This window comes from uncultured Psychromonas sp. (assembly GCF_947489755.1).
In the GTDB taxonomy this organism is placed as follows: Bacteria; Pseudomonadota; Gammaproteobacteria; order Enterobacterales; family Psychromonadaceae; genus Psychromonas.
This window is the reverse complement of sequence record NZ_CANLFB010000003.1, coordinates 115,344-173,014: the sequence shown is the minus strand read 5'-3', so window position 1 is coordinate 173,014 and position 57,671 is coordinate 115,344. Positions and strand designations below refer to the sequence as shown.

Annotated in this window: 42 protein-coding genes (1 of these 42 only partly in view); 17 read left to right on the top strand and 25 right to left on the bottom strand. The window is 36.2% G+C overall.

The window, feature by feature from the left end:
• The 7 genes from Q0794_RS02990 to cynS all read right to left on the bottom strand — a co-directional run.
• A protein-coding gene (locus tag Q0794_RS02990; protein WP_298940031.1) for a PfaD family polyunsaturated fatty acid/polyketide biosynthesis protein crosses the window boundary here: on the bottom strand, window positions 1-884 show its 5' portion. The gene continues 769 nt to the left of window position 1, outside the view; 884 of the gene's 1,653 nt are visible here — the first part of the coding sequence; it begins with the start codon at window positions 882-884; its stop codon lies off the left edge, out of view.
• Window positions 885-895: 11 nt separating this feature from the next.
• Window positions 896-6,853, bottom strand: coding sequence for a beta-ketoacyl synthase N-terminal-like domain-containing protein (locus tag Q0794_RS02985; protein ID WP_298940029.1), 5,958 nt, complete (start codon window positions 6,851-6,853; stop codon window positions 896-898).
• 9 nt (window positions 6,854-6,862) lie between these two features.
• Window positions 6,863-9,679, bottom strand: coding sequence for a PfaB family protein (locus Q0794_RS02980; protein ID WP_298940028.1), 2,817 nt, complete (start codon window positions 9,677-9,679; stop codon window positions 6,863-6,865).
• 2 nt (window positions 9,680-9,681) lie between these two features.
• Entirely contained in the window at window positions 9,682-18,219 is an 8,538-nt protein-coding gene (locus tag Q0794_RS02975; protein WP_298940027.1) for a type I polyketide synthase, read from the bottom strand.
• Window positions 18,220-18,257: 38 nt separating this feature from the next.
• On the bottom strand, window positions 18,258-19,091 hold the full coding sequence (locus Q0794_RS02970; protein WP_298940026.1) for a helix-turn-helix domain-containing protein: 834 nt from the start codon (window positions 19,089-19,091) through the stop codon (window positions 18,258-18,260).
• Window positions 19,092-19,363: 272 nt separating this feature from the next.
• Window positions 19,364-20,185 (bottom strand): formate/nitrite transporter family protein, encoded by an 822-nt coding sequence (locus Q0794_RS02965; protein WP_298940025.1) that lies wholly within the window; start codon window positions 20,183-20,185, stop codon window positions 19,364-19,366.
• Window positions 20,186-20,316: 131 nt separating this feature from the next.
• Window positions 20,317-20,757: a cyanase gene (gene cynS / locus Q0794_RS02960; protein ID WP_160061901.1), complete on the bottom strand. Its 441-nt coding sequence runs from the start codon at window positions 20,755-20,757 to the stop codon at window positions 20,317-20,319.
• A 415-nt stretch (window positions 20,758-21,172) separates the two neighbouring features.
• Between cynS and Q0794_RS02955 the strand changes: the two genes are divergently transcribed.
• Window positions 21,173-23,023: a sigma 54-interacting transcriptional regulator gene (locus tag Q0794_RS02955; protein WP_298940024.1), complete on the top strand. Its 1,851-nt coding sequence runs from the start codon at window positions 21,173-21,175 to the stop codon at window positions 23,021-23,023.
• A gap of 286 nt (window positions 23,024-23,309) precedes the next feature.
• On the opposite strand, the gene Q0794_RS02950 is transcribed toward Q0794_RS02955, so the two are convergent.
• From Q0794_RS02950 to Q0794_RS02935, 4 genes are all read right to left on the bottom strand, one after another.
• A complete protein-coding gene (locus tag Q0794_RS02950; RefSeq protein WP_298940023.1) occupies window positions 23,310-24,197 on the bottom strand; it encodes a J domain-containing protein in 888 nt (295 codons plus the stop codon).
• 379 nt (window positions 24,198-24,576) lie between these two features.
• Window positions 24,577-24,855, bottom strand: coding sequence for a peptidylprolyl isomerase (locus tag Q0794_RS02945; RefSeq protein ID WP_298940022.1), 279 nt, complete (start codon window positions 24,853-24,855; stop codon window positions 24,577-24,579).
• 560 nt (window positions 24,856-25,415) lie between these two features.
• Complete coding sequence (locus Q0794_RS02940; RefSeq protein ID WP_298940021.1) at window positions 25,416-25,550, bottom strand: hypothetical protein; 135 nt, start codon at window positions 25,548-25,550, stop codon at window positions 25,416-25,418.
• 303 nt (window positions 25,551-25,853) lie between these two features.
• Window positions 25,854-27,578, bottom strand: a complete 1,725-nt coding sequence (locus tag Q0794_RS02935) for an AMP-binding protein (protein ID WP_298940020.1) — start codon at window positions 27,576-27,578, stop codon at window positions 25,854-25,856.
• Window positions 27,579-27,962: 384 nt separating this feature from the next.
• On the opposite strand from Q0794_RS02935, the gene Q0794_RS02930 reads away from it, so the two are divergent.
• Both Q0794_RS02930 and Q0794_RS02925 read left to right on the top strand, forming a co-directional pair.
• Window positions 27,963-28,232, top strand: coding sequence for a DUF2960 family protein (locus Q0794_RS02930; protein WP_298940019.1), 270 nt, complete (start codon window positions 27,963-27,965; stop codon window positions 28,230-28,232).
• 31 nt (window positions 28,233-28,263) lie between these two features.
• Complete coding sequence (locus tag Q0794_RS02925; RefSeq protein WP_298940018.1) at window positions 28,264-29,028, top strand: hypothetical protein; 765 nt, start codon at window positions 28,264-28,266, stop codon at window positions 29,026-29,028.
• Window positions 29,029-29,402: 374 nt separating this feature from the next.
• Here the strand turns inward: Q0794_RS02925 and Q0794_RS02920 are convergent, their stop codons facing one another.
• On the bottom strand, window positions 29,403-30,062 hold the full coding sequence (locus Q0794_RS02920) for a 7-cyano-7-deazaguanine/7-aminomethyl-7-deazaguanine transporter (protein ID WP_160061919.1): 660 nt from the start codon (window positions 30,060-30,062) through the stop codon (window positions 29,403-29,405).
• A 275-nt stretch (window positions 30,063-30,337) separates the two neighbouring features.
• Here Q0794_RS02920 and Q0794_RS02915 point away from each other — a divergent pair, with 275 nt between their 5' ends.
• From Q0794_RS02915 to Q0794_RS02905, 3 genes are all read left to right on the top strand, one after another.
• Window positions 30,338-31,000, top strand: coding sequence for a regulatory protein RecX (locus Q0794_RS02915; protein WP_298940017.1), 663 nt, complete (start codon window positions 30,338-30,340; stop codon window positions 30,998-31,000).
• Window positions 31,001-31,141: 141 nt separating this feature from the next.
• Window positions 31,142-32,554, top strand: a complete 1,413-nt coding sequence (gene radA / locus Q0794_RS02910; protein ID WP_298940016.1) for a DNA repair protein RadA — start codon at window positions 31,142-31,144, stop codon at window positions 32,552-32,554.
• Window positions 32,554-33,078, top strand: coding sequence for a tellurite resistance protein (locus tag Q0794_RS02905; protein WP_298940015.1), 525 nt, complete (start codon window positions 32,554-32,556; stop codon window positions 33,076-33,078). The genes radA and Q0794_RS02905 overlap by 1 nt, the downstream gene beginning before the upstream one ends.
• 136 nt (window positions 33,079-33,214) lie before the next feature.
• Here the strand turns inward: Q0794_RS02905 and cysC are convergent, their stop codons facing one another.
• The 5 genes from cysC to Q0794_RS02880 all read right to left on the bottom strand — a co-directional run bounded on the left by cysC (window position 33,215) and on the right by Q0794_RS02880 (window position 39,640).
• Complete coding sequence (cysC, locus tag Q0794_RS02900; protein WP_298940014.1) at window positions 33,215-33,847, bottom strand: adenylyl-sulfate kinase; 633 nt, start codon at window positions 33,845-33,847, stop codon at window positions 33,215-33,217.
• 77 nt (window positions 33,848-33,924) lie between these two features.
• The gene (locus Q0794_RS02895) at window positions 33,925-35,652 is read right to left on the bottom strand and encodes an SLC13 family permease (protein WP_298940013.1); all 1,728 of its coding nucleotides are present in this window, start codon (window positions 35,650-35,652) and stop codon (window positions 33,925-33,927) included.
• 67 nt (window positions 35,653-35,719) lie between these two features.
• Complete coding sequence (cysN, locus tag Q0794_RS02890) at window positions 35,720-37,129, bottom strand: sulfate adenylyltransferase subunit CysN (RefSeq protein ID WP_298940012.1); 1,410 nt, start codon at window positions 37,127-37,129, stop codon at window positions 35,720-35,722.
• A 46-nt stretch (window positions 37,130-37,175) separates the two neighbouring features.
• Window positions 37,176-38,084 carry a sulfate adenylyltransferase subunit CysD gene (gene cysD / locus Q0794_RS02885; protein ID WP_298940011.1) on the bottom strand — a complete coding sequence of 303 codons (909 nt, stop codon included), beginning with the start codon at window positions 38,082-38,084 and terminating at the stop codon, window positions 37,176-37,178.
• 428 nt (window positions 38,085-38,512) lie between these two features.
• Entirely contained in the window at window positions 38,513-39,640 is a 1,128-nt protein-coding gene (locus Q0794_RS02880) for a site-2 protease family protein (RefSeq protein WP_298940010.1), read from the bottom strand.
• Window positions 39,641-39,799: 159 nt separating this feature from the next.
• On the opposite strand from Q0794_RS02880, the gene Q0794_RS02875 reads away from it, so the two are divergent.
• From Q0794_RS02875 to Q0794_RS02865, 3 genes are all read left to right on the top strand, one after another.
• Entirely contained in the window at window positions 39,800-40,159 is a 360-nt protein-coding gene (locus Q0794_RS02875; RefSeq protein WP_298940009.1) for a DUF2750 domain-containing protein, read from the top strand.
• A 165-nt stretch (window positions 40,160-40,324) separates the two neighbouring features.
• Window positions 40,325-40,942 carry an RNA methyltransferase gene (locus Q0794_RS02870; RefSeq protein WP_298940008.1) on the top strand — a complete coding sequence of 206 codons (618 nt, stop codon included), beginning with the start codon at window positions 40,325-40,327 and terminating at the stop codon, window positions 40,940-40,942.
• A gap of 648 nt (window positions 40,943-41,590) precedes the next feature.
• Entirely contained in the window at window positions 41,591-42,346 is a 756-nt protein-coding gene (locus Q0794_RS02865) for a PEP-CTERM sorting domain-containing protein (RefSeq protein WP_298940007.1), read from the top strand.
• 207 nt (window positions 42,347-42,553) lie between these two features.
• Here Q0794_RS02865 and Q0794_RS02860 read toward each other — a convergent pair whose 3' ends face one another.
• On the bottom strand, window positions 42,554-43,933 hold the full coding sequence (locus Q0794_RS02860; RefSeq protein ID WP_298940006.1) for a PhoH family protein: 1,380 nt from the start codon (window positions 43,931-43,933) through the stop codon (window positions 42,554-42,556).
• A gap of 278 nt (window positions 43,934-44,211) precedes the next feature.
• On the opposite strand from Q0794_RS02860, the gene Q0794_RS02855 reads away from it, so the two are divergent.
• Window positions 44,212-44,514, top strand: a complete 303-nt coding sequence (locus tag Q0794_RS02855) for a DUF496 family protein (protein ID WP_137297402.1) — start codon at window positions 44,212-44,214, stop codon at window positions 44,512-44,514.
• Between the two features lie 90 nt (window positions 44,515-44,604).
• Entirely contained in the window at window positions 44,605-45,354 is a 750-nt protein-coding gene (locus tag Q0794_RS02850) for a 4'-phosphopantetheinyl transferase superfamily protein (protein ID WP_298940005.1), read from the top strand.
• 45 nt (window positions 45,355-45,399) lie between these two features.
• Here the strand turns inward: Q0794_RS02850 and Q0794_RS02845 are convergent, their stop codons facing one another.
• From Q0794_RS02845 to Q0794_RS02835, 3 genes are all read right to left on the bottom strand, one after another.
• Entirely contained in the window at window positions 45,400-45,693 is a 294-nt protein-coding gene (locus Q0794_RS02845) for a PilZ domain-containing protein (protein ID WP_298940003.1), read from the bottom strand.
• Window positions 45,694-46,133: 440 nt separating this feature from the next.
• The gene (locus tag Q0794_RS02840) at window positions 46,134-46,532 is read right to left on the bottom strand and encodes a thioesterase family protein (protein WP_298940002.1); all 399 of its coding nucleotides are present in this window, start codon (window positions 46,530-46,532) and stop codon (window positions 46,134-46,136) included.
• Between the two features lie 469 nt (window positions 46,533-47,001).
• A complete protein-coding gene (locus tag Q0794_RS02835; RefSeq protein WP_298940001.1) occupies window positions 47,002-47,637 on the bottom strand; it encodes a heme-binding protein in 636 nt (211 codons plus the stop codon).
• Window positions 47,638-47,939: 302 nt separating this feature from the next.
• On the opposite strand from Q0794_RS02835, the gene Q0794_RS02830 reads away from it, so the two are divergent.
• The 4 genes from Q0794_RS02830 (at window position 47,940) to Q0794_RS02815 (ending at window position 51,308) form a co-directional block, all read left to right on the top strand.
• A complete protein-coding gene (locus Q0794_RS02830) occupies window positions 47,940-49,067 on the top strand; it encodes a GNAT family N-acetyltransferase (RefSeq protein WP_298940000.1) in 1,128 nt (375 codons plus the stop codon).
• Window positions 49,068-49,069: 2 nt separating this feature from the next.
• Window positions 49,070-49,705, top strand: a complete 636-nt coding sequence (locus Q0794_RS02825; RefSeq protein ID WP_298939999.1) for a DUF938 domain-containing protein — start codon at window positions 49,070-49,072, stop codon at window positions 49,703-49,705.
• A 319-nt stretch (window positions 49,706-50,024) separates the two neighbouring features.
• On the top strand, window positions 50,025-50,867 hold the full coding sequence (locus tag Q0794_RS02820) for a DUF2914 domain-containing protein (RefSeq protein ID WP_298939998.1): 843 nt from the start codon (window positions 50,025-50,027) through the stop codon (window positions 50,865-50,867).
• A 57-nt stretch (window positions 50,868-50,924) separates the two neighbouring features.
• Window positions 50,925-51,308: a hypothetical protein gene (locus tag Q0794_RS02815; protein ID WP_298939996.1), complete on the top strand. Its 384-nt coding sequence runs from the start codon at window positions 50,925-50,927 to the stop codon at window positions 51,306-51,308.
• An 88-nt stretch (window positions 51,309-51,396) separates the two neighbouring features.
• On the opposite strand, the gene Q0794_RS02810 is transcribed toward Q0794_RS02815, so the two are convergent.
• The 4 genes from Q0794_RS02810 to Q0794_RS02795 all read right to left on the bottom strand — a co-directional run bounded on the left by Q0794_RS02810 (window position 51,397) and on the right by Q0794_RS02795 (window position 54,775).
• Window positions 51,397-51,879: a hypothetical protein gene (locus Q0794_RS02810; protein WP_298939995.1), complete on the bottom strand. Its 483-nt coding sequence runs from the start codon at window positions 51,877-51,879 to the stop codon at window positions 51,397-51,399.
• 34 nt (window positions 51,880-51,913) lie between these two features.
• Window positions 51,914-53,329 carry an SLC13 family permease gene (locus Q0794_RS02805; protein WP_298939994.1) on the bottom strand — a complete coding sequence of 472 codons (1,416 nt, stop codon included), beginning with the start codon at window positions 53,327-53,329 and terminating at the stop codon, window positions 51,914-51,916.
• A 486-nt stretch (window positions 53,330-53,815) separates the two neighbouring features.
• Window positions 53,816-53,974, bottom strand: coding sequence for a YqaE/Pmp3 family membrane protein (locus tag Q0794_RS02800; protein ID WP_298939993.1), 159 nt, complete (start codon window positions 53,972-53,974; stop codon window positions 53,816-53,818).
• Between the two features lie 306 nt (window positions 53,975-54,280).
• Window positions 54,281-54,775, bottom strand: coding sequence for a hypothetical protein (locus Q0794_RS02795; RefSeq protein WP_298939992.1), 495 nt, complete (start codon window positions 54,773-54,775; stop codon window positions 54,281-54,283).
• A gap of 449 nt (window positions 54,776-55,224) precedes the next feature.
• Between Q0794_RS02795 and Q0794_RS02790 the strand changes: the two genes are divergently transcribed.
• The gene (locus Q0794_RS02790; RefSeq protein ID WP_298939991.1) at window positions 55,225-56,823 is read left to right on the top strand and encodes a radical SAM protein; all 1,599 of its coding nucleotides are present in this window, start codon (window positions 55,225-55,227) and stop codon (window positions 56,821-56,823) included.
• 473 nt (window positions 56,824-57,296) lie between these two features.
• The gene (locus tag Q0794_RS02785; RefSeq protein ID WP_298939990.1) at window positions 57,297-57,665 is read left to right on the top strand and encodes a ribosome recycling factor family protein; all 369 of its coding nucleotides are present in this window, start codon (window positions 57,297-57,299) and stop codon (window positions 57,663-57,665) included.
• Window positions 57,666-57,671: the final 6 nt, after the last annotated feature.

Genomic DNA, 57,671 nt, shown 5'->3' with positions numbered 1-57,671 from the left:
TCTCGTTGTTTAATAATAGTGGGTAATAATGTTAGAAACGGACGATTATCCGTGTGGCCACCAGAGTCAGCTTCTGCTGTAATATCATCCGCCATCGGCACTTTTAACGCGAGCTGAGCTTGTAATGCGGTTATTTTTCCTGCCGCTAATAACTTATCAAGGAACTTTTGTGGTGCAGGTGACATGAATCTTTCGGCCACTTCAGTACGCGATATTTTGGCAATGACTTTGTTATTGATATTAATGCTACCGTCTGCATTTTGTGACAGCCCTGCAACACGGTAATGTACAATATGTTCAGTCAATGCTAAAAAAGCCGATGCTTCAACAGTGTTAACGCCTAATTTTAAAAAACGTTCTACGGCGCCTGATTCTAATGCTTCTTCACTTGGAGCATGAATTAAATTCACCGCAAAAGGTCCATTAGGCAATGCTGCTTGAATACGTTTAATAGAGTCTTCAATGACATCAGGAATTAACCCTGCAGCACCAAATGAACACAAAAAACCCGCTTGCCCTAAGGCAATCACTAATTCAACAGAAGCAATGCCATTTGCCATTGCACCACCATGGTAAGCGTATTTTACACCGTGTGCCTTTTTAAACGCCTCACTGCCTAATTCTTCCGCTTTAATCGCTTGTGCAAAACCGATGACTGAGCTTTGTGTATCATTTTGTGCATCATTATTGTTTTTCACGAGCTCATGACATACCGCGATATCATCTTGACATTTAGCAAAATAGAGTGGTTTATCTATCGCTAATAATGCTTTCTTTACACTGACGGCATCTTTTTTTAAATTCGCTTCGTTAACAGACCAGTTCCAATCTACATTTGCTTTATTAATGCTGATTAAGGGGTTTTTATTCACTGCTTGCGTCATTATTTTTCTCTTTAAGCTTCAACAATACTCAGGACAATATCTTTCACTTGGTAAATACGTAAACCATCTTTCGATAAGTTTGCGTCCCCTACTAAGCGAACCTCTGAGTCAGTTGTCATAATTTCTGTAAGATGAATATCTAAACTCATCTGTTTATTTAAAGGTGTAATTTGTCCACGGTATTTCCACGCCACTTTTGTATTAGACGTTGTAAAACGAGGGTTCTTAAATTGTTTGCCTAGATCATTTGTCAAAGCATAACATTGTAGTAGCTCAATGATAGCCTCAACCCCTAATGAACCCGGCATAACCGGATCTTGATGGAAGTGATAACGGAAGAACCAATCACTCGCATCAATGGTACGTTCACCATAAATATAAGCGAGCTTATGGTCACCACCGCCTTCTACAATACTCACGGTATCAACAAAGTTTAATTGTCCACCAGCCAGTCTATAATGTGGCTTTACCTGATCATCTTTAAACAAGTTTAGTTGCGTATTCGTTAAATCAATTTGTTTGATGTCTGATGATGGCGTTTTATGATTAACAAACCAAGGTAAAGTGACTTTACCGTTATCGATGCCAAGTTGGTTAGTTAAGGAATCGGCACTAAAGTAACCAAATACAGCACCACCACGATAAATAGTTTCACCGTCAACACTCAAATCAAAACTAAAGCTTTGAATGATCGCCCCACCCGCCATACTTGTTGATAATAAGACTGATTTATTGACAATGGTTTTACCACGTAAATCAATGTGTTTAACTAATTCACCGTAGCCATCTAAATTACGGAAATACAGGTCTTTATCTGGGTATTTTAATGTGGTGCCCATGTAAGCGGATATAAAACCATTCGGTTGTAATGCAATTTCCATTAATAATGAATAAGGCATCCAATCTTGATGAGTATTTTTAGTAAAGTACCAAGCATCTTCAGGGACAACATACTCAGCAACACAGCTAGAAGGCGTTTTAAAGTCCATACGCTCTCCTTGCACATCAATAACTTGTGTTACTACCTGTAAGTCACCACAAGGCGTTCTTGGAGGTGTTCGACCTTGATAAACATCAAAGTCAGGTCCAAAACAATGGCTAATATTACCGGTCGCAAATTCAAAGAGATGCCACGGTGTAAACGGAACACTGTCGGGAGTTCTATTTTGTCCTTGCATTAATGGCGCTTGAAAATGCTTTATAGGCACGACACCTTTGTTAGTGGCAGCCGTCAAATCAGACTCAACGCGCATCAAAGGTCGGTCAACATGTACAAAAGGATTAATACCACGTTCATCTAATGTGTCTAAACCCAACGATCCATCGCTAAGTGACGACTCTATAGGGCCGTTAAGTAAATTACCCTGAGATAGTGAACCTTGAGAGTGATTACTTTCTGCAGTTTGGTGAGCCAACACAACGTTCGTGGGTAATTCCACTGGGAATGGGCTGTTCTGATCTTGCTCTTTAATTTCCATACAGAGATTTTTAAAATCAACAACCACCTTGCCATCAAGAATAATATCAATATTAGCTTTAATGAAAGGACGCGGTGACAACCCAATATCAGTCACTTCCATACGGTAAGTTAGTGTATTGGTTTGCGGTCTCACTTGGCCTCGACAACGAACGGTTTGCGCTTCTCCCGGCATAGGTTGAAAACGTGCATTATTAACCTGTCCATTCATGCCTAACCACAACATAAAGAACATGGCCATTTGCCCACAACCTTCTGACATGAGTGAACCGGCCATCACTTGATCATCTTTAAAATGACATGGGAAATACCAGTGATCTGGCGCTAATTCTTTTTGACCTTCTAATAAACCTAATCCCCAATGACCGCCATTTCTATCAATCTTAGTAATGCGTTCAATCATTAAGAATTTTTCAGATGAGAATTTCAATGATGGATTGCGACCTTGTTGATCGTAGGCATCACCAAAGCACCCTTTGATGTCACCCTGTACGAGTTTCAACATATCTTGGTAGTTATAATGTGTTTTTGTATTGTGAATTAACGGTGTAAATACTGATTTTTTAGCCGCATCTAGTTGCGCTTTATCGATTGCAGTGCTGATCACGCCTTTCCCGTCAGCTAATTCTTCATCTGTAAAGAAACCTGCGCAGCCATTACGCATGATCAGTACTTTTTTATCACCAACATAACAATCGTAATGGAAGAAAAACAACAATTGCTCGCCATTTTTAGCGTAAGAATCGATATGAATTTCATAGCGAAGCGTTTGCCCGCCAAAGGCCATTTCTTCTAAGAAAGTGAGTTCACAATCTAATAATCGATAAACACGCTCGCCTTTGTTTTGAAAGTCGATGCCAATATAAGAGATCAGCATTAAGTCACACTGCCCAGACTCAACCGACACTGACCATGGAATTTGCCCATCAATTAAAAATGGCGCATCCAATGGAATATCATATTCGGTAAACATTGATGCTTTTTTATATTGATGAGTGGTTGCATCAAGTTCAGTAACGCGGCTGACTAATAAATAATCTGTGGTTGGTAAACGAACCCGGCGTTTATAAGTATCAATCACTCGATATTCATCACCAAATACTTTCCCAATATCCCCTTCAGCAAACTCAATAAGTTGGGCTGTATCAAACACTACTTTTGTTGGTTTGTTGTAATGTTCTATTAACTGCAAATCAGGGTATTGATAACCACTCTGCCCTTGAATAGCAATTGCGCCTAATGGCTTAGCAGACTTTGTTGATTGATGTTTTAAAGGTTGGCTTTGTAGTGAATGAGGCTGTAAAAATTGAGAACCGATATCTGATTCTTTTAAATGACTCACAAGGTCACCAACTGAAACTTGTGCTTGTAGTTTAATTAAACTAGCAATCTGTTTTTCTGCCATAAAGCGCGCACGTAAAAAAGCTTGATGAGTTTGGCTCTGCTGCTTAATGGTTTGGCTAACATTAGTGAATACTGTATTTTCAGATGTTGATTCTGTTTGATTTAACTTGCTTGTCTCATTTTCAGTCGTCTCTGCAACAGAAGATAATTGTGATTTTCTTGGCATGTTTTCAGTCGCTTTTCTTTGCATTTTTTCAGTCATAGGATCAACATTAGCAATATTAACATTAGGTTTTGTGTTTGCATCGAGTTCCTTGCCTAGCTGATTGTTAAACTTATCATTAAATTTGTGTTGGATTTGTATCATCAACGGATTGTTTTGTTCTTTACAAATGGCATCAAATATTGATTTCCCACCTAACGTTACTTTTTTAATTAAACTCGGTTTGGTGGTCACTTGTATTTTTTCAATGATCGGTTTAGTCGCATTACTATTAGAAAGAATAAGATGAGCAATGCTGTTATCCATGCCTAAACCGTTAATCGCCACGAAATTAGGTGATGGTGTATTTTTAACGGCTAATACGCTGGCGATTAAACTCACCATGCCAGATGCGTTATAACAATGTCCTGCAGTTTGTTTAGATGAAACAATAGCCGCGTTTGTATAATGCTTTGATAATGTTGAATATTCATTGTCTAATTGACCTTGACTACCCACTGCAAAAGCTTCAACTTGCGTGACTTGTTCAGATGTGATGCCCGCTTGTTTTAATGTACGTGTAATCAGTTGATCATTCGCTGTTTCATTGCTATAGACAGAGGTGTTATTAGTAGTAAACAAACAAGCGTCGATATTAGCGTAAACCTTATCATTCGCCATTACTTGCTTAGTTTGCTTAATTTGCTTAGCTTTATTGTTAGCCTTCACAACAATAGCACCAGCGCCTTCACCCACTAGCCATTGAGTTTGCTGCGAAGGTATTGCAGCCACGGATGCATTTTCAGAAACAGGATTAAAGCGTTGTCTTAAACTGATATTTTCAACACTACCTGCAAGATCAACACTTGCAATCACCACTGCTTCTACATCAGTAGTTTTGAATAAATTATCCGCTATATCAACACATTTATAAACTGAGTTTTCTTCGCTTGATACAGTGAAAGCTGGGCCACTAAAGTCCCATAATGCGGAAATTCTAGAGGCCATAATGTTGCCAATAAAACTCGTATATTGGTTTAACTGAGCAGGATCATTAATACTTTGTTTGCTTATATTAATCAGCTCAGCTAATTGTTGCTCGTTAAGTTCAATACCTTGATCAAGCAAACTTTGTTGGATTTGGCTGTGTAAATTAACTCTTCCCCGATATTGATGTAAGTCTAGCTCTAATCCCATTGCCACTAACACAGCAACATTAGTTCCTGGTGTTATCTGTGCATCTTTAAGCGCATTATCAGCCACTTTCATCATTAATAATTGTTGAGGAATTAAACTATCTTGATCATTTGGTGGAATTTTAAAGCGTAAAAAATCAATCTCAAAGTCGCTTACATAATTACCTAATGGTGCGTTAGACAAGCCGACTTTATTTAATACTGACTTTTGTTGCTCTATTCCCTGCCATCGTTGTTTAGGTAACGCTTTAAAGGCATTTTGATTAGTCGTTAATAAATGCTGGTAATCAAGTAAGTTGTCTATCGAACCAAAATGACAATCCATCCCAATAATGGCAAGGCCATCGACTTGATTTAATGGTTTGTCATTACTTGTATTTGGTGTGTCGCCCGCTTGTAAAACTAGGTGTGCATTACTACCACCAAAGCCAAAGACACTCACCCCTGCAGTTGGTTTATGCGTATTGTCAGGCCACTTAATTGTAGTTGTCGGAATTTGTGCCGCAGAGAAATAAGCTTGTTGTGTAGAGATTGCATTATCAACATTGATAGTGGCTGGAATCATTTTATTGTTTAACGCATAGATAGCTTTAGTCATGGCTGGCATACCTGCCGCCGTTAATAAATGACCCAGGTTTGATTTTGCTGAGCCCAACAAAGGTTTATGGTCATATTGACTAAAATATTGCTCCATAGAGCTTAACTCTACTTTGTCACCTTTTGGGGTGCCTGTGGCATGACATTCAATATAATCAACATGTAATGGGTTTATCTGAGCATCTTTATAGGCTTCTTGATAAGCTAATATCTGTCCTTTGCTATTAGGGCTAAGTACAAACTCCCCTTTACCATCATTGGTTAAAGCGCCCCCTTTAATAACAGCATAAATTTTGTCACCATCTTTAATGGCATCACTATGTCGCTTAAGCAGCATCATGCCTGCCCCCTGTCCGGCAAATAAACCTTGAGAGTCTTTATCAAAAGGGGCATGTCGATTGTTTTCAGGAAATGCTTGGAAGATAGAAAAGCCCATATTAACAAACAATGAATCAGCAGCAGACACCGCACCTGCTAACATCATATCTGCTTTACCTGTTTGTAAATAATCACACGCTAATTTAACGCTATAGCATGAAGAAGCACAGGCAGCATCTAACGCAAAGTAGTTAGCGCCTAATCCATTAACTTGCGTCAATAAAGCTGCGGGGTAACCGGCCACCAATGCATTTTCTGCTGAAACTTGTTTTGCTTCAGCATAAGCGTTTAATAATATGTTTTTATGCACCGTTTGTTGTAGAGCAAGCTCAACCACATCGCGATACAAACCCATAAACAAATGATTAGATTGCTTAGTAGGAAAAGATAAATTCCCCAAAATTAAGCCACACTCTTTTAATCGTTCACTTTGCCAATATCCAGCATCTTGAAGAGCACGTTTTGTCACATATAAAGACCATTGATGTAAATCATCGAGTTGATTTAAGTCTTGCGCATTAATGTTCGTAGGACCTTTATCTGATAGATATTCAGCAGCATCGAACTTAAAGTCACGGATATAACCACCATACAGACAATAATATTTATCGCTTTCGCCCTTCTTACCTAAATATTGTTCAGGTTTAACCCCTAACTCCGCTTCAGTGATAGGTGTTCGGTTATCTTGCTGTTGTAATAACTGCTGCCAAAACTCTTCTGGTGCACTTGAACCAGGAAATAAATTAGCGATACCTATAACGGCGATGTTTTCCATAAATACTCTCTATGATACTAAAACTGAAGCAGTCAGTTTCTTAATAGGACGGATTAACGAACCACTAAAAAAGGACTGGCAATTAACTGGGTAACCAAGGCTAATTAACGGCGCGATGGTTTTTAATATAGCGCTGTAGTCATCTAAATTTTTCTGATTAACGGATAAACAAGTAACAGGCTTAACTTGCTGATTATTTTTTAGAATACGCTCAATCCATGTGCTTAAGGATTTGCCTGCGCCCATTTCTATGAAGACGGTTTCACCTGCTTTGGCCATGCTGTTTATTAAACGAGGAAAATCAACGGGCTCTGTTAAACATTTACTAATACTGACTGCAATTGCTTTTTCGGTGTGAGGCACAGGTAAATAACAAGAACTTGAATACAACTGAGTTGATATTTTATGTTTAACCGGTAATGAATAGAGATTTTTCATATTCTCATATTCGCTTTTAGCCAAATCACAATGAATGATATTAGGGACATTTAAAGCAATGGCACGTACTTTCAGTTGTTCAGCTAATTTAAGACATTGTGCAGGATCACCTGCAATCACAAGACTGTCATCCGTATTAACAATGGTAATATAAACACGTGGGAATAACGTAATAAGGGATTTAACCTGCTCGACGCTTGCCTTAAGATGATAAGACTCCCAGAGTAGTTTGTTGTTAGCCGTACTATCACTAACATTACCAATGTCATGATCATTATCTTTAGCAGAAATAGGAGCTGCAACTCCCCAGGCACTTTTCAAACGCTTTAATGAACCTGAAAGTTGTTCAGCAAAAATATGACTGGCACGTAATCTTTGGCTCATTTCCTGAGGGTTTGCCCAACAATCAAGCGCAGCAAACATACTTACCTCCCCCATGCTATAACCTGCAGCACAGGTTGCCTTTACTTGTAATTGTTGTTGCCATATCGTGGTGAGTAAACAAGCGTAACTGACACCTGCTTCTGCGATATTAGCGAGTTCAGAACGCAATAATTTTTCAAGCTCAATCGATTTACTATAATCAGGCTTACTTAATAAACGTGGCGTGATTAATTGATCTTGCAGACTAAAAGCTAAATCATCGCTGATCTTTAATAATGCTTGATAGGCTTCAGGAAACAAACGTAATAAGTCTTTTCCCATATTGACATATAACGCACCAACGCCTGGATAAACAAAACTCAGCGGTTGCTTGTTTTCAGCTCGACGAATAAGCTGACCACTGAAATAACTACCCGCTGGTGTTTTCCATGGTTTATTACTGTCTAGTGAACTTGGGATACCAGATAGCGCTAACTGCAGTTGTTGTTTTAATGTTGAAAATGAACAAGCTAACAGCACGACACAGTAACTGTCAGCATAATCATCTGATTCAATTTCACTGGTTTCTGAAGGTGATCGATGTTGATATAAATGCTGGGAATATTGACGCGCTGCAAATTGTTTAAATCGCGCTAATTTTTCATGTTCATTATACTGCTTTGAAGACTGACCTTCGTTCGTCTTTTCATATAACAGATCTTCAGAGAGTAGATCATCAGATAACAGCACTTCATTTAATTTGTCGATTAACTGTTCAATGCTTTGAGCACTAAAAATAACTGGCTTCATAGCTTGTTGTGCGAGAAAACCATTATTAATGGGTTGTTTAGATGAAGTACTTTCAGCACTGACACTTTGTTTTAAAGCATTATGACTTTTTGAAAGCAATATTAATTGATGTGATGAGTCTTCAAGGTGACTCATCGCCATATAACGTTTAGTCGTCTTTTCAGATAACACGCTTTTAGATAATTGGTTTTTAAATGGCTTGGCTTTAGAAAATAAATAACTAGTCGAATCCGCTAAGCAATAAAAGCCAGATGCTTTCCAACGTGCATTGATTAATGCATTATCTTCTTCGATTAAACTTTGTTTAGAGCCTAAACGATAATACTGATCTAAACACAAGATAGATGAAACTAAAGAGATCATTGCACTAAAATCACCTGACGTGTTTTCAATACAATCAACGTTGGTGAGTAATGTTGGTTTTGATTTTTCATCGAGTACAGTAACGCTTTGTTCATTAACTACTTTATTAGCTTCTTTATCATTGGACGCATTAACACTTTCATAAGCAAGTAAGCATTGGTGACGATGTTCTTCACTTGCTTTAGCCTGTTGATGACTTCCTGATTGAGTACCTGATGCTTGAGTAGCTAAAGGTGACGTTGTTAATAACGATTCAATTTGCTCCGGGTGTAACTGATTGTCAGTTATAAAAGCTTGAATATGGTCAGAGATAACATTTGATTTGTTAGCAATAACACGAGATGAAGCGGCATTAATTTCTGCATAAACATGGCATAAACTCAGCTGCTGAAGAAATTGAGCTCGTTCTTCAACTTTCGTTACCAATGGTTCAATCATTCTGACATCTGTTAGTAACGATTTAGCACACACTAAAACAGCAGCAACACCATCCCGTTGTAATTGATTAAGAGATAAGATAACAACAGCACGTTTATTATTTTCACTTCGCTGATAGGCCGTTAATAAAGCATCATTCAATGACAGTGCATTAGCCGTATTAGCAAAGCCAACCTCGATCCTATTGATAATATCATTTGAAGGTGCGTTTAATAAAATAAGTTCAACGTCTGAAGCGGCTAAGTGATTGGTATTTAATAAACGTTCAAGCAGTAAATTAGCATCATCAATAACAAGTCCAAGATCATCTTGCTTTATAAGTGCGATCGGCTTATTGCTATAAAGATGGTAATCGAATGCATCAATCCCTTTGACTGATGCAAAACTTACTTCCAAACCAATCACTGCTAGCATGGTTAAGCGCTAGCCTTAAATAACTCACTTAAACTTGCACTGCATGTGACTTCTGCAGCAGTTATTTTGCTGATGATGTTATTATTTTGATCAATCAATAACAGGTCAGCAAATACACTTTGTCCGGTTGTTTTAATGATATTGAGTTTTATAAAGAAAAATTCGTCCACTTTTACTTCACGAAACACCTGCCAAGCAGCAGTACTGGTAGGTAAACTACCTGATCCCATCTGCTTACTTGTCCATACCAACATCGCTTGATAAACCAAGTCATTGGCAAAAACATTGGTTTCTTCAAGTAAAAACTCACCCTTAGCTTGAGTAACTGATTTATCAATAACACATTCCAGTAATAAGCCTGAATCATCTAATTGATGAATATGTTTAATACCTTGTAGGCTCGGACCATGAAATAAACTGCCATCAACGTATAATGATGCTGCTTGTGAAGATTGCTTTTTAACAAGTTTAGGCAAAATACCTTGATACGCTAATGGTGTATTTTCAACTAATGGTTTAGCAAGATTGACCGTGCTTTTATAATGGAAAACAGGTTTACCTTGTTTATTTTCACTCCCCACCGTCACTTCAATACTTAACGTATTGTCAGAGTCTTTGATATTTTTGCTGTTAAGCACTTTATGATCGAGGATCTTAGTATCAATAACATATTCGCCAGCCTGTGTGCCGTCAAAAACAATACCTTTAAACAGTTTAAAGTCTTCAATACCTTGATACTGATATTCTGGATATAAGCTCTCACAGGTTGATTTCAACCAAGCAATAGCACAAACCGTTGGTAAAACTTGCTGGCCATCGATTTTATGATCTGCTAACAAAACATTATCTAAATGATTAAAGGTTTTAATCTGCTGATGACTTGATTTATCAACTACGTTCTCATGTTCAGCGCTTTGATCAACAAGGTTATGATCGACAAGGTTGTGTTCGACAGAACTTTCGCTGTCAGTACCTGACATATCCGTTCCTACAACAATCTGCACGCAACGATTATGTTTAGCCGCTAATTCACTGACTAATAAGCTTGCACCAGATTGTACAGGAATAATGTAAACACCACGTTCATCAAACATACGTTTAAGTTCCGGTGTTACCATGCCACCATCCCAAGGACCCCAATTAAAACTTAATACCTGTGATGCTGGGTATAACGCCTTAAATCGGTAAGCTGCTTTATTAAGAATTTCATTGGCAATGGCATAATCTGACTGACCAGGATTGCCATAAAAACCCGCAGCAGATGAAAATAACACCAGATGCTTAAGATTATCTAACTCACAACAAGCGAGTAAGGCATTCAATCCTTCGATTTTAGTATTATAAACTTGGTCAAATTCCGCTAATGTTTTTTGCTCAATGAATTTATCAGCTAACACCCCTGCACCATGTATAACACCAGTAATTGGCCCCCATAAATCACAAATAGGATTAATAGCCTGTTGAAGCTTTTCTTTGTCACATACATCCGCAGAAACGTATTCAGCAATACCACCTAATGTTTCAATTGCTTGTAATGTTTGTGTGATCTCTCGATTAGCTAATACAGGGCCAATCATCTGTTTAATTAATTTAGGGCTTGGCTTTTCACCACTATTCATTAAGTGTTGCATTGCTGCTTTCTTTAAGTCACCTTCAGTGGCGCTACTTAGTGACCAATCATCTTCTTGCGCTTGATAATGAGAACGACCTAATAAAATAAATTTACATTGATACTGTTTAGCAATTTCGATAACACAATGCGCTGTCACCCCTTTTGCGCCGCCACTAACCAGAAAAACGGCATCTTGGTCTAATTGATGTCCACTTTCTAATTGATAACTATCGGTTTCTTTTGCGACTAAAGATAAGCGCCCTTCAGTATTGAAACCTACTTCAACTGGTAAACGTTGCTTATCATTTAATTCACCAACAACAATTTTCGCCACTTTATTAGCATTGTATTTAGTAGGAATATCTACAATACGGCAAAACACATTATCCCATTCATGGGTTAACGTTTTTACTAATCCAGATAAGCCACCTTGTACAAGATCTGCTTTTTTATCAATATTTTGAGTAGCAAAATCTCCACCTTGACGTGTTAACACTAAAAATGATGAACGGTCACCATTATTTTTTTCATTAGCATTTTGATTAAGCTTAGTGAGCTTAGCCAATAAGAAAGCCAACTGTAAGCCTTTCTTATGGCAACTCTCAAAGGTAATACCTTCTACAGCCGTTTTAGGATGTAGATAAATAACTGACTGCCATTGTACTTGCGTTTGTAATACCTGGTTTAATGTTTGCTCTGTTAACTCAGATAAAGTCACTTGTAAAATTGATTCATTAAACACTTTAGTGATTTTACTTTTTATCCAACTCGGCGTTAATACTGTAACAATCCAACCCAATGTTGATAATTCATTCGCTGTAACCACACCACTATCTAAACCATCGTTAACTAATAGCAGATGTTTATTTTCAACACTTGAGTTAATACACTCAAGTGCAGCAAGCTTTTTTATTTCCACCGTTGCACTTGGTGCAGGTTCTAACACAATCGACTTTTCTGGCATTGGCTTAGAAGGTGTTTGTTCGTTCGCAACATTCAATGAAGCATGAGAATTCACTATTGGACCGGTTTGCACTGATTGCATATAACAAATGATTTCATCCAAAGTACGCATTTGTGATAGCTGTTCAGCGTCTAACTCTGGTAAGTCGGTGATTTCATCTTGCACCGCCCCTAGGATCTCAACACGTTTAATAGAGTCGATACCTAAGTCCGCCTCCATATCCATGCTCAATTCCAACATTTCTGTTGGGTAACCTGTTTTATCAGCGACTACCGATAACATGGTCTTTTCAATCACGTTAATGTCGATTACTTGAGTATCGACAACATGATTCGAACTTGTAGTTAATGACGAAGAAGTCATAGCCTCATCAGGAATAATAGAGTTCGATGTTGAAGAGCCCATCACTGAATTCATATAAGTAACAATTTCAGCTAAGGTACGCATTTGTGATAACTGCTCAGCATCTAACTCGGGTAAGTCAGTAATTTCATCTTGCACCGCCCCTAGTATCTCAACACGTTTGATAGAGTCAATGCCAAGATCCGCTTCCATATCCATGCTCAATTCCAACATTTCTGTTGGGTAACCTGTCTTATCAGCTACAACCGATAACATGGTCTTTTCAATCACGTTAATGTCGATTGGTTGTGCATCGAGAGACGACGTTGAACTAGCAACTGGTGATGCTGTGTTGGTTTTAGCATAATTAGCAGAACCAGATGCAACAGAGCCCATCACTGAATTCATATAAGTGACGATTTCAGCTAAGGTACGCATTTGTGACAATTGTTCAGCATCTAACTCTGGTAAGTCTGCAATTTCATCTTGCACCGCCCCTAGGATCTCAACACGTTTAATAGAGTCGATACCTAAGTCCGCTTCCATATCCATGCTCAATTCTAACATTTCTGTTGGGTAACCTGTTTTATCAGCTACCACCGATAACATGGTGCTTTCAATCACGTTAATGTCGATTGGTTGTACATCGATAGGCGATGTTGAACTAGCAACTGGTGATGCTGTGTTGGTTTTAGCATAATTAGTAGAACCAGACACAACAGTTCCCATCACTGAGTTCATATAAGTGACGATTTCAGTTAAGGTACGCATTTGTGACAATTGTTCAGCATCTAATTCTGGTAAGTCTGCAATTTCATCTTGCACCGCCCCTAGGATCTCAACACGTTTAATAGAGTCGATACCTAAGTCCGCTTCCATATCCATGCTTAGTTCTAGCATTTCTGTTGGGTAACCTGTTTTATCAGCTACAACCGATAACATGATCTTTTCAATCACGTTAATGTCGATTGCTTGTGCATCGATAGATGCACTTGAACTTGTAACTGATGATGCTGTGTTGGTTTTAGCATAATTAACAGAACCAGACACAACAGTTCCCATCACAGAGTTCATATAAGTGACAATTTCAGCCAAAGTACGCATTTGTGACAATTGCTCAGCATCTAACTCGGGTAAGTCAGTGATTTCATCTTGCACCGCCCCTAGAATCTCAACACGTTTGATAGAGTCGATACCTAAATCCGCTTCCATATCCATGCTCAATTCCAACATTTCTGTTGGGTAACCTGTTTTATCAGCTACAATCGATAACATGGTCTTTTCAATAACATTAATGTCGATTGCTTGTGCATCGAGAGACGACGTTGAACTAGCAACTGGTGATGCAGCGTTAGCAGAATCAGACACAACAGATCCCATCACTGAATTCATATAAGTGACAATTTCAGCTAAGGTGCGCATTTGTGATAATTGCTCAGCATCTAACTCGGGTAAGTCGGCTATTTCATCTTGTACTGCACCTAGAATTTCAACACGTTTGATAGAGTCGATACCTAAATCCGCTTCCATATCCATGCTCAATTCCAACATTTCTGTTGGGTAACCTGTTTTATCAGCCACTACCGATAGCATAGTGCTTTCAATAACGTTAATGTCGATTGCTTGTACATCGATAGGCGACGTTGAGCTAACAATTGGTGATGCAGCGTTAGTAGAACCAGACACAACAGATCTCATCACTGAATTCATATAAGTGACGATTTCAGCCAAAGTACGCATTTGCGACAACTGCTCGGCATCTAACTCGGGTAAGTTTGCAATGTCATCTTGTACCGCCCCTAGAATTTCAACACGTTTAATAGAGTCGATACCTAGATCCGCTTCCATATCCATGCTCAGTTCTAACATTTCTGTTGGATAGCCTGTTTTATCAGCGACTACCGATAACATTTTGCTTTCAATAGCTTGAGTTAAATCGATTTCTTTGCCACTTAATGACACCACTTCATCGTTAATTTTATTAATTGGCTCAATATCAATTGAGGGTTTGGCTTGAACTGATTGGATGGTCTGATGTGTAGCTTGCAATTGCTGTTGTAAATTTAAGGTATTAACAGGCGCAGTTTGTGGTGTACTTTTTGAAGTAACTTGCTGAGCCGTATTTAATTTTTCGGTGACATTCGAAGGTGCTTTATTTGCAACCACATTATTCGAAGCGACATCACTCGTACTAAGCTCATTGCGCTGAGTATTTGATACCGTATTCAACATTTGCTGCATATTGTCAGTTTGATTATTCAGATACGTTTCATGTACACGCAACGTTTCCGTTTGGAAATCATGGTACATCGCTAACGTTCTATCTAATCCTTCTGGTAATGTTTGTTGACCCGCTTGTGCCGCTAATACACTTTTAAAAGTATCAGCATATTGATTTGGCCCTTCTAAATAAGCTTGGTGTACTGCTAGTAATTCAGATTGATGCTTAACAAACTGATCGACACTATTTTCTATAGTAGAAGCTAATTGCTGATTGTTATTAGCAGCTGCGCTTCCTTTAATAGATGAAGCTTGAATAGATGAACCTTGAGTTGACGATGGTTGATTTACTAATTGCTGACCTTGAGCATCAACATAAACGATTTTCTCAACTACTTTTTCAACGACCTTTTCAACAATAACTTCTTTAATGACTTCTTTTACTATTGGTGTAGTTGGTTGTGTATTAGAGATTTTCCAGTTATCAGTTAAACCATCTTCAAATACTTTTTTAGTTTTAGGGCTAACGTAAGAAGCGCCTGACAATTTCATTGCTAAAGGTGATTTTTTAGGCGCAACTGTTGGACGAGCAATCGCAGAGTATGGGTCAATATTATCCATTTCCACACCTAACACAGCCAATTGAATAGCGGCTTGTCGTAACTGTACATCAGCACTTTGTTTGGCATTGCCATTAATTGCAATGGTAAACACGTCTGCTTTATCTTCTAAAATATTATCGACCAATCGAGTTAGCACATTTTTAGGACCAAACTCTACAAAAATGCGGCCACCAGCATCGTATAAGTTATTAATTTCTTTACTAAATTGTACTGACTGTAAAATATGCTCTTTTAGTGATGCTTTAATCGTCGCTTGATCGTCACTGTGTGCTTCACCTGTCGCATTGGCATAAACAGCAACCTTAGGCTTGTTAAACGTGACCGAATCAATTGCTTTAGCAAATGGTTGTTGAGCATGTGCAACCAAGGGTGTGTGGAATGCAGCAGAAACCGGTAATGCTATGACCTTAAAACCATTGTCAGTTAACTGTGCAGTCGCTGTCGCTATTGCTTCGCTGCTACCCGCGATCACGGCTTGATTACTCGCATTATAGTTGGCAATACTGACATCTTTAATCGTTGAAATTTGCAGTTCAATGTCAGCGACATTACCAATGACCGCCGCCATGGTCCCAGCATCAAAATCACTGTCTTCAGGTGACGACATTGCTTGACCACGTGCCATCGCTAATGCCATGTAATCGGTTTCTGAAATAACCTCTGCTGCCCATAATGCGGTTAATTCACCAAAGCTATGACCGGCCATGAAATCAGCTTTAAAACCTGCTTGCTTAAAAGTATTGAATAAACCAACAGAGAAACTACCAATAGCCGGTTGCGCATATTGGGTTAAGCGCAAATCGAGTTCTTGCTGAGATCTTTTTTCCGCGTCAAACACTGGAATAGGATAAACAATATTAGATAGGTTTTGTTGCCCTGCTAGATGGAATTGTTGATCAATTGAAACCTGACTGGCCATCATGCTTGGGAAATGACAAACTAATTCTCGTCCCATATTGAGATATTGTGAACCTTGCCCTGAGAATAAAGCCACGACTTTGCCCGCTGTTTTTAAACCCTGTTCACGATAGTAAATACCCGTTGGCGTTGACCACTCTTTACTCAGTTCAGTATTTAATTGTTTAAGAATTTGTTCGAGCATTTGTTTAGCTTGTGTTGCATTGTTTGCTACAAAGCCACAGCGAGCATGATCTTCTTTGATTTTGTTAACTGAATAAGAAACAACTAACTGATTAAACGCATAAGGTTGCAGTTCAACATCAACATTGATTGCCTTTAATTCAGCATCAATGAGGTTAATTAAATCAGCTTTACTCTTCGCAGCGATTAAAAATGACTGTGCAACGTCGTTTAAACGATAAGCGCCCTGTTGAGTTGGTGCGTATTCTTCCAACACTAAATGGAAGTTAGTACCACCAAAACCAAATGAACTAATGCCTGCTTGACGTTTTATACCATCAGCACGAGGCATCCAAGGGCGTGTTTCAGAATTGATATACAAAGGCGTATTTTCAATGTCTAGGTTTTCATTAGGTTTATCAACGTTAATCGTCGCAGGTAGCACTTTATGGTGTAATGCCAATGCAGCTTTGATTAAACCAGCTGTCCCTGCCGCGGCTTTAGTATGGCCAACTTGTGATTTAACAGAGCCTAATGCAACATGCTGTTTTTGATCATTATTCTCGCTAAATAGTAATTCTAATCCTCTGAACTCAGCAGCATCACCCGCTTTAGTGCCTGTGCCATGTGCTTCGATTAACCCACACGTTTTTGGGTCAAAACCAGCATCTTGATAAGCACGTTTTAAGGCTTTTAATTGTCCTTCTGGGCGTGGTGCATAAATAGATTTAAATTTACCATCAGAGGAACTACCAATACCTTTAATCACTGAGTAAATACGGTCGCCATCACGTTCAGCATCTTCTAAACGTTTTAATGCAATCATTCCCACGCCTTCACCGATCATCATCCCATTTGATTTGTCATCAAAAGGACGAATACAATCGCCATCAGTAAATGCAGGGGTTTTAGAGAATGACATGTACATGAAAGGCGAGTTATCACAACAGATTCCGCCTGATAACATCATATCTGAACGATATTCTAACAGATCTGACACCGCCATTTTAATCGCCGCTAAAGAACCTGCGCACGCCGCATCAACAACACAGTTAGTGCCACCCAAATTAAAACGATTAGCAATACGCCCTGCAATGACATTCCCTAACATGCCAGGGAATGAATTCTCTTCCCACGGGATATAAGCACTTTTAAATTTATCAACAATGATGTTGGTATCTTCAGCATTTAAGCCAGAGGCTTTTAATACTTTTTCTAATACAGGGCCTTGCAAGCGAGACATTAGTTGTCCGCCTTGCTTTTGACCGCCGCCAACACCTAATGTAATGCCCATTCTATCGCGGTCAAAGCTACTTTCTTCACTGACACCCGCATCTGCTAATACATCACGCGCAACCACTAATGCCATTAACTGCGTAATATCGGTTAATTCTAATATGTTCGGCGGTAAGCCAAACTCCATTGGGTCAAAGTCAATTTCAGGTAAAAAGCCACCACGTTTACAGTAACTTTTGTCCGCTGCTTTTTTATCAGCTGAATAATAGTCATCGATCGCCCAACGGTCTTCAGGCACATCTTGAATGCCATTAACAGAGTTAACGATGGTGTCCCAAAATTGTCCAAGGTTTTTACTCTCTGCAAAAACCGAAGCCATACCAACAATTGCAATCGGCGTTTCTTGTAAGCGAGAATTAATACGCTTATCTGACGCTGTGTTGGTGGTTTGCTTTTTTGACATTATTTTCTCCAATGGCATTACTATTAATTTGTTGAGTTTTACTGTTCACTCAACAAATGAAATCTGCTTAAAAATTCATTATAATTTGCCGCTAATAAGCGACGAATATGGAACGGTGCGTGCTTTAAAACATGTTTCATATAACGTCTTGCAGCATCAGCTTCATCGTCTTGATATAAATCCACATAAACCCATTGACTATCAGGGTCATTCGCAATTAATAAACGATGTTGTTTAGTATTTTTTTCTGACTTTATGTCTGACTTTTTATCAAGCTCAGGCAACGTTGTTACACTCACTTGCACGACATCAGAACAGGTTAAATTACGTGTTTTTGCTGTTCGCGCATGGTTAGCAAGCTCACTGTTTTGTTCTTTATTAACTTCTTCAAGGCGTAATTGATTTAGCACATCTAACATGGCTTGTGGATTAACCACTGAATTCATTACCTTATCGGAAGTATTATCTTGAATCGCAACGCTTACCTGTTGTTCAAGCTCAAGTAACTCACCAGCAGGGTCAATATCGGCTAGTTTAGAAACACCATGTCGTTTCAAACAGCGCTGTAGTCCTGCACGAGAAGTGTTTTCATTAATAAATTGACGACACACTTTTAACAACTCATCGAGAGAAAGCATCAAATGGGTACGTAATTGCACCACCACGTATTGTTGTTGCAAGGTAAGTGTTGTTTTAGAGTGTTTTGGAATATGAGAGGCATCTTCAAGCGTTTCACGTTGGCGCCATTTACGCACAGTAGATTCAGATATCTTTAAAAGGCGTGCTAATACTGCCGTCGGCAATTCAGAAGCGCGAATAAAAGCTCTAATTTCTGGAGTGGTGGTTGCGTTTTTATGTTGCTTGACGGTCAATAGAATACATTCACTAAAATAAAAAGTAAGTCTAATATACACAGGTATCATGCCCTATACAATCTACCGATACCTTTAATTAACTTAATGCTAGAGACTTCATATTAAAAGATAAATCCATCCTTTAATATTTGTTACCTAGTACAAATAAAAACGGCCTCATGAAGTTAATCATGAAGCCGTTTATAGTTACAGATTTTAACTATTTTTAACTTCTACATTCCTCTTAAATGTACCATTTTGTAATAAATAGACTCTATAAAGAAATAAGATTAAACACGGTTCAACACTTTACGCGCGGCTGATGTTTTAACGTGCGTGTAATAAAGCGGTAAGCCAACTAATAATAAACCACCAGCTAAATTACCTAATACCGTTGGGATTTCATTCCATAATAAGTAATCATAAACAGTGAAATCCCCCCCCATGATCATTGAGAATGGGAATAAAAACATATTCACAATTGAATGCTCAAAACCCATGTAAAAGAACAACATAACAGGCATCCACATTGCCGCCATTTTGCTACCTGCTGATGTAGAAATTAATGCACCAACAACGCCCATTGACACCATCCAGTTACATAACATGCCACGAATAAAAATAGTAAACCAACCACCTACACCGTGTTCTTGATAACCTAAAGTACGAGATTCACCTATGCTGCTCACTTTAGCCGCGATAACACCACCATCCGCTGAATAACCATAAGTTAAAATAAATGACATAAAGAACGCAGTGGTCATTGCACCAGCGAAGTTACCAATAAACACTAATCCCCAGTTACGCATAACACCTGATAGAGTGACACCCGAGCGTTTATCAAGTAATGCTAACGGTACTAAAGTAAATACACCGGTTAATAAATCAAACTTCATTAGATACAACATAATGAAACCAACAGGGAATAAACAAGCCCCTAATATTGGACTCCCTGTTTTTGTAGCAACAGTAATCGCAAACACTGCCGCTAACCCTAATATCGCACCAGCCATAAATGCGCGTATTAACGTATCCTTCGTTGACATGAAGACTTTTGATTCACCAGTATCAACCATTTTTGTAACAAATTCAGAGGGTTCTAAATAAGACATAATTTTCTCACTTTTAATGTGTGGTAAGCATTTATATTAAGAGTATTAACAAATCATTTACCATTTTGATTCAACATACTTGTTGAGGAACAATCCTTGCGTACTTTTTATTACTGATATTTTTAAACTTTTTACCAAGCTTTATAAGGCAAAAATTTTCCATTAAGCGTCACAATCACTCGATCGCCTTTTGGATCTTCTTGTTTATCTACATCCATGGTGAAATCGATCGCACTCATGATGCCATCACCAAATTTTTCTTGAATAACTTCCTTTAACGTATCGCCATAAACACCTACCACTTCATATAGACGGTAAATAAGTGGATCTTGTGGTACGGCTTTGTCCCATTCTTTGGTTGGATTCTCAAGCAAAGTCGCTTTGCTATCTATCGGTAAGTCTAAGTATTTAATCAATTTATCAGCAGTTTCTTCGGTAAAACTGTTCATACCTAAGCAAGCAGAGGTCGTCCATACAATAGACATACCTATCGCATCAGAAATAGCTTCCCACGTTAGCTCTCTGTCTTTTTTAATTGCAAAGATGGCTTCTGTAACATCAATTTTTTTCATTCTTGTTTCCTTACTGTTTTATTTGAAATAATGATATTTTGTCTAAAACTCTGGCATAACAAATAGCGTCAATTGCACTGTAATAACATCAAAGTGCACGATAACAGTGCGAAATAATTAACTATATTCATCTGGAATCTTGATACCAACACTGCTGATAACCCTTCTCATCAATCCATTGTTTATTTATATGAACGAATCGCTTAAGTAATTGCATGAACTATGCCAATCAACAAAAAAGTATTAACTTATTGTTTTTATGGTAAATTTTTAAATACTCTATGGAACACACAACCACGAAAAAACGTTGAACAACGATTTATAGTTGTAGTAGAAACGATATTTCGTTGATTTGGCTTAATAGTTGCTCTTCATAAGCTATTAATTTTGAATCTAATAAGAAGGTTGTACTTATATGTCGAATCAATTGTTTTTAAACGCACCAACAGCCATGCTATTAATTGATCCCATTAATAACCACGTGTTAGCAGTCAACCAATTAACAGAAAAAATGTTTAATGAAAGTGAGAAGGAGTTACTCAGCAAAAAGGCAACTCAATTGTTCCCACACTGCATAGAGCAGTTACATTTATTCACACAACAAGTGTTTGTTGAAGGGAGTGCATGGACAAATAATTTGAGTATTGAAGTAGGCTATAAAACGTTGTGCTTGGGTATCAATGCCGTTCAGCTAAATAATAACCTGCTACTCAGCTGCGAAGAGAACCATACCACTTTTAAACGTCACTTTAATGCAATTATTGAATCTAATTATCAGTCTGGATTTTTTCATTGGAATAAAGATGAAACTATTTTCGAACAAATAGAGCGACAAAATCAACTCCTCTTAACCGCGGTAGGCGATGGCATTTATGGTGTTGACTCGAAAGGACAAACCACTTTTGTGAATGCAGCTGCAGAAAAAATTCTGGGTTGGACTAAATCCGAATTAATGGGCAAGAAGATACATGACATTATTCACCATTCGCATCTTAATGGCAGTCACTATGAAGTCCATACCTGCCCTATTTATGAAGCCTTTAGTGACGGTGCGGTACACAGTGTGGATAACGAAGTCTTTTGGTCTAAAAAAAATAAACCTATTCCAGTAGAGTACACTAGTACTCCACTCACGGAAGATGGTTCTTTAATAGGAGCAGTGGTTATCTTTCGAGATATCACCGAACGTAAGCGAACTCAAGATAAGCTATTAACCGCACTGAAGGAAGTTGATGCTTTAAAACAACGCTTAGAAATGGAAAATGCTTATCTACTCGAAGAAATAAACGCAGATTTTAACCATCAATACATGATCGGAAAAAGCATTAAAATTAAACATATGATGAATCAAATGGAACTGGTGGCTCCTACGAATGCCAATGTTTTAATTATTGGAGAATCAGGCACAGGTAAAGAACTCATCGCGCGATCCATCCATGAAGCCAGCCAACGTAAAGTAAGACCTCTCATTCGTGTAAATTGTGCGGCTATTCCATCAGAGCTGTTTGAAAGTGAATTTTTTGGACACGTTAAAGGCGCTTTTTCTGGGGCTATTACCGACCGCGTCGGTCGTTTTGAATTAGCAGATGGCGCCACGATTTTCTTAGATGAAGTAGGAGAAATACCGCTACAACTGCAAGGTAAATTATTACGAGTATTACAAGAGCAGCAGTTTGAACGTGTAGGAGAATCGAAAACACGTCATGTTGATGTAAGAGTCATTGCAGCCACCAACAGAGACTTAAAAAAGTTAGTAGAAAAAAATAAATTTAGAGAAGATCTGTATTTTAGATTAAATGTATTCCCTATTCACTCCCCTCCATTAAGAGAGCGTATAGATGATGTACCATTATTAGTGAAACACTTCATCGATAAGATTTGTTTACAGCTAAACCAATCAACACCTAAAGTCCCCTTATCACAAATGCAATACTTACAAGATTATGCATGGCCAGGTAATATTCGAGAACTTGAGAATATTATCGAGCGCCAGGTTATTTTGTCTAAAAGTAATAAATTAAGCTTTGATTTTTTGGGCAGAGAAACAACGATAGAAAGCCGAACGGTTAGCCGACATCTTAATACGAATGTGATCAGTGCTGTACAGCATAAACAATTAGAAAAACATAATTTAGAGCAAGCTCTAAAGGATTGTAATGGCAAAATTTACGGTGAAGATGGTGCCGCAGCATTATTGGGGTTAAAGCCTACAACCTTAAGTTCGAAGCTAAAAAAGTATGCAATTAACCGACTAGTATTTGTTTAAATGGAAAGCAGTTTAACTAATGAGTGTTGATTATCACTCCCTATCTTTTGAATAAGATGAAAGCTTCAGAACAGGTTAACTGGCACATAAAACGCTATAACCGCTATATAGTTAGCTTAATTCCGCTTTAAGTTAATTATATGGTGAAGAAGAAATAGGAAAGGTAGATACAATAGTATTTACGCTTCCTATTAAGCTAAAATATTGTGCATGTCGATCACTATAAATAATGTACCTGAATGCTTTAGTACGTTCATTATTGATCAAGCTAACTGGCCATTAGCGCTTATTTTTTTAATTTCAACTCTGCACTGTAAATCAAGTCATCACAAATTAATGTGAGTGTTTTGAAGTCTTTAAATATTTCCAGATCAACACTGTCAAATAACCAAATGGAGAATACAAAATCAGAGTCAATGGTTGCCCTTGCAAATGGGTTTATTAATCCCACTTTTTGATAGTCATTAATCCCCAATGCCGCTTCACAAGAACCGTGTTTTTCATTTCTTAACTTTGCTTTTTGTTCGCTGTTATATAATGTTTGATCAATTTTAAACATCAAGGTAGGAATACCTAACTCAGTGATAAGAATAAAATCGCCAAAATCCCCTTCTTTAGAGTAACCAGGAACAGTACTCCAATCCCGTTTTTTGGATTTCAACAACATTTTTGGTATTTCAGGTAACGTTTTTGGCATAGAACTAAGAAAGAAGCGAGCCGATGGCGTGATTGATTGCTCAGGATTATTCCAATTTGACATTAATAAGAATGAACCACCAACGAGCATAATAAATAAGGCACTCAAAGCTAACTTTAGCTGGCCTGCGATTTTAGACACGTCTGAATCTGCGGTCAGTTTATGAATTTGCGCATGGGCTTCATCTAAGCAATCGGTTTTAATTCGAACTTCTTCAATCAATTGCAGTATTTGGATCTTTAATGATTCGGGATCTTGAGACGTCTCATCAACTACCGTTTCTTCTGAAGGTAAATAAACAAAATGTTCATTGCCACCTCCATTCATTACTTTTTTATAAGCAATATGTACAATTTTAAATAATTCACTCGAACCAGATTTATCTGGGTGTATTTTAAGCGATAACAATTTAAATTGTTTTCTGATTGCTTTATTTGACCAAGAGTCATTTGTCCCTAAAATATCATGGTTATTCATTTTAATGAGGCACTCATTAGCTAGGTGTTGAGGTCAATGGTTTAATATTACTTTTATTGTTATTGTTATTGTTATTTTGTAATTAATAAGCCATCATTTTTCATCGGAATTAAGATCCATCTTTAATAAACTGATTGTGACACTCAGAAACATTAAAATCAAAAAAATAACCATAAAACAAATAGATATCTTAAAAAATAAATGAATAACATCATTTTATAATGCAATTACTTCTTTATGATTAGAGGAATTATGAAATATTTGAATATGCCAGTTTGTTTTAACAAAGGATATAAAAATATAGAGATTGAAGCCCGTAAAAAGTCGAAGAGCATAACTTAACTATAACGACTCAAGGCAAATGATGATGAGATTCTGATTAAGTTCTATATAAAATTTTAACAACATGCCAACCGTGTTTGGTTTTTACTAAGTGTGGAGTGATTAACTCAGCATTAAAGCAGACCTTGTCAAACGCAGGTACCATTTGTCCTTTTTTAAACTCACCTAAATCCCCTCCTTTTTTACCTGACGGACAAGTTGAATACTTTTTTGCTAACGTTTGAAACTTAGCGCCCTTTTTTAATTGAGCAATAATATCTTCTGCTTTATCTTGATGTTTTACTAGGATATGAAGTGCTGATGCGGTTTTAGCCATGATTTAAATCTCTTTTTTAGACAATATTACTTTGCATAATTATACCTGTATTTTAACTAATAACTATTATTCACTGATACCTATTAGTGCGGTTAAGCTGCGAAAGTGGTTGTCGCTGACAATGATTTAGAAGAAGTTAATAGCCGTAAAATACACGTATAAAGTAGAAACTATACACTTTATTAAAGGTTAAAACGGTTACTTGTGATCTCTATTTTTAGCTTTCCGTTGATCAACATCGCTAAGAACATTACTCCTATAGTGAGTAATGAAGACAGGCTTTATTAATAACCTGTTTAAATTGACTAATCCAAAGAAGCTACCATCACTAACCTCTTCAAATTATTCAGTCAAATTAACCTATCATCGATAAGCTCTTCAAATTGGTCAGTCAAAATAACCTGCCATCGATAAGCTCTTCAAATTGGCCAGTCAAATTAACCTGCCATCGATAGGCTCTTCAAATTGATCAGTCAAATTAAACTGCTATCAATGACCGATAAAATCGCTCAAATCATTATTACACTTCAACGAAACAAGCATTAAATTATTCGATAAAACTAACGAGGTTTAGAATTGATGACATTTTTAATAAAATAGTAAGCGATATAACCGATGATACAAGTTGTACTAACAATCACAGCGACACCTGCCGCCACGATAGGATCGTCCAATAACATAGCGAAAAATTCCATTCTTAGCTCCTTAACTACATTGAGTATTAACATTTATTAATGAAGTGTAGGTAGTCGCTATACCGTCACCGCGTACTAACTACGTAGTGACAATGTATTTAATGAGAGCCTTAGCAACTTTGATTTGAATCAGCATAAAGTGCAATTAAAGCGTGGGGCTTAAAGAGGTTGAATAATATGTGATCAACTTCCTCATTTTTAATTTAAGGAAGAGCGATCAACAGAGCAGCAAATGAAATAACCTATAAATCACCCAGCTTAATCAGCATGACTAAACTAGGCGTATTCGATGAACTAAACGAGTTACATGTGCATATAACGTTTGATCTTCTTTGTTGGTGTTTTGATAAAAGGTTCTGTTTGTTCCACCACTGAGTTCAGCTTAGAGAATGAAGATAAAAGTCCATTTGATTCATTTTTAATGTCTTCTAACAACACCAAGATCTCTTTGTGTAAGTCAGCATCGGTTTCTGTTTTAAGATTATGTTGCTCATCAAACAGGTCATAATCGATATAAATTTTAGCAACGAGTTTTTTCTCTAGCTCATAGACCATTGAATCAATCACTAAAGGATGACGATTGATCACATTTTCTATCGACTCTGGATAAATATTTTCACCACTAGAGCTGATGATGACATTTTTAGTACGGCCACTAATGGTTAAAATTCCCATTTCATCCGCATAACCTAAATCACCAGTATTAAACCACCCATCTTCGTCTAATACTTCTTTTGTACGCTCATCTTCTTTGTAATAACCTAACATCACGTTAGGACCTCGAACGTGTAACTCGCCCTCTTTATCTTCTTCATTTTGTTTAATGAATCGATATTCCATATCAGGTACAAATATGCCTGTTGTGCCTAAACGCGTATTTCCAGGGACAGCACCAGCAATAATAGGCGCGGTTTCCGTTAATCCGTAACCAATCGCATAAGGAAAGTTAGCTTCTAATAAGAACTGTTCAACGTAGCTTGATAATTTAGCGCCACCAATACCAAAGAATTTCATTTCACCACCAAAACTTTCCATTAGTTTTTGACCGGCTATTTTATTAAGCTTTTTACGTGCAAAGCTGACATTGTTGTACAGATATTTAATCAGTTTATTTTTATTAAACTCAACTAATATTTTGTTTTTATAAATTTTCTCAATCACCAGCGGCACACTTAACATACAAGTAGGTTTAACGGTTTGCATTGCCGCTAAGATGATTTTTGGGGAAGGTACACGGTTAATGTAATGTATCGATCCACCATTTGAAAAAGGCACTAAGAAACCAACTGAACATTCAAAGGTATGTGCTAAAGGTAATATAGAAAGGAAGCGATCTTGATCATGTATATCTGTCAATGTATTCGCTTGGTAAAGTTGCGCCATTAAGTTGTAATGACTTAGCATCACGCCTTTTGATTGACCGGTTGTCCCTGACGTATAAATAATCACAGCTAGATCGTTTGGATTAATGGTCAAGGTATTGTCTATCTCACTCATTTTCAACAATTTCTTTTGTTGTGCAAACTGTATTGCTTTGTCTTTCATTTGCGCAATAGTTTGAACGCCTTTAACGAAAAATTCTGAGTGTTTAGGTGTTTTATCTTCAATTAAATCAAATGTTTCTAGTGAGAACACATAAGATAAGCTCGAACTAAAATCATCTTCATTTAATTTAGCACTCAATTTTTGAGAAACAAAAACAGCTTTCACTTCAGAGTGTTTAATTATGTGATGAATTTCATTAGTATGAAAATCTGGCAAAATAGGAACCGCGATAGCGCCCATCGCAGTGATCGCTAAATAAACGATCCCCCAATGTGGCATATTTTCACTGCATATTGCAATTTTATCACCTTGCTTTAGTCCTAAATCTTTAAACATGGCTTGCAATTGAATGACTTTTTGCTGTGCTTCTTGATAAGTAAGCCCTTCTTCACCTACATTGCACACAAATGTATTGGACGCATATTTTTTAAATGAATGGTCAGCTAAAGACATTAAATTGTTATGAGAAAGATTAAGCGACATATTAAAGCCTTTATATTTAAGTAATTGATTGATGAATAGCGACTAAGCTCAAAATTCAATAAATGATTAAGTTGTTGCTGAATATTATATCAACAACCTAAAACAACCCAAGGTAAAACGACTAAAATGCGTATTACAGTGCTTATTATCAGAGTTTTATAACACTTTAGCCTATTAAATGACTCAAAATACCCAAAACAAAGACTTTAATAATAACGAAATAAACTTCACCCTAATAAATACACACTAATGACTGTTTTATTTTACTGTATATAACAACGGAATCCTTATTATAGGGGTATCTTTGATTAAATTTAAAAGGATGTTATAGCAACACTTAAAGCTGTGTTAAAATCTTTTTTTTTATTTATAGAGACAATTTTTATGGCACGCCAAGTAACTTATTTTTATCAAGGCACTAAAAAAACTATCGCATTTTCATTCAGCCAACACTTTGATATTTTTGAAGCGGTAGCCGCAGCAGAAGATGTTGACTTAACATCATTTTGGGCGATGGAAAAGCAACTTGAGATGAGTTCACGTGGTCAAGGTATCATGAAAAACTACCGTGCAAATGAATTTGAACGCATGGGTTTTTCAGACATAAAATTTGTAAGAGACGAAACTAAAGACAAAGAAAAGAAAGAAAAATAAGTTCGCTCAAGATCATTGTGGATAGCGCTATATGAACGAGACTAACAAAAAGAATAACAAAAAGAATAACAAGCAAAATAACAACGATATAAGCACTGATCTCTTACGTGATATGACTGAAATAGAACATCTCTTTTTGGCTCACGTATTGGGGACGTTACCAGCCCCTAAAAAGCGCTACCTTAAAGCGGCACTCAATACTGCTGTATTTTGGGTATTTTCATTGTTTGGATTTTGTATTCTTTGGTTCCTCAGTAGCTTAATATTGACAACCTTTGCCTCTATCGATATTGGTGTTAGTAGTGATTACTCAACGGTTATATTCCCTATAGCCATTATTGTTGCTGGATTATTTGCTATTAACTCAACGAGAAAGTGGTTATCAACCTCTGAAAGCGGTTATACCTATGTTAAGGCTGATTTAGCGGCACAAAAAATTCAGGCTGAACGTTATAAAGTAAAATCAGTAAAATGTTTTAAAGAGCCAAAACACGGTGGTTTGTTATATTTTTTGTTATTGAAGCACCCTGTTTCTAAACAAAAAAATATTAGAGTTATTTATGATTATGAAAGTCAGAATGACAAGGTTGACCCTAAGTTATTATTAAAGATGAAAACTGATTTAACTATTTGTACCGCTCCAAATTCAAAAATTGTTGTTGATAATGTATTTGAAGGCGATCCAGTCACTAAGGTTGAATATCTTGATTTAACGGCTTCCCCTGAACAATGGCCAAACCCTGATAGTTGGGAAGATATTGAATGGTCATCGTTACAACAAGTTTATTCGAAATAAACTTAGTTTCCCGTTAGTAATACACTTCTAATAAGACATGAACGGTTAATGATATTAGCAGTTCATCCATATAAATTATATTCTATTTTCTAAAAGACAAGATTAGAATTAATCACTTATTATCTGAATCTAAAAACAATAAGATTATAATGAATGATCAATAATCGATATAAGTAGATGATTAGGTTATTAAGAAAAGATTATTTATTAAGGGATTAAAACTAAAACAGCCAATAAGAAGCTCTCCCTTTGAACTTTTTATTGGCTGATTATTTTAATAAAAAATTATTTTTTGTTAGGTGTTTTTAGAAACTATTCCATCTAACATATTGTTTCTAAGTATTGTTTTTAAATATAGCTTATAAATATGGCTTCTAAGCTAAAGAAACTGGGTCAGGTAATTTGATAATACGTTTTTCCAACACTTTTAATAACACGCCATATGCCGGTAAAAATAAACACAGGCTCACTAACAATTTAAAACCGTAATCTACCATCGCAATTTCAGGCCAATTAGCCGCCATGAACTCATCTGTCGATGCGTAAAAAGCTAAAGAGAAGAAGATTAAGGTATCCAGTAAGTTACCTAATAAAGTGGATGCTGTTGGTGCAATCCACCAAGATTTAGTCAGGCGTAAATTTGCAAATACTTTAATATCAAGTAACTGCCCAAATAAATACGCCGCAAAACTTGCAGCAGCAATGCGTAACACAAAACTATTATAGTTAGCTAATGAATCCATCCCTTGGAATATTCCTTGGTGAAATAACACCCCAATGACATAAGAAACAACTAATGCAGGCAACATGGCTTTAAAGATGATGCGTCGAGCATTCTTCTGTCCGAAGATTCTGACCGTCAAATCCGTTGCAAGGTAAACAAAAGGGAAACTAAAAGCACCCCATGTAGTGTGCCAGCCAAATAAAGTAAATGGCAATTGTACTAGATAGTTACTAGCACAAACGATAATGATGTGAAACCCAACCAATAGCGTAAGCGCACGGCGAATTTGCGTGTTTGAAAGTGATAACATATTTTGACCTTTTTATTGTGGCTTTTACTGCCACTTTTTAATGTAACAACGGGGTGAGGGAACCCGCTTATTATGTGTCCCAAATTTTTAGTGATAGCTTATAGCTAACCTAGTTAACTATCTCGTTATACCAATATGGGGGCGCATATTATAGGGTGATAATCACACAATACAACTCTTTTAATCACACCTACCAGCTCAATTATCACAAGATACCTGTAATAATATTTAATATAACGTTATACTGTATATAAACACACTTAAGTGAGTCAATTATGTTTGCGAATAAGCCAATTAAGATTGCAAAGGATATTGATGGGGTTCGTCGAAGTGCTTTTTGGCATTTATCACGTCGAGACCATAGCCAAGCAGAGCTATTAAAAAAGCTTCAGCGTAAAACCGATAATCAAGCGTGGATAGAGACCGTTATCAATGAATGTTTAGATTATAATTATCTAGATGATCAACGTTTTACGGAATCTTTTATTCGTGGCTCACAAAATAAAGGGTATGGCGCAACGCGTATAAAACAAGATTTAAAATTAAAAGGTATTGGCGAACTGTTAATTAAACAAACATTTGATGACAATGAATTCAATTACATCGATGCTGCTCAGCAATTATTAAGTAATAAATATCGAGAAGCCATTGTAACGCAACATTTAAAACAGAAAGCGATGGGGTTTCTACAAGCTAAAGGGCATAGTTTCGATATTATTGCATTAGCCATCGAATCACATAATGAAGGTTTTCCAACACCCACGTTTAACGATCTCGATGAAGCTTGTTTGTTGCTTTCTAAGAAATTCAAAGTAGTGATTGAAGATCAAAAACAAAAAACCAAAGCATTAAGACATCTTACTTCGCATGGTTATGACTATTCAAAGTCCAATCAAGCGATAACGTTATTTAATCAACAGTTAGTGTTAGATGAATAAATAATTAAAATATATAAAAGTACGGTGTGCAAAAAACAAGTCTAAAAAAACACTTAAGACGATTGAGACTCTAAGATATTAAGACATTAAGACATTAAGACATTAAGACATTAAGTCTGATTTGATAATACGGAAAAATTCATGGCAAAAGCAAAAACAAAAATTTCCTACGTATGCAGTGACTGTGGTGCTGATTATACTAAATGGCAAGGGCAATGTGGCGAATGTAAAGCTTGGAATACGATCACTGAATTTCGCGAAGCATCGAGTACCACTAAATCAGTTAATGCCGCTATTAATCGAAATCAGGTCGGTGGTTATGCCGGTGTCACGACTAATGGCGTGCAACGAATTTCAACGGTACAAGTAGAAAATGCACAACGTGTCTCAACTGGCTTAAGTGAATTAGACCGGGTATTGGGTGATGGCATTACATTGGGCTCAGTGGTATTAATTAGTGGCGACCCGGGCTCAGGTAAAACCACCCTACTCACTAAAGTGGCTTCCGTCATGTCACAAACCATGTCCACTTTATATGTCACGGCAGAAGAAAGTTTAAGTCAGTGGGCTAAACGTGGCATTGAAAGGTTAAACCTACATTTTAATGAAGATAATTTTTTATTATCAGATACTGACAGCATTGAAGACATTGTTAATCAATGTATCGAAAATAAAGTGAAGTTTTTAATTGCCGATTCCATTCAAGCTTTTGAATCTAATTCCGTCGATGGATCTGCAGGTGGTGTCACGCAAGTTAAAACTTGTGCAAAAATATTAAACCGTTTATGTAAGCAACACGGCATTACACTTATCTTGGTAGGGCAAGTGAATAAGAACTCACAAATGGCGGGACCACAAACACTCAAACATATTATTGATACGGCAATTCACATTGAAGTGAATGATGCTTCTGTACGAATTTTACGTGCCGACAAAAACCGTTTCGGTGATACTGAGCAAGTGGGTATTTTTCAAATGACCGAAAAAGGCATGCGCTCTGTTGATAATCCAAGTCGCTTATTTTTGTCGGGTAGTGAAGAACACTTTGAAGGCTCAGCTATCTCTGTGATTAAAGATGGTGCCCGTAATCTATTAATTGAAATACAAGCTTTAGCGACGGAAGTTGAAGGTGAAAAATCAATTAGAAACTGTATTGGTGTCTCATACAGTCGCTTATCTTTAATTACTGCTGTACTCAAAAAACACGGTGGAATTCCTACTTATTACGATATAAATATCAGTTTAGTGGGCGGTTTAAAAATGGCTGACTCTGAAACATCGACCGACATGGCAGTAACTGCAGCTTTACTCAGCTCAATTAATTCAAAACCGTTACCGAGTGATGCTGTGTTTATTGGTGAGTTAGCCTTAACCGGAGAACTGCGTCAGATACCACAAATTGTTCCTCGAGTTCGTGAAGCGTTAAGTCATGGAAAAAAACAGATCTTTATTCCTTCTGTCGCTTACCACGCTTCAATGCAACAATTTGTGAAAGGCGATCAAAAAATCATTCCACTTAAAAACGTACGTGATTTAATTGAGGCACTTCAATAATGTCTGCAGCACAATTATTAAAAGATAACTTATCCTTATTTGAACCGGATAAAGGCGTCGTTTTAGACTTGGCCTGCGGTAGAGGTCAAAATGGCTTATTATTAAAAGCCCAAAATATTGAGCTAGTATTTGCCGACCTTCAACAGCAACACTTATCCACTTTACATAAAGATTTTAATATTGATAACTCAGCACTTTGGCAAGCAGATTTTGAGTCTGAATCAAGTCTAGACGCACAAAAATTAGCGCAAATGCAGTTGCAAGGTATTCTTGTATTCAGATATTTACACCGTCCTTTATTTGACAGTATTAAACAAGCAATTAAACCCGGTGGTATTGTAATTTACGAAACGTTTACCATTGAAAATAGACAGTTTGGCCGTCCCAATAGAGCCGATTTTTTACTGGAACTTGGTGAGTTAAAAACTGTTTTTAAAGAATGGGATATTTTATTCTATTTTGAAGGTATTAAAGAAAATCCAGATCGTGCGATTGCACAGATTATTTGCCAGAAACCTGATTAGCATCATCACATCAATAGATGTCAGATTGTTAATCTTAAATTACCTTATACTTTATGCTAAACATTAAAAAGGGTTACTTTGATTGATGTAACCCTTTTCCATTACTCATAAACAATAATTAACATGTTTATAAAGCTTACAAGTATTGGTTCGCTTTTAAATAATCGATAACTTGTTGTGCGCAAGCTTCAATTGACTTCTGATCTGTTTCTACATGTATTTCAGGATTAACTGGTTTTTCATAAGCACTATCAATCCCCGTAAAGTTTTTAATCTCACCAGCGCGCGCTTTTTTGTACAAACCTTTTGGATCTCGTGATTCACACACAGCTAACGGCGTATCAATAAATACTTCAATAAACTGCCCTTCTGCTAGTTGAGAACGCACCATTTCACGATCTGCTACAAAAGGAGAAATAAAAGCAGTAGAGACTAATAAACCAGCATCAGCAAATAGTTTTGACACTTCACCTACTCGGCGAATATTTTCAATTCTGTCTTTATCTGAAAAACCTAAGTCTCCGTTTAAACCGTGACGCACATTATCGCCATCTAGCACATAAGTTTTAGCTTGATGTTGAAATAACATTAAATCAACCGCATTAGCGACCGTAGATTTACCTGAACCACTCAAGCCTGTAAACCATAATACTGCCGCTTTATGGCCGTTTAATTGACAATGGTCTTGATGTGAAACGCTCGCTTGATGCCATACAACATCAGATGATTTTTCACCATCAACATCTTTTTCTATATACGGGTTATTCATAATATTTCTCTCTAATTACAGAAGTCAGTGGCCTCAATAAAGCCTAACTTCTTATTTAATTAATAAACTTTTTTTGTCTATAGGCCAAATACAAAAACAATGGCGATAATACATGTCACGCTATAAACCAAGCTAACAGGCACACCAATTTTAATAAAATCATTTAATTTATACTGTCCTGCATTGAATACCATCAAATTGGTTTGGTAACCATAAGGACTGATAAAACTAGCACTCGCACCAAATGCGACGGCCATAATAAAAGCTGTTGGATTAGCATCAATACTTACTGCAAGGCCATAAGCGATTGGGAATATCAAGGCTGCAGCCGCATTATTAGTGACTAATTCGGTCAACAATAAGGTGACCGCATATACTGCAATTAACGCGAGTAATGGACTAAATGAGTTCGAATGATTACTCATAACTTGTGTGAAACTGTCTATAACGCCGCTATTTTGTAGCGCATAAGACAAGACAATAGCAGCCGATATGATCACCCAAATATCCGTTGGAAAACGTCGAACCAATTCACTACTGGTTAAACAACCACTAAGAAGCAAAACCCCAAGTAATAGTAAGACGGCTTTAAACAAAGGAATAATACCGAGTGCAGCCAGTGCAATAGCAGCAAAAAAACCAAAGATAGCTAATAGTTCTTTTTTACCTGATAAACGCGAATCTAGCTCGACATCCGACAATAATATAAAGTTTTTACGTATGTTACGGCGAGATTTAAAATCTTCGCCCACCGCCAACACCAAAAAATCACCAGGTTTAATTTTTAGTTTACCAATTTTTCCTGATACTTTTTCACCGTCTCGTTTAATAGCGACAACAGCAGCATCAAACAAAGAACGAAATCCCACTGATTTTAATGTATTACCATTTAAAACACTTTCAGGTCGTACCACTACTTCTCGTAAATTACCTAATGGTAAGCCACTGTTTTCAGCAAAAATAGACAAACCGTCAAATAAACGCAACTGGCTAACTTTCGATATATCACCACTGAAGATCAGTTTATCATTCGCTTGAATGACTTCATTGGGAGTGATCGCCGTGAGTTGTAAGTCACCGCGCATTATCTCCACTAAAAAAAGAGACTGTAAATGACGTAAACCATTTTGATCGATACTTTTACCCACTAAACTTGAATCTAAGTTAACCTTTGCTTCAATGAAATAAGAAGGTGCATCGGTTAGTTTCATATCAATATCAGGTAATAATGAACGACAAAGATATAACGTAAGGCCACAAGTTCCCACTAAAAACAACCCTACTAGAGTAAAGTCAAAAAAGCCTAATGAGGGTAAGTTTGCATCGAGTACTAAGCTATTAACAATCAGGTTAGTCGAGGTACCTACTAGCGTTAATGTGCCCCCTAAAATTGCCGCATAAGATAATGGAATTAATAACTTACTTGCCGAGTGATTAGGGTTATTACGAATTGGCGCTAACATGGTTGATACAACCGCCGTGTTATTTAAAAAAGCAGAAGAGAAAACAGTGAAACCAAATAATCGTAACCATGTGGAATTATAACTTGGTTTAATCACCTTCATGGCAACTAAACGTAATAAACGGGTTTTTTCAAGGGCAATAGAGCAAAGCATTAACAAAATTAATGTTAATAGTCCTTGATTGGAGAGACTTTTAATTACTTGGTCTGTTGTCACCATTTGTGTGGAGAATAAAGTCATTAATGCAACGCCAAAGACAACACTTGGACGCTCTTGGAATTTAATTAAACCGATGATAGTGAAGATAAAAACTGCGAGAACAAAATAGGAATGAAGAGTCATGAATAGGCCATCAGTTAAGAGCATTCAGTTGCTAGCCTAACACTAGCAACCGAACACTATTTAGCAATTATCCTTTTAGGATATTTTTTGCTTCCCAATGAGGGAAATGTTTGCGAACTAATGCATTAAATTCAACTTCAAATTCACTGTAAGCTGATTTAGGGCCTGAAGTTGCTTCAAGTGGACGTTTAATCATGCCCGCACCAACAGTACCATTAGTTAAACGGTCAATAATAATGAACGCGCCTGTTGCTCTGTTATCTGAATATGCATCAAACTGAACTTCTTTTGCGACTTCAAAGTTACAACTACCAATTTCATTTAGTGCTAATTGAGTCGCTGGCTTTTGTTGAATTGTATTAACATCTGTTTGATAGTTAATAGAAGTAGCAGCACCAACCGTCGTATTACTACCAACTTTGATGATGTATTCACGGTCAACGTTTAGTGCAGTTTCATCCATCCAAACAACATCAGCTTCAAAGTTTTTAGTTGATTGTGGTTTTTCATGCGGACGAACAATCATATCACCACGGCTGATATCAATTTCATCTTCAAGTGTTAGTGTGATGGCCATACCTTGATAAGCAACTTCTAAGTTGCCGTCAAAAGTAACAATCTCTTTCACTTTACTTTGCTTACCAGAAGGTAATGCTTCAATAGTATCGCCAACACGAATTTCACCAGAGGCAACAGTCCCTGCAAAACCACGGAAATCTAAGTTTGGACGGTTTACGTATTGAACGCCTAAACGGAATTGATCAATTGCATTGCTGCTGATTTCAACTGTGTTTAGTAAACGTAACAATGGTGAACCAGGGTACCAAGGCATATTTTCACTTTGGTTTACTACATTATCACCTTTAAGCGCAGAAATTGGCACAAAACGAACATCAGCAATGTTTAATTGTTTAGCAAACTCACGGTAATCCGCTTTAATTTTCTTATAAACTTCTTGATCGTAATCTACTGCATCCATTTTGTTGATCGCAATAACAACATGCTTAATACCCAACAAAGAACAAATGTAAGAGTGACGACGAGTTTGAACTTGTACACCATGACGCGCATCAATCAAGATAATCGCTAAATCACATGTTGAAGCACCTGTTGCCATGTTGCGTGTGTATTGCTCATGTCCAGGGGTGTCAGCAATGATAAATTTACGTTGCTCAGTTGCAAAGTAACGGTAAGCAACATCGATTGTAATGCCCTGCTCACGTTCTGACTGTAAACCATCCACTAACAATGCTAAGTCAAAAGTTTCGTCTGTGGTGTTGAATTTTTTAGAATCTTTTTCGATAGCAGCCATGTGATCTTCAAAGATCATTTTACTATCAAATAATAAACGTCCAATTAACGTTGATTTACCGTCATCTACACTGCCACAAGTGATAAAACGCATCATGTCTTTGTTTTCGTGTACACGTAAATATTCTTCGATATCCGATGCGATTAGATTTGTATCGTTAGTCATTTTTTTTCCTTAACTCTTTATAGGACTGGGTTTTTTAAGCGTTGGCCTAAAAGTAACCTTCCATTTTTTTCTTTTCCATCGAACCAGCAGAATCGTTATCGATTACACGGCCTTGACGTTCAGATGTTGTTGTTAACAACATCTCTTGAATAATTTCAGGTAGTGTCTTCGCTTCAGACTCAATCGCACCTGTTAATGGGTAACAGCCTAATGTACGGAAACGTACATTTTTCATCTGCGGAACTTCACCTTCTTCAAGTGGCATACGCTCATCATCAACCATGATTAATGAACCATCACGTTCAACAACAGGACGTGGTGCAGAGAAGTATAGTGGCACCATTTCGATATCTTCTTGATAAATGTACTGCCAGATATCAAGCTCAGTCCAGTTAGATAGTGGGAATACACGAATACTTTCGCCACGGTCTACTTTTGAGTTATAAATGTTCCATAATTCAGGGCGTTGATTTTTAGGATCCCAGCGATGCTTTTTATCACGGAATGAATAAACACGTTCTTTAGCACGAGATTTCTCTTCGTCACGACGTGCGCCACCAAATGCAGCATCAAAACCGTAATGGTCTAGTGCTTGTTTCAAACCTTGTGTTTTCATTACATCAGTATGCTTAGCTGAACCATGTGTAAACGGTCCCATACCCATTGCAATACCTTCAGGGTTTTTATGAACTAATAAATCGAAGTCATACTTCTTCGATAAATTATCACGGAATTCAATCATTTCTTTGAATTTCCAGTCGGTATCAACATGAAGTAATGGGAAAGGAATTTTACCTGGGTAAAAGGCTTTACGAGCAAGATGTAATAACACTGACGAATCTTTACCAATTGAGTACAGCATTACTGGGTTATCAAATTCAGCGGCTACTTCACGCATTATTTGAATTGATTCAGCCTCAAGTGCCTTAAGGTGAGTTAGTCTTTTATTGTTCATGTGTTTCCTTACAAAGTCACAGGATATATATAATTTAAACGTATTATGCAGTGTTCTCTGAAAAATATCAGTAACAAATTCAGATAGAATATAGAAAATAGTTATAAGCGTAATTAATTATGTCATTGAATATAAGCGTTAATTTTTAAACGTTAAATCATTACAGAAAAAACGATTTAATCAACACCTTAAACTATAAAAACTAAACCAATAAAGACTAGCTTAATGACAAAACCCTTTCTACGACCGTAAAAAGGTATAAAAGTTGTAAAAAATTTAGCGTTAATTTACTTCAAAAAAGCATTGGTATCAACGAGTAATATTTTATGTCATTTATTACTCTTAAAGTGAATCATCAGTTGCTTTGAAATTATGTTAAGTAAATTATGTTAAGTACCGTTTGTGTTAATAAAATTTTCACGGCTAAATTAGCTGCCTAATATAATTAAAGGCAGTGAAAGTAATTGGTCACCTGATTTTGCAAAGTAAAAAATAATACCAATTAATGCCCCTACTGTTAATAAATACCAAGCGGTTGAAAACAATTGCCCATAGCGATCTAAGGGTAATAAATGACTATTAAAACGTGCTCGCCATTCAAATACTATTTCAACACTGCCTATTAATAGTAAAAACCCTAATAATGCTAAGCCTAATACATAGCTAATAAAAACACCTGCAGCAGCACCTAACACACAACCTAATAAGCCAATTTTACTGTTCATAGAAAAACTAATACTTTTTAATATATGTCCACCATCAAGCGGTAAAATAGGCAAAAGATTAAATAAGTTAAGTAATGCATTAAATGTCGCTAGGCCAGCAAAAAACTCACTCCCCGTTAACCAATAAATGATTAAACACACTAATGACATGATGAGTCCAAACGTCGGCCCCATAATCGAAATCACCACATCTTGCCAACGGGTGTTAATTTTTTCATCGGATACCGCGAGCCCACCAACAAAGGGAATTAAATAAATGCCCTTAGTTTTCATACCAAAATATTTCATAGCACGAATGTGCCCATATTCGTGAAAAACCAAACAAGCGATTAATGCAGCAGCAAATTGAAACGAGAAAAACCAGCTGTAAGCAGCAACACTTGCACCAGCTAATACCACTTTAATGATTTTGGCGCTTTTAAATAGCTTTAGTGCTAATGAGCCTAATCCAAGAAGACTTATTTTTTTAGGCTCTGACGCCACTTTTATAGGCGTTTGTTGTTCGATATCTTTTTCATTTCGTGAGTCTTCTTTTATTAATTGCCCATTTTCATAAAAAGAATAATTAAGTGAAAATGGCTGCCATACCAGATCTACATTTAATTGGCATTTTATAGCCACGCTTTCTGATTGCTCCCCATCAGGCGTTAAAGGAAGTTCATTTGCAGCTTGTTGAAGTAATTCAAATTCATGACTTTTGTTGCCTTGAGCAAATTCACTTGCTGTAATCTGAGAAACAATTTGTTCTCCCCAATACAGTTGCTGCCAACCAGCCATTGATGCTTCAAGTCTAAGCGTTTTTCCGTAATATTCTAATTGTAATAATTCCATGTTTTTTCCTTTTGAGTCGGCGCAATTATGACAGAGTTTAAAAAAGCTGACTATCAACTCATTGCATCAAAACATCCTTATTTCTCACTATCAATTATCGCCTTAACCCGTATACTAAGCGTTTTTAGTTTTACCACTCCATAATAAGAGAGAAGCACCATGACTCAGAATATTGCTGCATTAGAAAAATTCCAAGATGACGTTAAAGAAAGTCAAGTTTTATGGGCACTACAAGATAAAGCAAGTGGTGATTGGGTTGTAATGGATTCAATGAGCTATGAAGAAACTGAAGTAATGCCTTTATGGTCATCTGAAGCGTTAGCAAAAACACACTGTATCGAAGAATGGGAAGATTATACGCCAGCTCCTATCGCTTTAGCTGATTGGTTTGAGTTTTGGTTAGAAGATTTAGTTGAAGATGATGTAATTGTCGGCCTGAACTGGGTTGGCGATGAAGATGATCTTGAATTAGGTTTATCAGAATTTACTGAAGCGCTTGGTCAAATCGAAGCATTATAACTGACTATCCCTTACAGGGATCAGTTAAACTATTACAGATTAAAAGTGTGTTGGCTTTTTTTACTTACCTTATTCTTATTAAAAATTAAGAACTGAAAGTTAAAAACGAATGCACTTATAATTTATTTCAATTCCTCTACTTCTTAATTATTGTGCCAAATTACTATGTCAGAAAATATATCGTCAGAAAATAAATCTGAGTCTCACTCAACAATACGTACTATGATCGCCCTTACTAATCCTAAAAGCTCATCTAACGTTGGTGGCGCGATGCGTGCAGCAGGTTGTTATGATGCTCAAAAAGTTGTTTATTCTGGCGATAGATTTAATCGCGCAGTCCGTTTAGCCGCAGATACTCAAAAAGTCCACGAAATAGTCCCATTAGTACATTACGATGATTTATTAACGGCATTAGAACCGGGTATGAAGTTAGTCTGTGTTGACTTAATTGAAGGTGCCATTCCATTACCTAATTTTGAACACCCTGAAAATGCGATGTATTTATTCGGTCCGGAAGACGGCACGATCAAACAACAAGTGATCAACAAAGCTGATGCAGTAGTTTACATTCCAACCATTGGTTGCATGAACTTAGCAGCTTCTGTCAATGTTGTTCTTTATGACAAATTAGCAAAATCTCAACAGCATCAATTAGATAATGATCTGATTAAAAACAGCCGTGATAAAAACAACAAAATTAAAGTGAAAGAATTAAAATACAAAAATAATATGATAAAAGCAGCTAAAAAATTAGAAAGAGAAAAATTTAACGCCAATAATTAAAGATATAATTGAATATAAAAATTTAATCGGTGGCTGACCATCGATCGTTCCTTTAACTTTTGATTAGTCGTTACTCAATATTGCTTTTAATCATATATAACCTCATCATTAATAATGAGGTTATTAATCATGTAATTTAGAGTAAAGCCTCTGTTTCATCTTTCCTTTCACGTAATATACTTTGAACTAAAAATTATAATTTTTCCTAAGAAAATGATTCCCAGACATATCAATATAACTATTTAAAATTAATCAAATGGTGTCCATTTTCATCGTTCATTAATTCACCTTTTTTATCTATTGTATTAATAAATAAACTATTTTATAGATATTGACGAAACTCACATCCATTCTTTTTTATAATAATCCCTCCATTCATTATATAACTGACATTTATTCCTCGTATAAAACAAGAGTGAGATCAAGGCATTAAACTTACTTATTAACAATGATCTTTTGTCGATATATTTTACACATATTTTTATTTAGACTGCATTTTGGATTGTACAACCCATTTGACTTTATTTTAAGTTGACAGTTGGTTGATTTTTATGTGCTTTATTTAATTGGAATATTTTATGCTTAATATTTAATCGAAAACAGCAGTTAAGTTTTTTTAATTAATAGAACTCAACATAAGGATATAAAATGAAACCTATAATTTATGCAATAAGCGGTGCAATGATTTTATCAGTAAGCACAGTTCATGCGACCTTTATTGGCGCATCTAATGGTGACCTATATGATTATGATGTTGTCACTAATAATTCAACTTTAATTGGTAATTCTGGAGTCATGTATGATATTGCACTAAGTACTTCAAATATATTATATGGTGTAACAAGTGGTAACCAGCTTTATTCCATCAACCAAACGACGGCATCCACGACTCTAATCGGAAGTGTGGGCGCGAGTGTAAATGGTTTAACATTTGCCAGTGATGGGACATTGTACGGCAGTGGTGGTAATGGGTTATATTCAATCAATACAACTACTGGCAGTGCCTCTTTAATAGGAACAGGATCTTATTATTCTTCTGGTGATATTTCTTTTGATGATTTAGGTAATCTTTACCTGTCATCTTCAACTGGCGTAAATGGTGATAGCCTTTGGTCATTGAGCACGGCAGATGGTAGTGGTACATTGATTGGTTCAACTGGGTACTCTTCTGTATATGGATTGAATTACCTTAATAATACTTTGTATGGGTTTACTTACTCCGGTGCCACTCTTTCTTTGGATACAACCACTGGAGTCGGTACCTTTTTATCTCAAAATAATATTAATACCAATGGCGCGGATGGTGGAGGAGCAGTTGTTAATGTACCAGAACCAACATCAATACTTTTATTTGGGCTAAGTTTGGCTGGTTTGGGATTTTATCGTAAAAAGCCAAAAGTTTAATCTTTATTTAAAGTAAGCATCACATGATTAAATATTATTTTTAACCATGTGATGCCCGACTATGCATTTTAAATAGGTTAGGCGGTATTATTCATTTCCTACCAACTACAATTTATGAATAAGACTTATAATTCTATTTATTAACACTGATATTCACATTTCTGCTCTATAATAATACTGCATGAATAATTTATCGTTAAATTTCTATTAAAGATGCTCCTCAGCAAACTCAGCTAAACGGCTTCTCATCACACCATTCAGAAATATATTAGCACTGCCTTCGAAATCTTTAAATCGCTCTACGATATAAGTTAACCCGGATGTGACAGGTGTAAGATAGTTACTATCAATTTGAGCAAGGTTCCCTGAACAGACTATTTTAGTGCCCTCCCCACATCGTGTAATAATTGTTTTCAATTGCGACGCGGTTAAGTTTTGACACTCATCGAGCAAGACAAAGCTATTTTGGATACTCCGACCACGCATGAAATTGACAGATTTAAATTGGATATTAGCTTTATCCATAATGTAATTAACAGAGCTGGTGCTGCAATTATCGTTTTTATGCAGCACTTCTAATGTATCGGTGACCGATGCTAACCAAGGCATCATTTTTTCTTCTTCCGTTCCAGGTAAAAAACCAATATTCTCGGCAATATCAGGTGTATTACGTGTCACAATAATCTTATCGTATTGTTTATTTTCAATCACTAATTCAAGTGCAGCGGCTACCGCTAGCAAGGTTTTTCCGCAACCTGCCGGCCCCGTTAGAATAACTAAATCTACTTTGGGATCTAATAATGCATTAATTGCCATACCTTGATATATATTCTTTGGTGTAATGCCCCAAGCCTGCTGATTCATTAAACGATCATAACCGATGTCTAATAACTCAACTTCATCTTTAAAGTGGTCAGTGATTTTTCCAACAAAATCGTTTTTTTCATCGACCACATATTGATTCGTATACGGGTTATGTATTTTGTCTGATTTTAATTGATGGTAAGTATCTTCACCACGATTAAAGGTTTCACATTCTTTGATATTATCCCAAAATAGTCCTTCTACTTTTTGATAACCTTTACTTAATAAATCAACATCACCAATGACTTGATCGGTTCTATAATCTTCTACAAATTTAAGTCCCGCTCCTTTGGCTTTGAGGCGCATATTAATGTCTTTAGTCACTAAAACAACTTTAGCAGGAGCTTTGCTTTTCTGTAGATATAATGCAGCGTTGATAATACGATTATCGGGCTCGTCCTCACTAAAAGACTCCTGCACAAACGAAGCATGATGGTCAGCAAAAATAGAAATAACACCGCCTAGCTGAACACCTTTGTGGTCTATCTCTACTCCTTGGCTAATTTGCTCTGTCGTCGCATCTTGAAAAAGTTGCTCTAAGCTCCGAATCGCTACACGAGCGTCCCGGCTAACATCTTTTTGCCGATCTTTAATTCTGTCTAATTCTTCTAATACTGTCATAGGAATGACAACGTTGTGTTCTTGAAAGGAATATAAAGCTAAGGGTTCATGTAATAAAACATTGGTATCTAGTATATAAAATTTACGTGCTATATCTGTCATGAATAATTCCTCTGAGTATGATGTTGCAGTGGAGTTTTTATATAAACAGTAAGTTATTACGCTTTTATGACATTACCATCTTTTACAAAAGCATCATAAAAGTCCAACAATAAGTTATTTATCTAACATTTTTTTAAAAAATCGGTTTCGTAAATGAATATGCAGCGTATAATTGAACTCTAAGTATAAATCAGCAATTTATTGATTTAATTAAACGAATAATATTATTTGTTACTATTTGAATAATCATTAAGTGTATAAATAAAAAGGTGTGATAAATGAGTACTGTTCTTGAATTGGTAAAAAACACTCGCCGTAAAAATAAACTAAAGCGTGAAATCATTGATAACGAGAAAAAAATCCGTGATAACCGTAAACGTGTAGATCTATTAACAAATTTATCTGAATACATCACACCTAATATGAGTCATGCAGATATTGTTAATATCATCAAAAACATGCAATCTGACTATGAAGATCGTGTTGACGATCACATCATTACTGGTGCTGAATTATCAAAAGAACGTCGTGAAGTGAATAAACAAATCAATGCTTTTAGACGCCCAGAATCAACTAAATAATCGTTTTATTCTGCCCTAACATTGATTAAAAAAGATAGCTTAGCTATCTTTTTTGCTTTTATGTCTTTCATTTTTGTAGCTGGTATTTAATTGACTCTCATTCCCTCTTCTTTACACTCCTTAAAAATAAATCATATTGATATATGGTTTATTGAGCCTCATCGATTATCAACTGAAGCAATGGTATCATTATGCGCTTTGCTAAGTGATGAAGAGACACTTAAGCTTCAACAGTATAAGAACAAAGCGGCACAACATACCGCGACAGTTTCTCGATCACTATGTCGCTTAATATTATCCAAATATACTAATACCGATCCCAAATCCTTAAAATTTATACGTAGTCAACACGGTAAACCTGCGTTAGTTAATAATATAAATAATCTACGCTTTAACCTAAGTCATAACAATGAACTCATTATCATGGCCATTTGTGTTAACGATGAAATTGGTTGTGATATAGAAAGCCCAACACGAAAGATCAGTATTGAACCAATTAGTCGACGTTATTTTGCAAAACAAGAACATGAAGCTCTTTGTTATTTACAGGGTAAAGAAAAGCAGCAACGTTTTTTTGAAGTATGGACATTGAAAGAAGCCTTTGTAAAGGCAACGGGGATTGGAATCGGTTTAGGGTTAGATAGCTTTTACTTTGATCTTAATAATCGCCTTTCGAATAACATTAAGGTCAATTTTAATCACCATTACACGTTAGATGAAAATTCATCTTGGCAGTGTCACCAGACAATGTTTAATGAACAATCATTAGCGATATGCCGAGCCAGTCAACAAAAACAAACTATTCAATATTTTGATGCTAGCCATCTAATAAATATTTAAAAAGACAGCTTCAACAAAAAAACTATCATATAAAAACAATAAACCCTACTCTAAATCTATAAACTCAACGGCAGCAGAAAGGTTACCATCTTCAGATTTAATAACACGCAACAACTTAGCCGTTGCATTTAATGGTGGGAAACGCTTATCTTCAGTACTAAGGTGAATAGTCACCTCATCGCCTTCATTTAACTCAGTTGTTTGAAGCGAGATTCGCATGCCTGTACTGCTTAAATCACTACAAACACCATGATAGGTTTTTTCACCTTTGATTATCTCAATAGGTAAATTAATTTCCATTCGATGAAATGAGCGCTGTTCATTTTGTGCAAAAATCATAATTATCCCTTTTTTAAAGTACCAAAATGACTTAAAAATAACATTTCTGCAAGTTTGAAATAGTAATTATCACAAGTTTGAGAGAAACGTAACATTGCATAATAGTAATTAACCTCAGTTCCGAATATCAAAAGCAATACAACACCGCTATTTAAGTGACTTTCTACATTAAATTATTGCCCAATAACCCGTTATGACTTCAATAATTTGCCTTGCTCTACGCACAACTAGCAGTATTGTATAATAAAAAATTATAACCCAATTATTTTAAATGGACTTTCTATTTGGTTAAGCAGAGTTGAGGTTAATTAGCTGAATATGGATAATGATGTCAACTAAGTACTTAATCAATAAACTGAGCACTTAATGCATCAACTAAGTACTTAATCCGTCAACTAAGTAATAACGTCGCTCTATTAATTAATAATTTATCTATAAAGCTATATCAACAACGCTAAAATTTCATTGGGGATCGGTTGCAGCTGTTTATCTTTATCTAAACAGACCATTTCGATATCCCCAATCACTGCTGGTCGAGTCGCATTAGGACGCCAGACTTCTTGTCGCCATAATGTTTTATATTTACCTTCAATGATAAGACTGGTGCGAATATCACATACTTCGGCAAACTCGACCCCTTCTTGAAAGATCATATTAGCCTTATAAACAGCAAAGCCGATCCCTTGCTCAGTCCATAACCGATTTAACAATTGACTATCAATCACATGTTCACGCGCACGTTCAAAATATTTTAAAAAATTAGGATGATAAACCACACCTGAATGATCTGTATCTTCATAATAGATCTGCACGGGGTGATGATATATTTTATTACTCATGTAAATCTAACCTGCTTTGATTTAATAACATACAGCGAACACTTATGTTTTTTCGTATTTGACAAAGCCTGTCTATAGCATTGATCATTACTTTAAAAACATTACTTTAAAATATTAATTTAAATGATAGCAAAACCAATTAACTTTATTCATTTAAGTCATAAGTGACTGATCATTATATCACTTATATTGTCTCTACAGATATCATATTCCACATTAAGCAGTCTGAAGAGCAAAAGCACTTAATTTAAGTACCTTATATTCAATGAATAATTAGCTTATTTTAACGACAGGTTTCATAAATAAGGGATATAGCGAGCAGTATGATATTGGGAATAGTAAGTTATCAAAAGTTATTTTTAATAAAGCAAGTTGTTATAAATCGATGTATTACTACTTAGCTTATTAAGCAACACATCGATTTTCATTATATGTTTCAATTTATTAGCGCAGATTATCGCTGGCTAATTTAAGGGGCTTCAATAGGAATAAGAATCTCATTGCGTCTTAAGAACCAAAGCGTAAATGGGTCATTATAACGAGCCCAAATAGGTTCACCTATGACTTGGTAACCCTTTTTACTTATCCAGGTTTGTAATTCACTTTTATTCTCTTTATATAATTCTTCACTCCAAAAACCAGAGTATTCAATAGAAGCGATAAACCGTTCAGGTACTTGTTTTAATACAACCTGACTATCATTAGGTTCGGGAAGCGTCTTATAAGATGAAGACGCAGGCATCATAAAACTAACAGCCCAACGATCGTTAATACTTTGCTGCCCGACTGGTGATGTCATATCGATTTTTTCGCCTCCGGTTTCTTGGCTAACTGATGCCGTCATATCGATGTTTTGTTTAGCAGTATTATTACCAGAAATATATTTAAACAAACGTTGAAATGCTTCAATTCCTGCCTCTTCAAATTCACTATCTACGAGGGTCTCAGCAACAATATGAGGTTGATAATGTCGTACTTGAAAATCGTTTTCTTGATGAATAACTTCATATTTAGCTTCTTCTGCCGCCATTGCGCCTCCGGTGCTTATTGTCGTAAAAGTGATTACCAATAAAACGTTCACTATATTTTGCTTTGCATATTTCATTAACATTAGCCTTAAATTGATCACTTTAATTCAACTAAAAAATTTTTAGATTGATACTTTTTTAACCTCAATAAAGTTTAAATACGAATATAAAACTCAAGCAGATCACGCTGCACGCTACAATATTCATTTAGATACCGATTAGCGTTCAAAAACGTACTAACGTCGATATAAGGGTAAAATTTTATCTAACTTCTATTCTTATCGCGGTATGCTAGCCAATCAATACAAACAGTTTTAAAGTCACAGTCACATTACTTATTAACAATGAGCTTTAGCAGAGCGCAATTAGGGAGTTTCAATTGACCACCCACATAAACATTCACTTCGTTAATGCTATTGAAAATATCAATGAGAATGATTGGAACAAGTTAAACAACTCAACCTGCCCTTTTCTTCACTATGATTTTTTTAAGGCACTTGAGAATAGTCAATCCGTTAGTTCTCAGCAAGGATGGCAGCCCCATCACTTAGTCGCAAAAGCAGAGGATGATGTCCTAGCAATTATGCCAATGTATTTAAAAAGTCACTCATGGGGTGAGTATGTTTTTGATTGGGATTGGGCAGATGCATTTAAAAGATACAACATTGATTATTACCCAAAATTGGTGGCGACGATTCCTTTTACTCCTGTCAATAGTGATAAATTATTATCACCAGATCTAGACTTATGTGATGTGTTTGAACCGCTCATACAATATTGCGAACAAGAACAAATTAACAGTTGGCATTTATTGTATTGCGATCAGATTAAAACAACATTACCTGAAGATGTTTATCAGCGAAATACCGTACAATTTCATTGGTTTAATCGTCATTATAAAAACTTCGATGACTTCCTTAATACTTTCACATCACGTAAAAGAAGAAGTACACGTAAAGAAAGACTATCTGTGGCTCAACAAGGCATTAACATTCGACGATTGCTAAGTCATCAAATCACACAGAAAGACTTAGATTTCTTTTATTTAACCTATCAATTAACCTATTTAAAACGAGGCCACCAGCCTCATTTAAATGCCACGTTTTTTCAAGAAATAGTCAGTAAAATGACAGGTAATATATTATTAATGATCGCAGATAATGGCCAAGAAGATATTGCCTGTGCATTATTTTTTTATGATGACTCCCAGCTATACGGGCGTTATTGGGGGTGTACTGAATACTATAATAATTTACATTTTGAACTTTGTTATTATCAAGGAATAGAGTTTTGTATTGAAAATAACCTAACAAGCTTTAATCCAGGTACTCAGGGTGAACATAAAATTCAAAGAGGTTTTGAACCTATCCTCACTTACTCTTATCATTGGATAATGCATCCTAGCTTTAAAGATGCGATCAAAGATTTTTGTCAACAAGAGCAAAGCCATATGCTAATCTACCAAGCACAATGTCGTGAATTCTTACCCTTCAAAAAATTAGATTAAAAATGACTAATAAACCTTTTTCCCAAGCATCTGACAATAACAAACAACCTATCCTCACACTGTTAACGTCTCTATTCGCGTCTAATAAACATGTATTAGAAATTGGTTCAGGGACAGGACAACACGCGGTTTTCTTTGCTCAACATTTAGCACACTTGACTTGGCAGACTAGTGATTTACTCATCAATCATAATGGCATTAATGAATGGTTAGATGAAAGTAATTTAGTGAATGTTGAAAAGCCTATCGTCGTCGATTTAAATGAAGATTGGCCCATTCCAAACCAAGCATTACCAATAGATGCACTGTTTACTGCGAATACATTACATATAATAAGTTGGCCATTAGTGATTAAATTCTTTGAAGGTATTGCAAAAAATTTAACTGATAGCGCTCACGTTTGTATTTATGGCCCTTTTAAATATAAAGGAAAATATACTAGCGACAGCAATGAAAGTTTTGATTTGTGGCTAAAAGAAAGAGATAAAGACAGCGGCATTCGTAACATTGAAGACATTTTAATGTTGGCTAGCTCAGCAAATCTTAGTCTAATAAAAGATCACGTAATGCCTGCTAACAATCAATTATTGTACTTTCGAAAAAATGCTTTAAAAAGCAAGGTAAACAGTCACTTATAATCCATTCTAACCACACATTAACATACGTTTTTTCAGTGCACTTATCCGTACAACAACTCAATGTTAATGTGTTTCCTCTTTCCAATTTTGCCTATTCTATCATTAAGCTATCGCCACATTTTAAATGTCAGATTAACCTTCAATAAAAATAACATTAACCTATTTAACGATTTAGACTTAGAAAAGTAGTAAATATGTACTAAATAAGTAAAATAATAATCACATTAGGAGAATGTAACCTAAGAAAACATCTGAATTATTATTTATATTAATAATCCAATACCATACTATTCGACAAAACCTCAGTGAGATCAAAAACATGAAGGAATCGGAAAAATTTACTATCCGTGTTAATTTTAAACCACAACAAAATAGTCTCACTGAGGATGAAAAAAAGTACCAATACCGCTGGGGGAGAATAATTGGGTGTTCTCTATTAGTGTTTATTGCCATCGGCAGCACTATTTATTATGGATCTTCTTATTTATCTCAAGATAATACTGATGATAATCACACAGCAATGGCTCAAACCAGCAATGCTGATTCAACATCAAACACTTCTCAACCACCTGCAATAGAAAATGCTATTCCAGCAGCAACACCCCACATAGCCAACGAGACAGAAGTACCACCAGCACAAGCTCGATTAGAAGATGCAACGATTGAAAATATCAATGTCGATACGATACCTGTTAATACAAAAGAAAGTGAGCTTTCAAAGATCACATCAGCTATTACAGATAATACATCAGCAGCCTTAAACACTGTGGCAGCTAATGTACCTGAAACAGAAACTAATAACTCAATGATGCCGTTCACTCAGGTTAAAACAGAAATACTCTCAGAAGCTGTTACTCGTTTTATAATTGCTCAAAATGTAATAGCGAATGAACCAGTAGGTACTATCAACGACATTGTTTTTGATAATAACATTGCAACAATCTATGCATTCTCTCAAGTTGATGATTCAAAAAATACCACGCTCTATTATCAATGGAGTTTGAATAATGAAAATATTGCGAAAGTACGCATAGGCGTGATAGGTAACCGTTGGAGAAGTCACTCTAGTAAGTTTATTCAGTCAAACATGCACGGCCAGTGGAAAGTTGAACTTCAAAACCAAAACGGTGACGTACTTGCAACAAGTCAATTTAAATACTAGGTTTATCAGTAACGATTTGTAATTAATAAACAAATAAAACATAAAGGAATATTGATAATGAAACCTAGCCTGCATGTCGTGATTGTATTGTCCCTTATTTCATTTATGGGCTTGGCTATAGCAGAACAGTCATTAACAGTTACGGCCAGTGCTTATACTTCAACAAGAGGAGAGACTGACTCGACTCCCAATCAAGCAGCGTGGGGAGATATACTCAAGCCAGGTATGAAGTCTATTGCGGTATCGAGAGATCTAATTAAACTTGGGCTCTCTCATCGACAAGAAGTCCGGATTAAAGGCTTCGAGGGGACATTCCGAGTATTGGATAAAATGAACAAACGCTGGAAAAATAAGATCGATATTTACATGGGCAAAGATGTTCAAAAAGCACGAGAATGGGGAAAACAGCAAGTTGTTATATATTGGAGCAATGATAAATAACCACTCATTACCAGCCTCATGACTACTTGAGTTCTAGACTTTATAAAGTGACAAGCAATCGGTTAACCCAACATCAGCTTTAAATAGGTCAAAGCCGTTTTCGCATCCGCTTTAATATTGTTTCAGTATCAAGCTGAGCTTGGTATTGCTCATAATCGAGTCCTTTAGCAAAAATATATTTTGTCAGCAATATTCTCACTTGTTTCAATAAAATATCAGCATCCCAATTCGATTCGTAAAAACGATTAATATGCGCAACATTAATCGCATTAATTAACACTTCTTTAGAGGTGTCATTAGTAATTAGTATTCTTTTGGTATGATCAAACCGAGTATCTTCTGCTATGACGTCTAACAATTGTATTGATGTATCAGCGCATTCAGTGAGCCCCGATACTAATATCGCCACTAAGTCCCCTTGTCTATCGATACTATCTAACTTAGTTAACGCTTCATCTGCTGAATGACATTGAGAAAAGGTTAAACATTCAATCAATGGTGCGAGATCATGTAAAAGTTTAAATGTCACTTCACTATCTTCATCGACACAAACAAGATGTAATTTATCCATAATTTACCCTTTACGTATAAAGTAGATATCAGTGCTAAATTCGGCCTAAAAAATTTAACACCCAAACAACAACAAAGCTGAGCAATACACCTGAGAACCCGACAATAATACCAACCTTAGCCATATCATTGGTTTTTATGTGGCCAGTAGCATGTGCTAAAGCATTAGGTGGCGTACTAATAGGCAAAGCCATCCCCAGTGAAGAGGCAAAGGTAACCACTAATATCAACGCAACTTCGCCACCCAATGGCGCAAGAGACTCCATTGATACTCCTAATGCTGCCATCATAGGTAATAACAAGTTTGCTGTTGCCGTATTAGACATAAAATTAGCCATTAACCAACTCATAAACGTCGCGCCTATTAACACCGCATAAGGCGAAAATGAATCAAAAGGAATACTGTAAACAATCAGCTCAGCTAAACCACTTTTATCTAATGCTAAACCCAGTGCAATACCACCAGAGACTAGCCACAGTACATCCCATGAAATTTTCTTTAAATCGTCTTTAGTAATGATCCCCGTCATTAAAAAAACAGTCACTGGAATCATAGCTACCGTATAAGAATTCATTCCATGAACAGAGCCCATCAGCCACAAGAGAATAGTCACAACAAATATGACATAAACTAATAATGCTTTCGGTGTTTTTAAAAACTCGCCTTGAATATCTAATTCAATTTTCTGTTGATTAGCAGGAAACAGTTTATTAATAACGCCCCATGCAAAAATCATCATTAACACTGCAAATGGAACACCAAACGCCATCCATTCACCAAAGGTAATGCTATCGACGCCCTGTAAATACTTTAAGGCAATCGCATTTGGTGGCGTACCAATAGGCGTACCTATCCCGCCGATATTAGCAGCAAGAGGAATACATAACGCAAAAGCAATACGACCAGGATCTTTAGGGCTAAATACAGCAATAACTGGCGCTAAAATAGATAACATCATGGCAGTCGTCGCAGTATTTGACATAAACATCGAAAACATTCCCGTTATTAACATCAACCCGAACATCACGTAACGAGGGTTATTTCCAAAGGGACGAAGTAGTACCCTTGCTAAATTAACATCTAAACGAAATTTTGTAGCGGCAATCGCTAAAAAGAATCCACCTAAAAATAGCATAATAATTGGGCTAGCGAACGTAGCCATAATATCAACGTGATTTATCACAACACCATATTGCGCCGTTCCCTCTGAACCACGAAAAAATACAATCGCTTTATCGGACACTAAAAACAATTCAAGAGAAATAATAGCAACAGATGTGGCATAGATAGGGATGGGCTCTAATATCCAACTCAGTGTGGCAAACACAAAAATAGCGGCAATACGCTTTTGAACAATGGTCATTCCTTCAAATGGAAAAGCAGATAAGGGTAAATAGAGAATGAATAAGGGTATGGCTATTGGCAATATATACTTCAAATACTTATGCATTTAAGCTTCCTCAATAATCATCCGTTTAAGGCTATTATTGATAAACTGAATTCAACATGAATAGTGTTAGATCAATAAAATATTGATTAAAGTAATCGGTTCGATGAATTTGTGGAGCGGTTCTAACATTTGTTAAAAGGTTTTTTAGCTACATTAAGAATAGGTATGTAATAAACAAATTAAGTTTATTTATCTGAAGATAGATAGGTAATCGAAGGTATAAAAAACAATAGTATTTGAATGAGATAAATCCGTTTTTTCAAAAATAGTGCCTAAAGCCAATGAACTAATGAATCGGCAGCTTTAAACGAATAAAAGATAGAAGTCACTTCTATCTTTTATAGTAGGAAACATAAGCCTCCGACCCAGAAATACAATCTTAATCGGAGCTTTAGTCTTAAGCATATTCTTTAACAAATATCCTCTAACGTATTTGCGATGGCCATCTCAGTCCGACAATAGCCATTTGAATATGTTAATCATTAACTAGCGTCTAGCGATGATCCATATAGCATGAATAAGTCCCGGTATGTAACCCAGTAACGTTAATACAATATTAAGGAAAAAATGAGTCGTTAAACCGACCTGTAAAAAAACACCAACGGGTGGTAATAATATTGAAAGTATAATACGTAATATATCCATTACTTTGCTCCTTTTTAAGCGGTTACTACTGCTTTTGACTTCATGTTTATCGTTCTTTTAATTTAAGTCACCACTACTTTAATGGTGACTTATTAATATGTCGCAGCCTAATCTCTTATTGCTTAAAGCTAAAGGCACTTAAGGCTAAAAGTGCTAAGACTCAGACACTTAAAGTTTAAGTATGAATGCTAAAAACGACTAGGCAACTAAATAGTTTTAAATGCGATAATGTAAAATATGTTCTTCTGGATATAAATGACAGCGTTAACTGTCATTTATAATTATTAAGCAAGGCTAATAAAGCGGTTAAGCAGTCGACACATTGTCTGCGCCCGCTAGTTCAAGAATTCTCTTAATCTCATCTTTATTGTTACTTGTGTATTTCACACCGATCAAGATAGAACCTTTTTCAATCGCATCTTCATAGAATTTAATTTCGTGTTCAGGAATGAAAGCACCAATAATTGCACCTACCGTCCCACCTGCAGCCGCACCTGCGCCACCAGCGGCTAATGCAGCGACTAACGGACCTGCCACCAGTAATCCTGTGCCACCTGTTGCAACAGCACCTACAGTAGTGAATCCTGCAACAACAGCAGCTAACACGCCAGTAGAGGTTGCACCTATAATGCCTCCTTCAGCAGCTTTGTTACCTTCGTCAACTGCAAAATCTTCTTTAGAGTATGAGTCGTTCGCTACAATACTGATATAAGAGTCTCGAATACCCGAACTCTCTAACTTAAAAATAGCGTTACTTGCATAAGTAGATTTTTCAAATAGACCTGTAATGACTTCGCTCATAAATATTCCTCATGTTGTAGTTAATTATGAAAATATTAATTGTGGATAAAAACTTTCCACTTAACTTGCATATTTAACATTGCAGGGTCTGTGCCAGAAAAATAAAGTTAGTGATATTTATAGCCTCCCCCCTTTCATACCAAGGGGAAAGGTCTATAAGGCTAATATTTCAGATAATTTAATTGGGAAGTCATTCAGGTCATTAGGCATGAAAAATGTTCAAGGGAATACTGTAATATTTTCAGAGTATTAGCGTTTTAGAAGATGATTGAAAAACATTGTGCTAACATTTTTAAAAATGACTTTATTTATGCTCTTATCGTTATAAAGCGAAGGTTAAATGTAAAAACTAAGTGCCAGCATTTCCTTTATGTAAAATAGACACTGAATAGCATAAACGATTACTGTATTATGTCGCGCATATATTCCCCCGAGATTTAAGAACTTTAATGGCTATACAACAATTCGATAATGCACTCACAATTATGCGTACCGGTAACAGTGAAGAAAAAGCACCTGTTATTGAAGGATTAACTTCCTCTAGCATCGTACTTTCAACGCTTAACTCTAAATATATTCACTCTAGTTTAGGGCTGCGTTACTTGTATGCGAACTTAAAAGAGTTACAAGATAATTGTGAAGTTAAAGAATTTGTTATTCATACTCGTCCATTAGATATTGTTGAACAAATACTAGCGGCCAAGCCATCGGTAGTAGGTTTTGGTGTTTATATTTGGAATATTGTTGAAACAACTAATGTAGTTAGCCTACTAAAAGTTATTGCCCCAGAAGTTACAATAGTACTCGGCGGGCCTGAAGTAAGTTATGAATCAGAAGAACAACTCATTGTTCAAACGGCAGATTATGTATTAACAGGTGAAGCGGATATTAGCTTCTATGAACTTTGTAGAGATCTGCTGAGCAATAACGCACCAGACACTAAGATCATGAAATCAAAACCCGTTGATTTAAAAGATCTTGAAATGCCTTATCAGTATTATACCGATGAAGATTTAAAGAATCGTTTACTCTATGTTGAAGCATCTCGAGGCTGCCCTTTCAAATGTGAATTTTGTCTATCTTCGTTAGACACTAAATCCAATCCTTACGAGTTAACCGTGTTCTTAAAGCAAATGCTCACACTGTATGAACGTGGCGCTCGTAACTTTAAGTTTATTGATAGAACCTTTAACTTAGACATTAATACTTCACTGCAAATTATGCAGTTTTTCTTAGATAGAATGACCGATGACTTGTATCTGCATTTTGAAGTTGTCCCAGATCACCTGCCTAGAAAACTAAAAGAGATGTTAGCGCTGTTTCCTGAGAATACATTGCAGTTTGAAATTGGTATTCAAACCTTTGATCAACAGGTTCAAACTAATATTAGTCGCAAACAAAATAACAAAAAATCTAAAGATAATTTAATCTGGCTGAAAGAAAATACAACAGCACATATTCATGCTGATTTGATTTTTGGACTACCAGGTGAAACCTTCGACTCTTTTAAAGATAGCTTTGATCAACTATATGCATGTAAACCACATGAAATTCAAATGGGTATCTTAAAACGTCTTAAAGGTAGCCCTATTATTAGGCACACTGAGAATTTTGATTTACGCTTTAATCCGTTACCGCCGTTTAATATTTTAAGTACCGACCGTGTCGATTTTGCGACCATGCAACTCGTTAATCGTTTTGCACGCTACTGGGATATGATAGGTAATTCAGGCCGCTTTAAACATACTCTAGATTTTCTACTCGCTGATAAACCTTTTGATAACTTTATGGCTATTTCTAACTGGATATTTGATGAAACAGGACAAACTCATAAAATTAACCTTAAACGTTTATATGAGTTAATCTCACAATCGGTGGTTGCTTTGTTTCCTGACCAACATGAAGTCGTATTGCCACAGTTGGAGCGCGACTATACGGCTTCAGGATTAAAAAGTGTGTTTAATACACTAAACCTTCATTCCGCTCAGAAAAAAGACACCACTAAACCAAGTAAATTATTACAACGTCAAAAACAACATATGCAATAAGCATTAAAATTTGATGATAATCCTACACGAGTGATCAATGACTCGTTTAGGGTTGATTGAGCTTGATTAAATAGATTCGCTTATGGATGAGGATGAAGATAATAAATTGTCATCTTTAATACACAAATTGCCTCTGATACTTACTGTAGCACACAGTTTTCATCGACAACCATGAGCTAATGGATGACGTTAACCTTTTCTGTGCCATCCACCAAAAAAATGTTAATTCACCCACCTTTTTTTAAAAATTGAATTTAAGAATTAATTAAAAAGTTAGCAGGCTTTATACCAATTACATCAAATAAGTCATCTAAGCTTTACCCAGGAAAATGGCTTAGTTTAAGGCGTAAATGGAGAGGTTTTGAAGATTAATTCCGTTACTTGGCGTGATTTGGCTACTAATTTTTGTTCGTCAAAGGCCATTACAACAGATAATATGACCGATTAGATGATAACAACTGATGGAAGAGATAATGAAAAAAGACACCGCTGTTGTGCTGTCAATTAAGTTAAATAACTTCCTACATCGTATTGATTGTAAAACAACAATCATACAACTGACAATACAACACGGGTGTAGTTTAAAGCGAATACGCCGTTCGAAAAACTGGCAGTTACTAGGCAACCAAGATCAACTGGTTGAGATAAGCGATAAATTACGACAGAAGAAGACATTATGGATTGCAGAAGCGATTGATAAAGCCTTACCTAAACAGATTTTTAATTTAGAGTTACTCATAAAAGCCAACCCATCAATGACACTTAATCAATTAATGTCAAAAACCGGGTGCACCACAATTGAAGCAAGAAGTGCTATTGATGCCGCTGAAGACTTTACTTAGCAATCA

Bases quoted from the DNA above. Each gene is read 5' to 3' on its own strand.
- Q0794_RS02785 (WP_298939990.1), top strand. From the start codon at position 57,297: ATGAAAAAAGACACCGCTGTTGTGCTGTCAATTAAGTTAAATAACTTC.
- Q0794_RS02825 (WP_298939999.1), top strand. From the start codon at position 49,070: ATGACTAATAAACCTTTTTCCCAAGCATCTGACAATAACAAACAACCT.
- Q0794_RS02955 (WP_298940024.1), top strand. From the start codon at position 21,173: ATGTCGAATCAATTGTTTTTAAACGCACCAACAGCCATGCTATTAATT.
- Q0794_RS02940 (WP_298940021.1), bottom strand. From the start codon at position 25,550: ATGGAATTTTTCGCTATGTTATTGGACGATCCTATCGTGGCGGCAGGT.
- Q0794_RS02965 (WP_298940025.1), bottom strand. From the start codon at position 20,185: ATGTCTTATTTAGAACCCTCTGAATTTGTTACAAAAATGGTTGATACT.
- Q0794_RS02865 (WP_298940007.1), top strand. From the start codon at position 41,591: ATGAAACCTATAATTTATGCAATAAGCGGTGCAATGATTTTATCAGTA.
- radA (WP_298940016.1), top strand. From the start codon at position 31,142: ATGGCAAAAGCAAAAACAAAAATTTCCTACGTATGCAGTGACTGTGGT.
- Q0794_RS02920 (WP_160061919.1), bottom strand. From the start codon at position 30,062: ATGTTATCACTTTCAAACACGCAAATTCGCCGTGCGCTTACGCTATTG.
- Q0794_RS02875 (WP_298940009.1), top strand. From the start codon at position 39,800: ATGACTCAGAATATTGCTGCATTAGAAAAATTCCAAGATGACGTTAAA.
- Q0794_RS02820 (WP_298939998.1), top strand. From the start codon at position 50,025: ATGAAGGAATCGGAAAAATTTACTATCCGTGTTAATTTTAAACCACAA.
- cysN (WP_298940012.1), bottom strand. From the start codon at position 37,129: ATGACTAACGATACAAATCTAATCGCATCGGATATCGAAGAATATTTA.
- Q0794_RS02845 (WP_298940003.1), bottom strand. From the start codon at position 45,693: ATGATTTTTGCACAAAATGAACAGCGCTCATTTCATCGAATGGAAATT.
- Q0794_RS02980 (WP_298940028.1), bottom strand. From the start codon at position 9,679: ATGCTAGCAGTGATTGGTTTGGAAGTAAGTTTTGCATCAGTCAAAGGG.
- Q0794_RS02790 (WP_298939991.1), top strand. From the start codon at position 55,225: ATGGCTATACAACAATTCGATAATGCACTCACAATTATGCGTACCGGT.
- cysC (WP_298940014.1), bottom strand. From the start codon at position 33,847: ATGAATAACCCGTATATAGAAAAAGATGTTGATGGTGAAAAATCATCT.
- Q0794_RS02975 (WP_298940027.1), bottom strand. From the start codon at position 18,219: ATGTCAAAAAAGCAAACCACCAACACAGCGTCAGATAAGCGTATTAAT.
- Q0794_RS02835 (WP_298940001.1), bottom strand. From the start codon at position 47,637: ATGAAATATGCAAAGCAAAATATAGTGAACGTTTTATTGGTAATCACT.
- Q0794_RS02945 (WP_298940022.1), bottom strand. From the start codon at position 24,855: ATGGCTAAAACCGCATCAGCACTTCATATCCTAGTAAAACATCAAGAT.
- Q0794_RS02905 (WP_298940015.1), top strand. From the start codon at position 32,554: ATGTCTGCAGCACAATTATTAAAAGATAACTTATCCTTATTTGAACCG.
- cynS (WP_160061901.1), bottom strand. From the start codon at position 20,757: ATGAAAAAAATTGATGTTACAGAAGCCATCTTTGCAATTAAAAAAGAC.
- Q0794_RS02810 (WP_298939995.1), bottom strand. From the start codon at position 51,879: ATGGATAAATTACATCTTGTTTGTGTCGATGAAGATAGTGAAGTGACA.
- Q0794_RS02805 (WP_298939994.1), bottom strand. From the start codon at position 53,329: ATGCATAAGTATTTGAAGTATATATTGCCAATAGCCATACCCTTATTC.
- Q0794_RS02985 (WP_298940029.1), bottom strand. From the start codon at position 6,853: ATGGAAAACATCGCCGTTATAGGTATCGCTAATTTATTTCCTGGTTCA.
- Q0794_RS02870 (WP_298940008.1), top strand. From the start codon at position 40,325: ATGTCAGAAAATATATCGTCAGAAAATAAATCTGAGTCTCACTCAACA.
- Q0794_RS02815 (WP_298939996.1), top strand. From the start codon at position 50,925: ATGAAACCTAGCCTGCATGTCGTGATTGTATTGTCCCTTATTTCATTT.
- Q0794_RS02855 (WP_137297402.1), top strand. From the start codon at position 44,212: ATGAGTACTGTTCTTGAATTGGTAAAAAACACTCGCCGTAAAAATAAA.
- Q0794_RS02930 (WP_298940019.1), top strand. From the start codon at position 27,963: ATGGCACGCCAAGTAACTTATTTTTATCAAGGCACTAAAAAAACTATC.
- Q0794_RS02935 (WP_298940020.1), bottom strand. From the start codon at position 27,578: ATGTCGCTTAATCTTTCTCATAACAATTTAATGTCTTTAGCTGACCAT.
- Q0794_RS02925 (WP_298940018.1), top strand. From the start codon at position 28,264: ATGAACGAGACTAACAAAAAGAATAACAAAAAGAATAACAAGCAAAAT.
- Q0794_RS02800 (WP_298939993.1), bottom strand. From the start codon at position 53,974: ATGGATATATTACGTATTATACTTTCAATATTATTACCACCCGTTGGT.
- Q0794_RS02950 (WP_298940023.1), bottom strand. From the start codon at position 24,197: ATGAATAACCATGATATTTTAGGGACAAATGACTCTTGGTCAAATAAA.
- Q0794_RS02915 (WP_298940017.1), top strand. From the start codon at position 30,338: ATGTTTGCGAATAAGCCAATTAAGATTGCAAAGGATATTGATGGGGTT.
- Q0794_RS02860 (WP_298940006.1), bottom strand. From the start codon at position 43,933: ATGACAGATATAGCACGTAAATTTTATATACTAGATACCAATGTTTTA.
- cysD (WP_298940011.1), bottom strand. From the start codon at position 38,084: ATGAACAATAAAAGACTAACTCACCTTAAGGCACTTGAGGCTGAATCA.
- Q0794_RS02840 (WP_298940002.1), bottom strand. From the start codon at position 46,532: ATGAGTAATAAAATATATCATCACCCCGTGCAGATCTATTATGAAGAT.
- Q0794_RS02795 (WP_298939992.1), bottom strand. From the start codon at position 54,775: ATGAGCGAAGTCATTACAGGTCTATTTGAAAAATCTACTTATGCAAGT.
- Q0794_RS02880 (WP_298940010.1), bottom strand. From the start codon at position 39,640: ATGGAATTATTACAATTAGAATATTACGGAAAAACGCTTAGACTTGAA.
- Q0794_RS02895 (WP_298940013.1), bottom strand. From the start codon at position 35,652: ATGACTCTTCATTCCTATTTTGTTCTCGCAGTTTTTATCTTCACTATC.